We start from the raw sequence: 56,550 nt of genomic DNA, 5'->3' as shown, positions 1-56,550 counted from the left end.
CGCCCGGCGATCCCGTCCCGGATGCAGGAGATGGCGAAGCTGCACCATCGCCATCGGGTGCGACAGGCTCTGGGCATCGGTCTCGAGCTGCAATTCGTCGCCGCCGCGCTTGGCGGTGCGCGCCAGGATCTCGTAGACCGCTGCCGTGGTCGATTGCAGCGCCTTGGCGGCCGTTTGGCCGGACAGGATGCGCGCCAGGTAGACGGCCGCCGTCAGGTCGCCGAGCCCATTCGGAGGCTTGTCGATTAGCCGGTGTTCGGCAAGCAGCGCCTCTCTGCCGTTGAGCAGCAAATTGCCGATGCCGCCGGCCATCATCGCCGGTGCCGAAGTGACCAGCATGGCCGGTGGGCCGGCTTGCAGGGCAGCAGCCATTGCCGATTTCAGGTCGGGCAGCGGCGCTCCGGCCATCCATTCCAGCTCGTAGCGGTTGGGCGTGGCGATATCGGCGATCGGCATCAGCCGGTCGCGCATGGCGATTGCGGTCGGCTCAGGTACGTAGAGGCCGCCCGAATCGCCCATCACCGGGTCGCAGATATAGAGGGCGTCCGGCGTCTTCGCCTTGACGGCGCCGACCAGCGAAGCGACGGCTTCGGCCTGGCCAGCCTCGCCGAGATAGCCGGACAGCACGGCGCCGACCTCGCCCAGCCACGGCGCGCGCTCGAGGTCGGTCATCAGCGCCTTGAACTGGTCCAGCGGCGGCACGATGCGGGTGGCCCGGCCGTGCCCCGGATGCCAGGGCAGAATGACGGTCGGCACCGCCCAAACCGGAAACCCCAGCGTCTCCAGCGCAAACACGGCGGCACGGTTGCCGACCGAGCCACGTGCGACATGGCTGGAGACGACGATGACCGCGCGCGGCGCGTCGGCTTTTTCGGCGCTCATTGATCTTTGTCCTAACCGCCCCTGGTGATGAAAAGCACGAGCCAGATCAACAGGCCGATGGCAATAAGCAAGCCTGCCGCCCGACCAATACGGGTGCCCCAATATTCGATCGGGTCCGATCGGTCGGCATCGGCCGCTGTGACGTGGTCGCGCGCGCCTCTGGCGGTTCGTGCGAGGAACGAGGTGCCGCCCGGGTCGGTCTCGCGCGCCACCCGTTCGATGATGCGGCGCGATTCCGCGTCGCTGTCGTGGCGTTTCGCCATGGTGATATCCCGTTTCATCCCGAGCTTAACCCGTTCGCCTCGTCTGTCACAGGGCCTGACGGCGAATGGTAGAAACCAGTAACGCTTCTCGGCCGAAGTCATTTTCTTGCGCAAGGATTGTGCTAATGCTTCGCGTGCCAATGCTATCGAGGGGACCTTATCATGCTTGTCCAGCGCCTTGCTTTACCGCCAATCTTCCGTAATTTAGCTGCGTTCCTGGTGATGGCCGTCATGCTGCCGCTGCTTGCCGGCTGCGGCTACAACACCATCCCGACGGCTGAGGAAAACGCCAAGGCCGCATGGAGCGAGGTGTTGAATCAATACCAGCGCCGCGCCGATCTCATCCCCAATCTGGTCAACACGGTCAAGGGCTATGCCGCGCACGAGAAGGACACGCTCGATGCCGTGGTCGAAGCGCGCGCCAAGGCGACGCAGGTGACCGTGACGCCGGAAACGCTGAACAATCCGGAAGCCTTCAAGAAATTCCAGGACAGCCAGGCCGGCCTGACCAGCGCGCTGTCGCGCCTGCTGGCGGTGGTGGAGAACTATCCCGATCTCAAGGCCAACCAGAACTTTCTGGCGCTGCAAGCACAACTCGAAGGCACCGAGAACCGCATCACGGTCGCCCGCCGCGACTATATCCAGGCGGTGAGAGAGTACAATCTGACGCTGAGGACCTTCCCGTCGGTGATCTGGGCGACCTTGTGGTTCCGCGGCAACCAGCCGTTTGCGAATTTCACCATCGAGGAGGACAAGATGCAGCCGCCGAAGGTCGATTTCGGCACGCAGCAGGGCGGGTGAACGGCGCTTAGCGGGTCTGTTCCCGTTGGCCTTGTACTCCGTCCCACCCCCCTCTGTCCTGCCGGCCATCTCCCCACAGAGGGGGGTGGGAAGAAATGCCGGCCGGATTTTTTTTGGCTTCGTTCTAAGCTTTCTCCTCCTCCCTCTCACCGTTCTCGCGGCCGAATTGCCGGCGCTGACCGGACGGGTCGTCGACAATGCCGGCATCATCGATGCCGCGACCAAGGCGGCGCTGACGCAGAAGCTTGCCGATTTCGAGACCAAGGGTTCGGACCAGATCGTCGTTGCGACCATTCCCAGCCTCGACGGCGAGGAGATCGAGCCTTACGCCAACCGGTTGTTTCGCGCCTGGAAACTCGGCCAGGCGAAGGAGAACAACGGCGTGCTTTTGCTGGTGGCGCCGAACGACCGCAAGATGCGCATCGAGGTCGGCTATGGGCTTGAAGGCACGCTGACTGACCTGCACACCAAGTTGATCATCGAAAATGACATGGTGCCGGCCTTCCGTGCCGGCGATTTCTCCGGCGGCATCAGCAAGGCCCTCGACGACATGATCATGGTGCTGGAAGGCAATCCCGAAGAGCTGGAAGCGCGCGGCGAACGCAACCAGCAGCCGCCGTTCAACAGCGACGATCTGTTCTTCACCATCTTCATAGCCATCTGGGCAATCATCTTTTTCGGCGGCCTCGCAGCCTCCATCCTGCCGCCGATCTTCGGCCAGAAGATCGGTCCCGGCCGCTATCGCTGGCTGGGCATGACCTTCGAGCCGAGCCGGCGGTCGTCCGGCGGCTGGTCGGGAGGTTCCGGCGGGGGATGGTCGTCGGGTTCAAGCGGTGGCGGGTTTTCCGGCGGCGGCGGTTCGTCCGGCGGCGGCGGCTCCTCGGGAAGCTGGTGACGAGATGACAAGACACGCCGTCAGCCCGGTGGAATCCGGCCGTTTCATCAAAATGACCGGCACCGCGCTGTTGGCCATAGCGGTGCTGCTGTTCGGCTTCGCGGCCTTCGCCGCCGAATTGCCGGCGCTGACCGGACGGGTCGTCGACAATGCCGGCATCATCGATGCCGCGACCGAGGTGGCGCTGACGCAGAAGCTTGCCGATTTCGAGACCAAGGGGTCCGACCAGATCGTCGTCGCGACCATTCCCAGCCTCGACGGCGAGGAGATCGAGCCTTACGCCAACCGGTTGTTTCGCGCCTGGAAACTCGGCCAGGCGAAGGAGAACAACGGCGTCCTGCTTCTGGTGGCGCCGAACGACCGCAAGATGCGCATCGAGGTCGGCTATGGGCTTGAAGGCACGCTGACCGACCTGCACACCAAGTTGATTATCGAAAACGACATGGTGCCGGCCTTCCGTGCCGGCGATTTCTCAGGCGGCATCAGCAAGGCCGTCGACGACATGATCATGGTGCTGGAAGGCAATCCCGAAGAGCTGGAAGCGCGCGGCAAGCGCAATCCGGCGAATGACAATCCTGTCGATCCCATCTTCATGCTGTTCATCATCCTGTGGGCGACGATGTTCTTCGGCGGCTTGGCAATGGCGTTCCTGCCGCCGATCTTCGGCACGAAACTGTCGCCGGGCGTGTACAAGTGGCTGGGCATGACGTTCCGCTACGGCCGCGGGCCAGGTTCGTCACCCTCCGGTGGCGGTGCCTGGACGTCGGGGACCTCGTCCGGCAGTGGCTGGTCGTCGGGAAGTTCAGGCAGTGGTTGGTCGTCAGGAAGTTCCGGCGGCGGGTTTTCCGGCGGCGGCGGTTCGTCCGGCGGCGGCGGTTCTTCAGGAAGCTGGTGAGACATCAATCATGGCAACACGACCGATCAGCCCCGAGGATCATGAGCGCATCGCCGATGCGATTCGCGCTGCCGAATCAAAGACCGACGGCGAGATCTACTGCGTCGTGGCGCATGCAAGCGACGGCTATTTCTTCCCGGCCGCCTTCATGGCGATGCTCGGCATGCTCGTCGTCAGCCTCGCCGTCGGTTACGGGCTGGAAGCCTGGTGGCTGTCGATCCGCTTGCCGCATTTCGTCATAGCCGAGCTTCTGGCGCTTGCCAGTGTGCTCATCCTGTTGTGGGCATTGCCCGCATTGCGCATCCATTTGGTGCCGAGGCGGCTGCGCTACCAGGCCGCCCACGCCAATGCGATGAAGCAGTTCCTCGCCCGCAACGTCCACCGCACCGCGGCGCGCACCGGCGTGCTGGTGTTCGTCTCGATCGCCGAGCGCTATGCTGAAGTGGTCGCCGACAGCGGCATCGATTCTCGTGTCGGCCAGCATGTCTGGGACGGTGTCGTCCGCGACCTTACGGCGCATGCCGGCGACGATCGGATTGCCGACGGCTTCGTCAGGGCGGTCGAAGCGGTCGGTGCGGTACTGGCCGAGCATTTTCCGATGTCGACCGGCGACAGCAACGAACTGGACGACCATCTGGTCGAGATTTGATCTCGCTAAAGGCGGTTTTGCAGCGTCTCAAGGACGCACCGTTCGGCTGTGCGAAAGCATCGCAGTGGCTGACCGGACTCTTGCAATCGGGCGCCGCGGGTTTATGGTTAACCAATCATGAATACGCTGAGCATCGACATCAGGAAAGCCGAGCCGCGCGATGCAGCCGCCATTGCCGACGTGCATCTCGAGGCCTGGCGCGGCGCCTATTCGGGCATCATCCCACACCGCACTCTGACATCGATGATCAACCGCCGCGGTGCCGACTGGTGGGCGAATGCCATTCGCCGCGCCGCCACCGTCCTGGTCGTCGAAATCGGCGGCAAAATTGCCGGCTACGCGACGATCGGCAAGAACCGTGCCCGCGAACTCAGGCAGCAGGGCGAGATCTACGAGCTTTACCTGCGGCCGGAATATCAAGGCATCGGGCTCGGCAGCCGGCTGTTCTCGGCGGCACGGGCACGGTTGGCCGACCATGGCTTGAAGGGCATGGTGGTGTGGGCGCTGGAAGACAATCAGAACGCACTTGCCTTCTATGCCGGCGCCGGCGGTCGCGATGTGGCCGAGGGCGTCGAGATATTCGAGCAGAAGGCGCTGAAGAAGGTCGCTTTCGTCTGGGAATGACGGCCAGCGCATGATCCGACCGGTTTCGGTTCGGACGATCCCCCAGTACCATTCGCCGCATTGCACCATTCGCCGTCGCCCGCTATCGATCTTCAATCGAGAGAGGGATAAAGCGATGCGTATCGAAGCGATTGCCAGCGGAAAGAACCCGCCCGAGGACGTCAACGTCATTATCGAGGTGCCGATCGGCGGTGAGCCGATCAAGTACGAGATGGACAAGGAGGCCGGCACGCTGTTCGTCGACCGCTTCCTGCACACGTCGATGCGCTATCCCGGCAATTACGGTTTCGTACCGCACACGCTGTCGGGCGACGGCGACCCGATCGACGTGCTGGTCTGCAACACACGCGCGCTGGTGCCGGGCTGCGTCATCAATGTGCGGCCGATCGGCGTGCTGGTGATGGAGGACAATGCCGGCCAGGACGAGAAGGTCATCGCGGTTCCTTCGCCCAAGCTGACCTTGCGCTATGAGGACGTTCACGAATACACGCAGCTGCCTGATATCACCCGCCAGCAGGTGCAGCATTTTTTCGAGCACTACAAGGATCTCGAACCCGGCAAATGGGTCAAGATCGAGGGCTGGTACGATGCCGCCTATGCCAAGAAGATGATCGTCGAGGCAATCGAGCGGGCCAAGCGCAAGTAATTGACGGGCGCAAATAGTCAGTTATCGACGCGGCCGAAATCGGGCGTGTTGCCCAGCATCACACGCTTGTCCTTGCCGCAGGCGAAGGTGCGTGCCTTCTCGTCGGCAAGCTTACGCGCCTGATCGTTGGCGGCGGGATTGCCGGTGGCGAGCACAAGAGCGATCGTGCAGCCTTCGTGGGCGCCAGGCTGGGCAACCTTGGCGACGATCAGCACTTCCGTCGACTTGTTCTCGCCCTCGCTACCGCTGATCGAGCGACGATGGATGACTGCGATAGGAACGGCCATATCGCCCTTGGTTTCGATACGCCACTCGACTTTGGGTCCAGCCGAGTTGAGGCCGGAAAAGCTTTCCCAGACCGTGGTCATGTCGCCAGGTGGAAACCCGTAGAACAGCGATTCCCGCGCATCGTCGTAAGAAACCATCACCGGGTAGCCGCCATAGCCCGAACAGGCGAGGTCGGCCCAGTCGCCGTCGCCTTCCTCCGCCTGGGCATAAGTCACGCAGTCCTTCTCCCAGACGAGATCGGTATAGACGCTGGATATGTCGCCAGCCCGGGCCGCCTGGCAGAAACCGGCGAGGGCAAGCGGGATCAAAAGAGCGCGCATGGCGGACAACTCCGTTCGGGCTGCCGCAGCGTACCGTCAAATTCAGCAGCAGCCTAGACGAAGTCAGGCTGCTCACAGTGACCTGGTAAACGGAACGCTATTTCCTCAAGCTTGCCTCGATCAGAAGATCGGCGTTGCGGGCCACCGACTGCGCCGGTCCGCCGGCACCGAACAACTGGCCGCTGATATAGGCTCCCTCGATCAGGAGCAGCAGCCCGTCACCCAGCGTGTCGGCGTCGCCGGCGCCCATCGCCGCCGCCATAGCACGCAGGCGCCGGCGCAATTCCTGCTTGTTGGCCTCGCTCACGACGCGGGCCGGATGGCCGTGTTCGGGATATTCGACCGCGGCATTGGTCATGCCGCAGCCGCGATAGTCGGGCCTTTGCGTGCGCTTGCCGACACGCGTCAGGAAGGCGACGATCTGCGCGCGCGGATCGCCGGGATGGGCATTCACCGCCTCGTCGAAGCGCTCCCAGAATTCGAGGTCATAGTGCCGAAGATAGGATGCGGCCAACTCATCCTTGGACGGAAAGCTGCGGTAGAGGCTTGGCTTGGTGACGCCGGCACGCCGTACGATCTCGTCGACGCCGATCGCCCTGATGCCTTGCCGGTAGAACAGGTCGCGCGCCACCTGGAGAATCCGTTCGGCGGCGCGAGGCAGCGGTGCGCCATTCTCCTTGATCGTTGGTTCAATGCTTTTCATGTCTGGTTTGCCGATTGCCTGGTTGACAATGTTACCGGTCGGTACGTATGTTCCGCACATCTGAAACGTACCGGTCAGTAACATGATAGCTCAATCCCGCCCGTTTGGCCAGCGCTACGCTTTCGTCGTGGTCGCCGTCATCTTCCTCTGCCTGCTGATCGCCGCGGGCCTGCGTTCGGCGCCGGCAGTCATGATGCTGCCGCTGGAGAATAGTTTCGGCTGGCGGCGCGACGTCGTCTCGCTGGCCGCGGCCACCGGCATCTTCCTCTATGGCCTGACTGGGCCGTTTGCCGCGGCGCTGATGGAGCGGATCGGGCTGCGCCGCACCTTGCTTGCCGCGCTGCTGTTGATGTCGGGATCGACCGCGCTCAGCCTGCTGATGACCAAGCCGTGGCATCTGCTCCTCACCTGGGGCGTGTTTTCCGGCATCAGCTCGGGCGCCGTCGCCACCGTGCTCGGCGCCACCATCGTCAACCGCTGGTTCAAGACCAATCGCGGCCTTGTGATGGGACTGATGTCGGCGTCCAGCGCCACCGGGCTGCTGGTCTTCCTGCCGCTGCTCGCCTCGCTCGCCCAGTCTGGCGGCTGGAAGCCGGTCGCTATTGCCATTGCCGTGGCCACCGCCGCCTTGGTGCCGCTGGTTTATATGCTGGTACCGGAGCGTCCGGCCGCGATCGGCATAGTCCGCTATGGCGCCGAGCTCGACGATGTGCCGCCCGCGCCGCCGGCCGCGCAAGGCAATTTCCTCGCGCATACGCTGAGCACGTTGCGCCGCGCCGCCGGTACGCGTGTGTTCTGGTACCTGTTCGCCACCTTCTTCGTTTGCGGCTTCACCACCAACGGGTTGGTCGGCACGCACCTGATCGCCTTTTGCGGCGATATGGGCATCGGCGAAGTGCAGGCCGCGGGCCTGCTCTCGATGATGGGTATCTTCGATCTTATTGGCACGACGCTGTCGGGCTGGCTCACCGACCGTTTCGACCCGCGCAAGCTGCTCGGCATCTATTACGGCATTCGCGGCCTGTCGCTGATCTATCTGCCCTATTCCGGCTTCTCGGCGACCAGCCTGATCATCTTCGCCGTATTTTACGGACTGGACTGGATCGCCACAGTGCCGCCGACGCTGCGGCTTTCCAACGAGGCGTTCGGCGACCGCAGCGGGCCGATCGTCTTCGGCTGGATCGTCGCCGGCCATCAAGTCGGCGCAGCGACAGCGGCCTTTTTCGGTGGCACTATGCGTGAGTTGCAGGGCAATTACGAGCTTGCCTTCCTGATCGCCGGCATGACGGCAATAGCCGCCGCCTGCATCTCGCTGCTGATCAACACCAGCCGCCCGGCGTTCGATCCTGAACCGCAGGCGGCATAGCTTCTCGTTGCAGGAGAGATGCCGTCGGCCAAATTGCCGATCTCCCCCCTCGCGGGGGAGATGCCCGGCAGGGCAGAGGGGGCGCGAAGGTTCGCCAGCCTCCGACTTTACGCAATGTTCTGCCCAAACTCCGCTGCTCCGTCTGATTTCTTTCTGATTTGTACGTCGGCGGGACAGCGCCCCCCTCTGGCCTGCCGGCCATCTCCCCCGCAAGGGACCCGCAAGGGGGAGATCAGCAGCTTCGCCGCCGAGCGGTCCAGCCTTCCCGCTTGTTGATGTCAGAAAACCTTCATCGTTTCGAAATGTGCCTGAAACATTGAAGCTGGAGCTTGGCGGCGACGTTCAACGCCATCCAGGAGACAGCCATGAACAAGATTTCAATGACGCGGCGCGCTTTCGTCACGTCGGCCAGCGCCGTTGGCCTGGTCGGCGCCTCGGGTCTCGCCCTTCCCTATTACTCGCGCGCCAATCAGCGCCCGGCCTTCACCCATGGCATTCAGTCCGGCGATGTCGACGCGACCAGCGGCATGGTCTGGACGCGCACGGACCGGCCGTCGCGCGTCATGTTCGAAGTGTCGTCGACGGAAAATTTCGCCAATGCCGTCCGCCTGGCGCCGCTCGATACGTCGCCGGCCAGCGACTATACGGTGAAGCGGCTGCTTACCGATCTCGCCTCCGACCAGGACATTTTCTACCGCATGGTCGCGGCCGATCTTGCCGACATCAACGCCGTTTCGGAGCCGATCGTCGGCCGCTTCCGCACGGCACCTGCCTCGAAGCGCGACATTCGTTTCGCCTGGTCGGGCGACACCGCCGGCCAAGGCTGGGGCATCGACGAGACCGGCATGAAGACCTACGCCACGATCGCCAAGCACACGCCCGACTTCTTCCTGCATTCGGGCGATACGGTCTATGCCGATGGTGCGATGAAGGACGAGGTCGACCTGCCCAATGGCGACAAGTGGAAAAACACAGTGCTGATCGACGAAAAGCGCAAGGTTGCCGAGACGCTGGACGAATACCGGGCGCAGTGGAAATACAACATGATGGACAAGAACGTTCTTGCGCTCAGTGCCATCTGCCCGACTTTCTATCAGTGGGACGACCATGAGGTGCTTAACAACTGGTCGGACTCGAAGGACCTGACCGCCGACGACCGCTACACCGAAAAATCGATCCATGTGCTGGCGGCACGTGCTGCGCGCGCCTTCCACGAGATGACGACGATCCGCTACGAACTGTCGGAGCCGGGCCGCGTCTACCGCAAGATCGCTTATGGGCCGCTGCTCGATGTGTTCTTCCTCGACATGCGTTCCTACCGCGGCCCCAACGGCCCGGATATGCAGGAGACGATGACGCCGCAATCGCGCATCCTCGGCGAACAGCAGATTAAGTGGTTGAAGCGTGAGCTGGCAAATTCCAACGCGACGTGGAAAATCATCGCCGCCGATATGCCGCTCGGCCTCGTGGTCTGGAATGACGGTACCAAGAAGGTCGGGGCCGAGGCAGTCAGCAATGGCGACAATGGCCCGGCCAAGGGGCGCGAGCTGGAAATTGCCCACCTTCTTCGCTATATAAAGAACGCGGGCATCAGCAATACCGTTTGGCTCACCGCAGACGTGCATTACACGGCCGCGCATTACTACAATCCGGACAAGGCGCAGTTCCAGGACTTCAATCCGTTCTGGGAATTCGTTTCGGGTCCGATCCATTCAGGCACATTCGGACCGAATGGTTTCGACATGACCTTCGGCCCGGAGCTGAAGTTCATCAAGGCACCGACTGCCGAGCAGGGTCAGAACCTGCCGCCGTCGGCCGGCCTGCAGTTCTTCGGACTTGTCGATATCGATGGCGCTACAGAGCAGCTGACGGTGCGGCTGATGGATCGCGACGACAGCGAACTCTACAAGGTCACGCTCGATCCGGTCCGGTCGGCGTGAGCGACTGCACCATTATCCTCGGGCCAGCCCGAGGGTAGGACGTGTATCAATCGGGATAGCAGACGACGGGAATGTTGGGCCAGACGGCGCTGTCGCATCCGGCATTTTGCTGCCTTTGCTTGAAGGCGGCGCTGACTGGCCCGGTCACCACCGGGTCGACGCCATCGGGAGCATCGGCAAAAAGCTGCTCCGCCGACCGCTTGTCGGACGGCAGGGCAGTCCGCGTCTCCTTGAACGACGCGGCCGACTGCGCCGCGCCTGCCGCGAGGAGGACGGCGAGTGCGCTACATGCCAAAATCGGCCGGAGTCTGCTGCCTGCGTCGATCATGAAATTCGAACTGCCCGGACCATGAAAGGTTCCGCCTTGGTTAATAATTCCACTTCACACCAAGACATTTAAGATTTGGTGACTTTATTTGGTGACTCGCCTCCTCTTTCGCAATTGCGAAAAACCCTGTATGAGCCGCCCAACCGAAAGAGGCAGCGCCTTTTGGCCTGCTGCCTGCAACGCTCCCGAGACCAAAACATGAAAATCCGCAATATCGCGATCATCGCGCACGTCGACCATGGAAAAACCACCCTCGTCGATCAGCTCCTGAAACAGTCCGGCTCGTTCCGCGACAACCAGCGCGTCGCCGAGCGCGCCATGGATTCGAACGATCTCGAAAAGGAACGCGGCATCACCATCCTGGCCAAGGCGACCTCGGTCGACTGGAAGGGCACCCGCATCAACATCGTCGACACGCCCGGCCACGCCGACTTCGGCGGTGAGGTCGAGCGCATCCTGTCGATGGTGGATTCGGCCATCGTGCTGGTCGACGCCGCCGAGGGGCCGATGCCGCAGACCAAATTCGTCGTCGGCAAGGCGCTCAAGGTCGGACTGAAGCCGATCGTCGTCATCAACAAGATCGACCGGCCGGATGCTCGCCACGTCGAGGTGGTCAACGAGGTGTTCGACCTGTTTGCCGCGCTTGACGCGACCGACGAGCAGCTCGACTTCCCGATCCTTTACGGTTCGGGCCGTGACGGCTGGGTCTCCGAAAACCCCGAAGGTCCGAAGGACCAGGCTCTGGCGCCGCTGTTCGACCTCGTCATCAAGCACGTGCCGGCGCCGACCGTTCATCCTGGCCCGTTCCGCATGATCGGCACCATTCTGGAAGCCAATCCGTTCCTCGGCCGCATCATCACCGGCCGTATCGAATCCGGCACGCTGAAATCCAACCAGGCGGTCAAGGTGCTGCACCATGATGGCACCCAGGTCGAAACCGGCCGCATCTCGAAGATCCTTGCTTTTCGCGGGCTCGAGCGCCAGCCCATCGACGAAGCGCAGGCAGGCGACATCGTCGCCATCGCCGGCTTGTCGAAAGGCACCGTCGCCGACACGTTCTGCGACCTGTCGGTGACCGAGCCGCTGCACGCGCAGCCTATCGATCCGCCGACGGTGACGATGTCGTTCCTGGTCAACGATTCACCGCTGGCGGGCACCGAAGGCGACAAGGTGACCAGCCGCGTCATCCGGGACCGCCTGCTGCGCGAGGCCGAAGGCAATGTCGCGCTGAAGATCGAGGAATCGCCGGACAAGGATTCGTTCTTCGTCTCCGGACGCGGCGAATTGCAGCTGGCCGTGCTGATCGAGACGATGCGCCGCGAAGGTTTTGAGATCGCCGTGTCGCGGCCGCGCGTCGTCATGCAGAAGGGCGAGAACGGCGAATTGCTGGAGCCGGTCGAGGAAGTCGTCATCGACGTTGACGAGGAGCATGCCGGCGTCGTCGTGCAAAAAATGTCGGAGCGCAAGGCCGAGATGGTCGAGCTGCGCCCTTCGGGCGGCAATCGCCAGCGCATCGTCTTCCACGCGCCGACGCGCGGCCTGATCGGCTACCAGTCGGAACTGCTGACCGACACGCGCGGCACCGCCGTGATGAACCGGCTGTTCCATGCCTACGAGCCTTACAAGGGTGAGCTGCCGGGCCGCACCAACGGCGTGCTGATCTCCAACGAACAGGGTGAATCGGTGGCTTATGCCATGTGGAACCTGGAAGACCGCGGCCCGATGGTCATCGACCCAGGCGTCAAGGTCTATCAGGGCATGATCATCGGTATCCATTCCAGGGACAACGACCTCGAAGTCAATGTGCTCAAGGGCAAGAAGCTGACCAATATCCGCGCCGCCGGCAAGGACGAGGCGGTAAAACTGACGCCGCCGATCCGCATGACGCTGGAACGCGCGCTGGCCTGGATCCAGGACGACGAGCTGGTCGAGGTGACGCCGAAGACCATCCGCCTGCGCAAGCTCTATCTCGACCCGAACGAGCGCAAGCGTTTCGAGAAGTCGGCGAAAGTGGTCGGCGCGGCGTAAGCCACTTTTCTCAGCCACTATGAGGGAGGGAGCACGTGCGTGCTTCCTCCCTTTATCTTACCCGCCGGCAGCCGCGATAATGCCGTCCCGGTCTGGATCGCTAGACAGGTCGATGCGGATCGCCGTTCCCGCCCGGGCCGGCCTGCGCAAGGCTTTGGCCCCATCCGGACCAACCACCAGCAATCGCTTCTCTTCCCAAACCTGAAGCCGCGATCGCGAGACACCGAGTTCGTTGGCGAGCAACCGGTCGAGCCGCAGCGCTGTCGGCATTTCGAGCTCGAGCTGGAGTTCGAGGGCGGCGGTGTTTTCCGGCCTGTCCCCGAGCACCTGCTTATGAACGGCGGCTTCAGGAACTCCTCGACGCGCCCGATCCTGCTTCGCAGTGCGGCAGTATCGAAAGCATGGCGCCGCGCCAGGACCGGATCGTTGCGTTCGAGCGCCTGCAATATTGCCGGTTCGATATCGCGGCGACTGCATCGCTCCAGAATGCCGAAATTCCAGGAATTGTCGCAATCGATGCAGCGGTAGATCAACCAGGCATCAATGCGTTTGCCATTGGCATTGACCCGGAATTTGCCGCTGCAGCGATAGGCTTTCAGACCGCCGCAGCGATTGCAGTTGAGGTGAGGTCGCGGTGCGGTCTTGGGCGCGATCGTCCAGCGGATACGCAGTATCGAAGGCATGCCGAAAAGCCCTTCCCGTCGGGAAGTTCGTCAGATCGGCGATGTCGAGATGCCCCTGCGGGCACGGCGTGGCGAGAGACTGCGGCAGTTGGAAATCAGGTGTCGCGGGTTATGCGCGACAGCGGTTCAGCAGTGCCAAACCGGTCTCGAACCGCCACCCTGAAGAACAGATGATGTGAAAACAGGCACCGCGACTGCGACGCCCTGCTCTGTGTCGGGGGAGTTGGCGAGACCGGCGGTTACGTAGGCAAAGTGAAGCTCGGAAAGGATTTCGAGACGACACTTCTAGCCGCGAGGTGCCTGGCCGACAAGCCTTCTTTCGGTGGACGCTACCGTCGCCGGAACAGTTGGGTTATGTTGAAGCGTCCAAAAATTTCTAACGAGATCCGCGTCATGCATTTCACGTCGCTTCTGATTTTTGCCGGCGCCCTGCTTGTTGCCGCCGGCTCGCCGGGCCCGTCGATTGCCGCACTTGTGGCGCGGGTCATCGCAAAAGGGTTTCGCGACGTGTTTCCGTTCCTGCTTGCCATGTGGATCGGCGAAGCGATCTGGCTATCACTGGCGGTGTTTGGCCTCGCCGTGGTGGCGCAGACGTTCCACTTCGCCTTTGTCGTCGTGAAATGGGTTGGCGTCGTCTATCTCGCCTGGCTTGCCTGGAAGATGTGGACCGCACCGGTCGAGGCAAAAGAAGGTTCGCTGCCGCGCGAAGATTCGCCCGTCAGACTGTTCTTTGCCGGCATGGCGGTAACGCTCGGCAACCCCAAGATCATGATGTTCTACCTGGCGCTGCTGCCGACCATCATCGATCTCGGTTCAGTCAGCGTGATCGGCTGGGTCGAGCTGACGGCGACCATGGCCGTGGTGCTGGTCGCCATCGATTTGACCTGGGTGCTCGCCGCATCGCAGGCGCGCAAGCTCTTGAGGAGCAAACGGGCGATGAAGATCGCCAACCGCGTCAGCGCCGGCACCATGGCCGGCGCTGCGGCGGCGATCGCGGCGCGGTCTTGAGCCGCCGCGTCAACCCATTTCGATTATCGGTGCGATCTCGACGCTGAAACCCGGGTCCGTCAGGATAGGACAATCCTTGGCTTTGCGGACGGCATCGTCGATGTCTTTCGCTTCGATGATGGTGTAACCGGCGGTCGGATTGCTGCCGCCATTGTTCTCGACCTTGCCGCCGGGCAGCAGGGTCTTCGACATGCCGACTGGATTGCCACCGTCGACCACGGCTGAGCCAAGCTTGCCGTACCAGCCGTTCCAGGCATCCATCGCTGCCTTCCGTTCGGCCTCCTCGGTCGGCATCTTGCCCGAGCCGTGATAGACGTAGAGAAATTTCGCCATGTTCTCCTCCTTTGATCGGCGGCATCGAACCGGCATGCGGTCATGCCGCATGCCGATCATCGGACCAAACCGGCAAACAAGCAACGAGAATGCGATGTAGCTAATATATACGACCGCGGTGCCCTATCGCGCCATCGCGTGATATTCATCGTTCGGCCGCATATCGATCGCCGATGCCAGCCGGTTCGACATGTTGAAGAACGCGGCAGTCGAGGCGATATCCCAGATGTCGCGGTCGGAAAAGCCCACTTGCCGCAGCGCCGCCCGGTCGGCTGCGACGATCTTTGCCGGCTGCTCGGTCAGCTTCACCGCGAATTCGAGCATGGCGCGCTGCCTGTCTGACAGCTCGGCGGCGCGAAAATTCATCACCATCATCTCGCCGAAGGCCGGGTCGCCGGAAAGCTGGCGCACCGCCGCGCCATGTGCAACCAGGCAATAATAGCAATGGTTGACCGATGAGACGACCACCGCGATCATCTCTCGCTCCAGCTTCGACAGGCCGGATTCACCCAGCATCAAATCATTGTACATGTCGGTGAAAGCGCGCAGCTTCTTCTCGTCGAAGGCGTAGGCGAGCAGCACATTGGGAACGAGGCCGAGCTTCTCCCGGCATTTGGCGAAATAGGCGTTGGTCGCTTCGCTCAGCTCCGCCGGTGCGAGGTCAAGCGCGGTGATTTTGTCTGTCATAGGGGATTTCTCCTCGTTTTCCGCCAGGCTGCCGGTGAATTCCGACATTTCGTCGCAAGCCGTCAAACCTTTGTCGCCAAATACCCGTCATCTGCTACGATAGTTGTAAAAACATGACGGGAGGGAATTAGCTCATGGCCGGCCTGAAATCCGCAAGCCAGTTGAAAAAGATGAGTCCGGCCAAGGGCAGCGAAAAGCCCGGCAGGCTTGCCGACTACTTGCTGGCCCGAGCTCCGGCCGAAGATGTCGCCGCCTACGACGTCATCGATCTCGAACGCGCTGCCGAACTCGCCGGCCGCGCTGTCGCCCGGCACAAGAAGGACGACTGCGTCGTTGCCATAGACGTCGATTCCGGTGTCGTCCGCCAAGGCCGGCCGATGACGGTGATCACCGTCGTCAACGACAACATGCCGTTCCTGTTCGATTCCGTCCTCGGTGAGATTACAGAGAGCGCCGGCGAGCCGCTGCTGGTTACCCACCCGGTCATCGTGGTCAGGCACGGCAAGAACGGCGTCGAGGAAATCCTCGGCGATGGCGGTTATGCCAAGGGCGAGCACAGCCATGACCGGCTGAGCGTCATCCATGTCCATATCGGCCGCCTTTCGGCCGAGCAGGCCGAAGGCCTTTCCGCACGCCTGACGAAGCTGCTCGGTCAGGTGCGCGCCGCCGTCATCGACTGGAAGCCGATGCTTGCCCGCCTCGACCAGGCGATCTCGGAATTCCGCTACTCGCCGGTGCCGCTCGACAAGGCCCATGTCACCGAGGCGATCGCCTTCCTCGAATGGCTGCGCGACGACAATTTCACCTTTCTAGGCATGCGTGAATTCAAATACACCGGCGGCGAGAAGAGCGGCATGCTCGAGCGTGCCGAAAAGCCCGGCCTCGGCATCCTTTCCGATCCCGACGTGCTGGTGCTCAGGCGTGGCACCGAAGCGGTGAGCACGACGCCGGAAATCCGCGCCTTCCTGCATGGGCCGGAACCGCTGATCGTCACCAAGGCCAACGCCAAGTCATCGGTGCACCGCCGCATCTACCTCGACTACATCGGCGTCAAGACCTACACCGGCAAAGGCGTGCTTTCGGGCGAGCTGCGCATCGTCGGACTGTTCACCTCGACTGCTTATACGCGCTCGGTGATGAAAATCCCCTATCTGCGCTCGAAGGCCGAAACCGTCATTGCCAAATCCGGCTTCAATCCCGGCGACCACTCCGGCAAGGCATTGATCAACGTGCTGGAGAGCTATCCGCGCGACGAGTTGTTCCAGGTTCCGGTGCCGATCCTGCGCAAGCATGCCGAAGCCATACTGGGCTTGATCGAGCGGCCGCGCGTCAGGGCATTGGTGCGTGTCGACCAGTTCGACCGCTTCGTCTCCGTGCTCGTCTTCGTGCCGCGCGACCGCTACGACAGCGTCGTGCGCGAGAAGATCGGCACCTATCTGAAGACCGTCTTCGAAGGCCGGCTATCGGCCTATTATCCGGCCTTCCCGGAAGGCGGGCTGGCGCGCGTCCATTTCATCATCGGCCGCTCCGGCGGCAAGACGCCGAAGGTCGAGCAGGCGACGATCGAGGCGGCGATTCGCGACATCGTACGGACCTGGGACGATGCACTGCGCGAGACCGCGACCGAGACCGGCGCCGAAGCGAGACTCACGGCCATCGCCTCGCGCTTTTCGGAAAGTTATCGCGACAGTTTCCCGCCGGCCGTGGCGCTGGCCGATGCCGGGCGCATCGCCAGGCTCGATGCGTCGAATCCGATCGCCATCGACTATTACCGTCACGCCGTCCAGAAGCCGCATCAGGCGGCGTTGAAGATCTATCACCATGGCAGCCCGGTGGCGCTGTCGCGGCGCGTGCCCGTGCTGGAAAACATCGGTTTTCGCGTCATCAGCGAGCGTACTTTCGAGGTCGGCGACAATCAATCCGGCATGGTCTTCATCCACGATATGGACCTTGAGAACAGCTACGGCAGGCCGATCGACCTCGGCAATGGCGGCGCGCTGTTCGAGGACGCGTTCCTTTCCGTCTGGCGCGGCAATGTCGACAATGACGGCTATAACGGCCTCGCCCAGACCGCAGGCCTGTGGTCGGGCGAGATCACCGTCCTGCGCGCCTATGGCCGCTATCTGCAGCAGGCCGGTATCCCGCAGAGCCAGGATTTCATCGCCGCCGCACTCAACCGCTATCCCGAGATCGCCCGCGGACTGCATGCGCTGTTCGTCGCCCGCCTCGGCCCGACGGCTGAGACGGAAGGCGTCGTTCAGGCCAAACATCTGAAGGCCAAGATCACGGATGCGCTGGAAGACGTTCCCAACATCGACGACGACACCATCATCCGCCGTTATCTGAACCTGATCGAAGCCTCGCTGCGCACCAATCATTTCGTTGCCGATACGAAAGAGAAGGGCCAATCACTGGCGATCAAGCTCGATTCGCAATCGGTCGACGGGCTGCCGGCGCCGCGGCCATGGCGCGAGATCTTCGTCTACGGCTCCGAGGTCGAGGGCGTGCATCTGCGCTTCGGCCCGGTCGCGCGCGGCGGCCTGCGCTGGTCGGACCGTGCCCAGGACTATCGCACCGAGGTGCTCGGCCTGGTCAAGGCACAGCAGGTCAAGAATGCGGTGATCGTGCCCGTTGGTGCCAAGGGCGGCTTCTACCCGAAAAAGCTGCCGATGAGCGCCGGGCGCGACGCCATTTTCGAGGCCGGCACGGCCGCCTACAAGAATTACGTTTCCAGCCTGTTGTCGATCACCGACAATATCGGCCTGGACGGCGTCATCCCGCCAGCCGGCGTGGTGCGGCGCGATCAGGATGATCCGTATTTCGTCGTCGCCGCGGACAAGGGAACGGCGACCTTCTCGGACACCGCCAACGCCATAAGCGAAAGGCACGGCTTCTGGCTCGACGACGCTTTCGCCAGCGGCGGTTCGGCCGGATACGACCACAAGAAGATGGGCATCACCGCGAAGGGCGCCTGGGAAGCAGTCAAGCGGCATTTCCGCGAGATGAACCGCGACATCCAAACCACGCCGTTCACTGTCGTCGGCGTCGGCGACATGTCGGGCGACGTGTTCGGCAACGGCATGCTGCTGTCGGAGCAGACCCGGCTGATCGCCGCCTTTGATCATCGCGACATCTTCATCGATCCCGATCCCGACATGGCGGCTTCGATGGCCGAGCGCCGGCGTATGTTCGCTCTCGCCCGTTCAAGCTGGCAGGATTACGACAAGACGAAGCTGTCGGAGGGCGGCATCATCGTCTCGCGCAGCCAGAAGTCGATCACCTTGCCGGCGCCCGCGGCTGCGGCGATCGGCCTCGGCAAGACAACGGCCACGCCAGTCGAGATCATGAGTGCCATTCTCAAGGCGCCGGCAGACCTTTTGTGGTTTGGCGGCATCGGCACCTATGTCAGGGCATCGGGCGAGACCAACCAGGACGTCGGCGACCGTGCCAATGACGCGATCCGCATCACCGCGCTCGACTTGCGTGCCAAGGTCATCGGTGAGGGGGCCAATCTCGGCGTCACGCAGCGGGCGCGCATCGAATTCGGATTGAATGGCGGCCGCTGCAACTCAGATGCGATCGACAATTCGGGCGGCGTGAATTGCTCCGACGTCGAGGTCAACATCAAGATCGCGCTGGCTTCCGCCATGCGCAAGGGATCGCTGACCCGGCCGGCGCGCAACAAATTGCTGGCCGAGATGACCGATGAGGTCAGCGCCCTGGTGCTGTCCAACAATTACCAGCAGACGCTGGCGCTGTCCCTTGCCCGTAAGCGCGGGCTCGCCGACATCGCCCATCAGAGCCGCTTCATGGCGACGCTGGAGGCGCGCGGACTGCTCGACCGTGCCGTCGAGGCGCTGCCGTCGCCGGCGGCCTTTGCCGAGCGCGAGACGCGCGGTGAGCCGCTGACCCGGGCCGAGCTCGGCGTGCTGCTCGCCTATGCCAAGATCGTGCTGTTTTCCGATATCGTCGCCAGCGACGTGCCGGACGATCCGCATTTCGACCGTGATCTGATGGGCTATTTCCCCGATCGCATGGCGAAGAAATATGCGGGAGAAATCCACGGCCATCGGCTGCGCCGCGAGATCATCGCCCGTGTCGTCGCCAATGATCTGGTCAATCGCGGCGGCCCGTCCTTCGTCAACAGGCTGCAGGAAGCGACTGGCCGCAGTGCCGCCGATGTCGTGCGCACCTTCGCCGTGGTGCGGGATGGCTTTGCGCTGCCGGCGCTCTACCGGCAGATCGACGCGCTCGACAACCAGATCGACGGACAGATCCAGCTCGACCTCTATCAGGCGGTCAGCCGGCTGATCTATGTGACCAGCGGCTGGTACCTGAAGAACGATGCCGGCACCGCACCGCTCGGGCAGCGGATCGCCGAGTTGCAGGATGCGCGCAAGGCGCTGGAGCCGAAGCTCGTTTCGCTGCTGCCGGCCTTCTCTCGCGAGCGGATCGAGGAGCGGCGGCACGGCCTGTCGAAGGGCGGCGCGCCCGAGAGCCTTGCCGAGCAACTGGCGTTGACCGATGTGGCGGAGCTCATCCCCGACATTGCGCTGACGGCGCGGACGGCAAATGCCAGCATCGTCGCTGCCGCCAAGGCGTTTTTTGCAGTCAGCGATGTCTTCCGCATCCCGCGCGTCGAAGATGCGGCGCGCTCGATCACGCCCTCGGATTATTATGATCAACTGGCGCTTTTCCGCGCCACCGACACGATCGGCGCGGCCAGGCGCGGCATCGCCGTGGCGGCACTCACCAGTCATGCCGAGGCGGCGGATCCGGTGACAGCATGGCTGGAGGCCGGCGGCGAACGGGTCGGACGCATCCGCGAGCGACTGCAGGCTCTGACCGAGGGCGGCGACATCACCGTGTCCCGGCTGTCGGTGGCGTCCGGCCTGATGAGTGATCTGACGGCGCTGTGAGACGTCTTCACATCGCGCGGGATTGCCGGGAAGAACTGCGCTATAGAGCGAACGGCGCGCTGCTTTGGGGCGCCGGAGCATGATCGCGAACGTAACGATCGGCTTTTGGACAAGATCGTGCTCAACAACAAGACGGAGCATCATGCCGATTCGATCGGCACGGAGCAAGCTCCAGCGGAGGGGACATGGCTGAGATCGCAGTGCAGCGTGCGTCGGGACGCGGCATCTGGGGATGGATGCTGTTCGACTGGGCGGCCCAGCCGTTCTTCACGGTCGTCACCACCTTCATCTTCGGTCCTTATTTCGTCTCGCGCATGGCCAGCAATCCGGAGACGGGGCAAGCGGCCTGGGGCTACGGCATTGCCGCCGCCGGCCTCGTCATCGCCGTTTTGTCGCCGATCCTCGGCTCGATCGCCGATCAGACCGGACCACGCAAACCGTGGATAGCCTTCTTCGCCGCGGTCAAGATCACCAGCCTCACCTTGCTGTGGTTCGCCGCGCCCGGCTCCAACCTTTTTCTGGTCGTGGCGTTGTTCTCGCTGGCATCGGTCGCGGCTGAATTCTCGACCGTGTTCAATGACTCGATGATGCCGCGCCTGGTGCCGAAGAGCGACATCGGCAGGATCTCGAACATGGCTTGGGGGCTCGGCTATCTCGGTGGCATGATCGCGCTAATCTTCGTCGTTACCGTCATGGCCGGCTCGCCTGAAACCGGCAAGACCGTCGTCGGGCTCGACCCGATCTTCGGCCTTGACCCCAGGCTCGGCGAGGACGCGCGCGCCACCGGACCGTTGTCGGCGGCCTGGTATTTCCTGTTCATCCTGCCGATGTTCTTTTTCACGCCTGATGCGATCAAAGGCATTCCAATCGGGCCGGCGGTGCGCGAGGGCCTGTCGGAACTGAAGTCGACGCTAGCCGAAGTAAGCAAGCGCAGCGGTATTTTTCGCTTTCTCGTCGCCCGCATGATCTATCAGGACGGCGTCAACGCGCTGCTGGCGCTGGGCGGAACGTTTGCGGCGGCAATGTTCCATTGGTCGATCACAGAGATCGGCCTGTTCGGCATCATCCTCAACGTCGTTGCCATCGTCGGCTGCGTGGTTGCCGCACGCCTCGACACTGCACTGGGTTCCAAGACCATAGTGATGATTTCGCTGGTCATGCTGAGCATTGCCACGATCGGCATCGTCTCGACCGGCCCGGGCTATACGCTGTTCGGCGCCTGGGTGATGCCCGGACTGGACGGCGGCGGATTGTTCGGCACGGCGGCGGAAAAAGCCTACATTTTCTACGGCCTGCTGATCGGGCTTGCCTTCGGGCCGGTGCAGGCATCGTCGCGCTCCTACATGGCGCGCAGCGTCTCCGCAGCCGAATCCGGCCGCTATTTCGGCATCTATGCGCTGGCCGGTCGGGCAACAAGTTTTGCAGCGCCCTTCATGGTGGCCACGATCACCCTGGCCAGCGGCTCGGCGCGGCTCGGAATGGCGGCGATCGTGCTGTTCCTCGGCGCAGGCATGGCGATCCTGATCGGCACGCCCTATCCGGCGGATCGGCCGGCGGAGTGAGCTGCTCTTCCCTTCTCCCACAGGGGGAGGGAGTTCAATGCCGGAAGTGCCTCACTCCGGTGAAGACCATGGCAATGCCGTGAGCGTCGGCGGCGGCGATGACGTCGTCGTCGCGCATCGAGCCGCCGGGCTGGATGACGGCGGTGGCGCCGGCTTCGATTGCCGACAAAAGCCCATCCGCGAACGGGAAAAAGGCATCCGAGGCGACGACCGAGCCCTTGGTCAAAGGCTCCGTCAGACCGGCAGCGTCGGCCGCGTCGAGCGCCTTGCGCGCGGCGATGCGCGAGGAATCGACACGGCTCATCTGGCCGGCGCCGATGCCGACGGTGGCGCCGTCCCTGGCATAGACGATCGCGTTCGACTTGACGTGCTTTGCCACGCGAAAGGCGAATTTCAGATTGGCCATTTCGGCCGGCGTCGGAGCGCGCCGGGTCACCACCTTCAGCTCGAGGTCATCCACCACCGCATTGTCGCGGCCCTGGACGAGCAAGCCGCCAGCAACCGATTTCAAGCCAAGGCCCGCCGCGCGCGGGTCGGGCAGGCCGCCGGTGACCAGCAGGCGTAGATTCTTCTTGACGCCAATGATGCGGATTGCATCATCGGACGCCTCCGGTGCGATGATCACTTCGGTAAAGGTCTTGACGATCTCTTCGGCGGCTGCGGCATCGAGGATACGGTTCATGGCGACGATGCCGCCGTAGGCCGAGACCGGGTCGCAGGCCAGCGCCTTGGCATAGGCCGCTTGCAGCGAAGCGCCTTCGGCGACGCCGCACGGGTTGGCGTGCTTGATGATGGCTACCGCTGCGGAGCGGGTCGGATCGAACTCGCCGACCAGCTCGAAGGCGGCGTCGGTATCGTTGATGTTGTTGTAGGAAAGCTGCTTGCCCTGAAGCTGGCGTGCCGTGGCGACGCCCGGCCGCCTGTCGCCGTTGACATAGAAGCCGGCGCCCTGATGCGGGTTTTCGCCGTAGCGCATCACCGACTGCAGCCTGCCGCCGAAGGCGCGCCATGTCGGATGCTCGATCTCCAGCGCCTCGGCGAACCATCCCGAGATCGCCGCATCGTAGCTGGCGGTGCGGGCAAAGGCCTTGGCTGCCAACTTCTTGCGGAAATCCAGCGACAACGAGCCGAAATTCATCTCCAGCGCGTTGAGCACCGAGGCATAGTCGTCAGGGTCGGTGACGATGCCGACGTATGCGTGGTTCTTGGCCGAGGCACGGATCATCGCCGGGCCGCCGATGTCGATGTTTTCGACGATCGCGGCGTAGTCGGCGCCGGAGCGGCGCACCTCCTCGAATGGATAGAGATTGGAGACGACGAGATCGATCGGCTCAATGCCGTGGTCGCGCATCGCCGCGGCGTGCTCTGGATCGTCGCGCACGCCGAGCAGTGCACCATGCACCGACGGGTGCAGCGTCTTGACGCGCCCGTCCATGATCTCGGGAAAGCCGGTGAGCTCGGATACGTCGCGCACCGCCATGCCCGCATCGGCGAGGGCCTTTGCCGTGCCGCCGGTCGAGACCAGCTCGACGCCGGCCGAAGCCAGCGCCCTGGCGAAATCGATCAGGCCGGTCTTGTCGAAGACGGAGAGCAGCGCGCGACGGATGGGTACAAGGTCGGGCGCGGGAATATTCTTGGCGGCGACGGCCATGGGCTGGCGGCCTTTCCACGTGTGGTTGGAGAGCGTCCGCGGGCCGTAGCATATGAGGCCCGGAAATCAAGCCGCAAGGCTTGATCAGTGTCTGCCGTTGCCACCAGCTTCAGCTTTTTCCTGACGGCCGGCGATAATTGTCCGCGTTAATTGCCAATGGACCTCGGGAATCTCCGAGGCCTTGAAGGCAAGCACGATCTGGCGGCTGCGGCGTGGGCCGCCAAGCCCGGCGAAATAGATCGATTCCTCGACCTCGGGTGCCACTTCGGTGGAGGTAAACACCCAGGTGTCGGCGTGGTCGGCGGTCAGCACCAGACGGTCATGCTCATCCTGGAGCACGTTTATGTCGGGATGGACATGGAAACGCACTGTAACGAAATCACGGCCATTGTTGCGGATAGAAGCGCCGCCCGGCCGCAGGAAGCGGTCCCTGCCGGCAAGCACATTGCCCTCGGTCGACAATTTCAGCTCGCGCTCATGCAGGAAGCCGAAGCGCGCCACATAGCCGTCATGGCGGGCGATGAAGCCCTGGCTGCCCTTCTGGTCGGTGCGCTTGCAAGGCACATGCTGCGGCCCGCCTATCAAAGGCGTGCCGAGCAGGTCGTTGACGCGCAAGGAGTGGTTGAAGCGCGCCGACGACGTGTCGTTGATGGTAGCGGTGGAGTGGGCGGCGGTGGCGCGGGCAAGCGGCCGGAACTCGGCGGCACCATAGGTGTCTATGCCGGCATTGACGATATAATGCTGGCGGCCCGACGACAATTCGAAGGCGAGGCATCCGGCGTGAGCAGCATTGGACACGTCGACGGGCGGCGGCGGGCCGGTATCGGCGATCACCGTGACACCACCCATCGACAGGCGCTCATAACCCGAATGCGGCGCGTGCAGCAGTGGTGCGCCGGCGGTGTCGTCGTGATGCAGGATGCTGGCGATGCGGTCGTGGATGGTGGCGCCCATGCCGTTGAAGCGGGCAAGGCTGCCATCCTGATGGCGAAAGAAGCGCAGTGCCGGCAGCATCCGGTCGATGGCGCCGATCAGGGCGGCCGGCGGTGTCTCGGCCTGATTGGCGTATGTCTGGCGCAACGGCAGAAGGTCGGCGAGGATTTCAAGCACGGTCATCGGATTACGCGAGATATGGCCGCCGTCAGGCAGGATCTGGCGGTCGAGCTCCTCGGCGAGATTGCGGGTGGCACCGCGCAGCGCCGAGGCCGGCGCCGGCAGCGACAAAGCGGCAAAGGCCAGCGCAATGCGGGCGCGCAGCCTGTCCTTGCCGTCCGGCATCTCGCGCACCATGGCGCGCAGATAGCGGATCTGGACGGCAAGCGATTTCAGGAACGCACGGTAGAACGGAAACTCGGCGCCCTGCAACACGATCGAGGAATGCTGCAGCCAGGCAATGACACGCTTGGCCGTCGTGCCGGGCTCCCAGGCGACGCCGGAAATATGGCTGCCATGGATTGCAATCCAGTCGGAAACCAACGCCCGCGCGTTGGCGGCGGCGAGTTCCGTACCCGCGGCACGCATATGGCGCAGCCAGCGAAAGCCGTGCAGCGTCTTTTGCCAGCCGGGATTGGGCACGTCGATCTGGAAGGGCGATTTGCCGCCGGTCTCGACCAGATGCCCCGAAAGCGGATAGCGGCCGTAATAGATCTCGAGTGCGATCTGAGGATCGGCGAGTCGCAGGTCCGGCGGGGCAATCAGGACGCGCTCCGGCGTGCGGCCGGAGTAACGCCAGCGATAGAGTGGCCCGGCACGCAAGCGTCGGCGCGTCTTGCGCCAGAACTCCCTCGCGACAAGCGTCCACAGACGCGTCGTGTTACCGGCAGCGATTGCCAAAACCCCTCCTGATCGTCCTCACCCAAGCACAAGTTTATATGATTCAAGAACTTGTGCGAAGGCGAATTCCGCGGCAGTGGGGCCGTTCAGCCTGTTTTCCATGCCTCCTCGCCCCAAGAAGTCGGATGGCGCTTCAAGATCGGCCCTTAGCCGGCTCTGCGCATGCGGGCGGCAAAGAAACCGTCCAGCCCGGAACGCGCCGGTGAGCCAAGCTCCAGATCGGCAGGCGTGGTGCGCAACGTGCCTTGCGGCGTCAGGAATGGGTCGATGCCGGCAATCTCGCCCGGCCGAAGCGGGTCGTCGATGATCTCCGCATTGCCGGCGAGAAAGTCGCGATAGAGCTCTTCGCCTTCCAGCGGATCGAGCGAACAGTTGGAAAAGACGATGCGACCGCCAGGCTTGACCAAGGTGATGGCGCGGGCAAGCAGCCGGCGTTGCAGGTCGGCCAATTTTTCGACGTCGACCGCCGTCTTCGTCCAGGGAACGTCGGGATGCCGCCGCACCGTGCCGGTCGAAGAGCAAGGTGCGTCGAGGAGGACGGCGTCGAAGCGGTTCTTCGGCTCGTATTTGAGCAGATCGGCCTCGACGATCTCCGCGGCCAAGCCGAGCCTTTCGAGGTTCTGCGTCAGCCGTGCCAGCCGCGTTCTGGACATGTCGAGCGCAGTGACATGGGCGCCGGCGAGGATCAGCTGGGCGGTCTTGCCGCCCGGCGCGGCGCAGAGGTCGGCGATTCGCAAACAATTGATGTCGCCGAACAGCCGGGCCGGCAGGCTGGCCGCTGCATCCTGAACCCACCAGGCGCCTTCCCCAAAGCCGGGCAGTTCGGTCACGGAAGCGCTGAGCTTCTCGACCCGCACCGTGCCGGTCGGTAAGACGAAGCCGCCGAGCCGTTCGGCCCACAGCGCCGGGTCCGACTTGACCGAGAAGTCGACCGGCGCCTCATGGCGGTGGGCGAGCAGTATCTGCCTGGCCTTGTCGAGGCCGTAGACCGTTTTCAAACGGTCGGAAAACCATTTTGGTGCCTCGTCGGTTGCGGCAATTGCGGTCGCGAGCTCGTCCTGCTTGGCCCGCGCCAGCGTACGCAGCACGCCGTTGACGAGGCCGGAAAAGCGCGCCGTGCGCGGATCGGACTTGGCGTGCGTCACGGCGAGGTCGACGGCGGCGCTGTCGGGAACATCGAGGAACAGGATCTGTGCCGCCGCCACGTGCAGGATGTGCGAAAGCGCCGTAGCGTTGGGCGGCAGCGGCTTTTCCAGGCGGCGGGCCAAAAGGCCTGATATGGTCATGCGGTAGCGCAGGGCGGTGACCAGAATGGCGCGCACCAGGGCGCGGTCGCGCAAGTCGAGCGCCTTGTATTGCGGATGGCCGTTCTCATGGTCGGTCAGCCCGTCGAGTGGCGTTCTCGCGTCGATGACTGCGGCAAGCAGGCGCGCGGCTGCCTTGCGCGCGGCGAGACCGGCTACGGCCTCGCTGCCCGAATTGTGCTCGCGATCACCTGGAATTGCGTGCCGGCGTTGTGCTGCGCTCACGACCACGGACCTTTGGGTCCGGTCGGATTGCGTCCCCAGGGATTGGGTCTCGGCTTGGCCGGCTCAACCGGCCCCTCGGGCCGGGCGGCCCTGTCCCACGGACCTGACGGCTGCTGCCCGGTCTCTTTCGGCGCCGGCTTTGGCGTCGCGGCCGCTTCGGGTGCGCCGGCCATCTCGCTCGCGATCCTCTGCAATGCGGCGATGCGGTTTTCTGTGCTCGGGTGAGTGGAAAACAAACTGTCCATGCGCTCGCCGGAAAGAGGATTGATGATGAAGAGATGGGCGGTTGCCGGATTGCGCTCGGCATCCGGGTTGCGGATGCGTTCGGCGCCCCGCGCGATCTTGTCAAGTGCCGAGGCCAGCCACAGCGGGTGTCCACAGATTTCGGCCCCGCGCCGGTCGGCCTCGTATTCGCGGGTGCGGCTCACCGCCATCTGCACGATCATGGCGGCCAGGGGCGCGACGATCATCGCCACCAGCACGCCGACGATGCCGAAGGAATTGTTGTTGTCGCGGTTGCCGCCGAAGAAGAAAGCGAAATTGCCGAGCATCGAAATTGCGCCGGCAAAGGTGGCGACGATCGTCATGGTCAGCGTGTCGCGGTGCTGCACATGGGCAAGCTCATGCGCCATCACCGCCGCGACTTCTTCATGTGAGAGCTGCTCGAGCAGGCCGGTGCTGGCGGCGACAGCGGCATTTTGCGGATTGCGGCCGGTGGCGAAGGCATTGGGCTGAGGATTGTCGATGAGATAGGTTCTCGGCATCGGCAGGCCGGCGCGTTGCGCGAGACCCTTCACGATGGCGTAATATTCGGGCGCGTTGCTTTCGTTGACCTCGATCGCACGGTGCATCGACAGCACCATCTTGTCGGCGTTCCAATAGCTGAACAAATTGGTGCCGGCGGCGATCAGCAAGGCGATCATCATGCCGCCGGATCCGCCGACCAGATAGCCGACACCCATGAACAGGGCCGTCATTGCGGCCAAAAGCATGGCGGTGCGAAGGGTGTTCATCGTCTGCTCCGTTCTGGCCCAACAAAGGGGTCGATCCTTGTGGGCCCATCGCTATATGATGGGAAACAGCGGTTCCCGTTTCAATCGGGGCCTGTTTCAATCTAGCGGAAGATCGCATGATCGACAAAACCAGCCAAACGCATGCTAACGGCTCGCCGCACAAGCCACTGACGCCGGCAGCCCGGCGCGCCTTGGCCGAGGCCGAGGCCCGGCGGGAGCAATATCGCGAGAAGGAAGCCACGCTGCCGAGGGAGATCGGTGGGCGCGGCGGCAAGGAACCCGGCCGCTACGGCGACTGGGAGGTCAAGGGCCTGACCAGCGACTTTTAGCCCAGGCAGGGTGCTGGCTAAGCAGGGTACCAGCTAAGCAGGCTGGGCGGCCCGCTCCGCTTCGATGGCAATCCAGCCGCTGGCATCGACGGCGACGCCGATCGCGTCATAGCCGGCGATGGCGGCATGCGGCGTCTCCAACGGATGCCGGTGCGTGGCGCTGATCACGACGACCGCGGCGCCCGCGGCCTCGGCTGCTGCTATGCCTGCCGGTGCGTCTTCGAAGACGAGGCAATCGCGCACGTCGACGCCGAGCCGTTCGGCCGCCAGCCGGAAGCAGTCGGGCGCCGGCTTGCCGCGGGAGACATCCTCTGCCGCAACGATCACGGCGGGAGCCGGAATGCCGGCGGCCTGCAGGCGCAGCAGAGCGAGTTCACGGGGCGCCGAAGTGGCGATCGCCCAGCTCCCGGGCGGCAGCGACGCCAGGAATGCCGCGGCGCCGGTAATCGGGTGGATGCCTTCGACGTCGGCTGCTTCGGCCTGCAAAAGCGCATCGGCTTCGCGGGCAGGATCGATCCCTGGGAGCGCCAGCCGGCCGATGGTCTCGATCGCCCGCACGCCGTGGATGGTCGGCAGGAATGCAGCGACGTCAAGACCTTGCCGGTGCGCCCAGGCTGCCCAGACCCTTTCCGCCGCGGCAATCGAATTGAGAATCGTGCCGTCCATATCGAACAGGAAGGCCGCGAATTTTCTGCCTGCAAACATCGGTTTTCCCGGGGTCATCTTGGAAGGATTATTTCGAAGGGAGCATATCGATCAACCGTAACGTTGCCGCGTCCGTATGGGAAGCCGCGAGACCTCGTTTTCGACGTTCGCAAGGAACCGCGCGCACTCTCCTGCGTTGACCAGCACTATCTTCCATGACGATCGCAGGGGAGGGCGATGCTGATTCGGCTCGGCTATGAAATTGGCATTGAATGCGTTGCACCAACGCCGGTCGTTTCATTGCTCGACATCCACGGGGATCGTCAGGCCGACATCAAGCGGCAGACGCGCGTACTGACGTCGCCATCCGTGCCGACCAGGGTCTACCACGATCTTTTCGGCAATAGCTGCCGCCGCTTCACGGCGCCGGCAGGAAGCTTTCGCATCCTCTATGACGCGGTGATCGAGGACGGTGGCGAGACGGATGAGGTCAACACGCTGGCCGGGGAAGTCCCGGTCGCGGAATTGCCGGACGAGGTGCTCGGCTATCTGCTTGGCAGCCGTTACTGCGAGACCGATCATCTCAGCGATCTCGCCTGGCAACTTTTCGGCCAGCTTCCGCCGGGTTGGGCGCGGGTGCAGGCGATCGTCGACTATGTCTACAACCGCCTGTCCTTTGGCTACGGCTATGCGCGCCCGACCCGCACGGCGGCGCAGGCGCATGAGGAGCGCGTCGGCGTCTGCCGCGACTTTGCCCATCTGGCGATCACGCTCTGCCGCTGCATGAATATCCCGGCCCGTTACGTGAACGGCTATCTTGGCGATATCGGCGTACCCGCCGATCCGGCGCCGATGGATTTCTCGGCGTGGGTGGAAGTGTTCCTCGACGGCAGATGGTACACGTTCGATCCTCGCCACAATGTGCCGAGGATCGGCCGCGTCGTCATAGCGCGCGGCCGTGACGCCACCGACGTGCCGCTGCTGCATAGTTTCGGCCCGCATCGACTCAGCCGGTTCAAGGTCTGGACGCACGAGCAGGAAGGCAATCTCTTCAAGCCGCCCTATCGCGGCGTCGACAAGACCGTCAGCGCACGGATGCTGGCATAGTCCTTTCACAGTCCAGATTTCCATCTCCCGCTACCGCGGTCGTGCTGAACCGGTTCGATACATCTCGTCTGTACCGGATTGGGACGCAGTCCAGTCGTCCTGAATTGCGAGCCTGATCATGGTAAGCGCTTTGTCAACAAAGCCGCGCTGACGCGACTTTCATTTACCGGCTGTTTACCTTGCCGTCGCTTGAAACCGTTTGGAAACAATGGCCTGAGCGAGAGCCGCTCGCTTTCTCGCGCCTGGCGGCGCGATCCGGCCGGATTCCTGCAATGCGCCTTCGGACAGCTGCAGGCTGTGGCGATGGAGGCGGAAGGAATGCAGCGTTTCGGGGGTCTTGTTCAGGCGATCGGCGGCTTTGCCGGGGATCGCAGCGGAAATTTCGCGGTGCTGTTTGGTATAATCAGCTCGGTGCTGGCGCTGAGTGTCGGCTTTGCCGTCAACGTGTCCCAACTCTACAATGTGAAATCGAGCCTGCAAGGCGTCGTCGACGCTGCGGTCACCTCGACGGCGCGCGACCTGACAACCGGCGTCATCAGCGAGGCCGACGCCAGCAAATCGGTGCAGGCCTTTCTCGATGCCAACAGCACGGCGGGTATCCTGCAGGACAACCAGATCGTTCTCGACAAGCTGACCGTCGACCGGACTGCAAACACGGTTCAGGCGGATGTCCATGTCAATGTCAGCTACTATTTCCCGCTTTTCGGCACGAGTGGCATGCAAAGCGTTCCCGCATCGACGATGGCGCTCTATTCGGACAAGCAGATCGAAGTCGCAATGATGCTCGATGTGACCGGGTCGATGGCCGGCCAGAAAATCATCGATCTGCGGACGGCTGCGGCGAATGCCGTCGACAGTTTCCTGGGCGGTCAGGACCCCTCCAAGCCACGAGTGCGGGTTGCCATCGTGCCTTACGCAAATTCGGTGAATGCGGGTACACTTGCGCCCAGCAGCGTCTATGTGGAAACCAGCACCAGCCAACGCAAACAGGCGCCGGCCAATGACGCCGTGCAATATATCTCGGGCTTCATCCGTCCGGACAATTGCGCCACCGAACGCAAGGGGATCTATCAATATTCGGACGCGGGCCCCGACGCCAGCATGGTCAACCGCGACTACCTGCTGTCGTCCTTCGCTTGGCAAACCGGCACCGCCGCCTGCCCGGCCGCCACGCTGATGCCGCTGACGGCGGATGCGACGGCGCTCAAGACGGTCATCAAGAATTTCGTCGCATCCGGCGGCACCGCCGGCCATATCGGCGTGCAGTGGACCTGGTACATGCTGTCGGAGAACTGGGGTAGCATCATGAGGACTTCGCAACGGCCGGCCAAGATGGATCCAAAAAAGGTCGCCAAAATCGCGATCCTGATGACCGACGGCGAATTCAACCTATCCTACTTCGATGCGAGCACGGTGAGCGACGTTTACAATGACGCCGGCAAGGAGCCGACCCGCACGGCCGCCAAGACACTCTGCGCTGCCATGCGCAACAAGGGCATTGAGATATTCACCATTGGGTTTGACCTAAACGAAACGAATGCCAAGGCGACGCTCCAGGATTGCGCCAGCCCGGACACCGCCAAGATCAAGCACTTTTATCAGGCGGCCAATGGAACCGAACTCAACCAGGCTTTCCAGGATATAGCGCGCAACGTCGAGATGTTGACCGTAACCAGATAGGGGACAACAGCCCAAAGGAAAAGGCCGCCGCTTCTTGCGAAGTCGGCGGCCTTCCGTGTTTCCGTCCATGGCGCGGCTCCTGGCGGCGACACTGGTCGCCAGCCGCGCATCTCGCGCCTTAACGGGAAGACTGCTTCCCGAAAGTGCAATCCGCTGAGGCCACGTTCTGGAAAACGAAATCACTCGACATCGGATCACCTCCTTTCGATTTGTTGAACACTCCCCCATGATGGGGTGTCACCCGGGAAATGGCAAGGCGCGGCATCCAAAAATCCTGAACAAGCGTGCTTGCGCACCCAGGCGGCTTGCGGCCGGCCGATCTGGCAGGCAAGATCGGGCCGCTATTGTTCCGGGCCACTATTTTGCCGGGTAAGGGAGGACGGGGATGGAGGCAGCCGAGAGAGCGGCCCGGATTGTTCGGACGGTCATCGAAACGATGAAGCCGGGTTTTGCGGTGAGGCTGTGGACGGGCGAGCGGATCGGCCCGGCTGCCGGCCCGGTGCTCACCATCAACGACCAGGACATCGTCTGGCAGATCGTACGTCGGCCCTCTTTATCGACGCTGATCGAGATGTGGATTGCCAAGGCGGTCGACGTCGAAGACGGATCGCTGTTCGATTTCTATGCCTTGCCCACGCACGGCAAGCTCAGGACGAAGCTCAAGACACTGCCGAAGCTGGCGATCCTGCGCGACCTGCCGGCGGTGCTGTTTTCGCGAAAACAGATGACGGCGCGAACCGATCTTTCCGGCCGCAATCCTTACGTCAGCGGTTCGAGCAAGGAGGCGATCCAGCATCACTACGACATTTCCAACGCATTCTACCGGCTCTTCCTCGACGAGCGCATGGTCTATAGCTGCGGCTACTTCAAGGACTTCGCCAACGATATCGATCAGGCGCAGAGAGACAAGCTCGACCATATCTGCCGCAAGCTTCGGCTGAAGCCCGGCGACAGATTGCTCGACATCGGCTGCGGCTGGGGAGCGATGCTCATCCATGCCGTGAAGAATTATGGCGTCGTCGGCCACGGCGTTTCGCTATCGGAGGCACAGACCGAGTTCGCCCGCGAACGCATCCGCGCTGAGGGGCTGGAGGATCGCATCACCATCGAGATAAAGTCCTATGCCGAGCTGTCCGGTTCCTTCGACAAGATCTCGTCGATCGGCATGTTCGAACATCTGGGGCTTGCCAACCATGCCGCCTATTTTTCGACCATCCATCGCCTGCTCAAACCCGGCGGCATCTATCTGCACCATGCCATCACCCGCCGCGACAAGGGCAGCATGAAGAAGACGCTGCGCAAGGGGCCGGAATTCAAAGCGCTGATCAAATACATTTTTCCGGGCGGCGAACTCGATACGATCGGCATGACGCTCGGCAATCTCGAGGCGCACGGCTTCCTCATTTATGACGTCGAAAACTTGCGCGAGCACTATGCGCGCACCTGCCGGCTATGGGCCGAGCGCCTCCACGCACGCTTTGACGAGGCCATCGCCGAGGTCGGCGAATCCAAGGCGCGGCTCTGGCTGCTTTATCTCACCGGCTGCTCGATTACCTTCGAACGCGCCTCGGCGCAGATTTTCCAGACCGTCGCCACCAGGCGCGCGCGCGGCCCAAGCGGCCTGCCGCCGACGCGGGCGGATTTATACTAATAGCTACAGGAGACGCATCGTGGCGCCGATCTCGACGCGGGCCGGTCGATCGACAGTGCAGTAGACGCCGAAATTATGGGCGTTGTGGCGGACCAGGCTGCGCAGGATTGCCGGGTCGTGGTCGAACCCGTCCTGGCCAATGATGGTGAAGCCGCAGCGGCGGCACGGCTCGGAGATGGTCAGGAGCAGGTCGCCGATCGCCAGCTTGCGCCCGATCCATTCGGTTTCGGGGAATGACCCCTCGATCTTCGGCATGTCGACGACGATGTTGGGGCGGAAGCGGCGCGGGTCGGCGGTGCCGTCTGGATGCAGCAACTTCAACTGCGCCAGCGAAGCGGTGGTCAGCAGATGAATGGGGGCTTTGACATAGCGTTCCGCCAGCAGGGGACCGGCGTATCCCGGTGTAGTATTCTCGCGGCGGAACGGCCGGATGGAGGCCGCAAAGCCGAGATAGGCGGAAATGGCGCGGTCGCTATCAGCGCCCGGTGCGGCTAGCCAGTCGCCATCCGGGACCGCAACCTCCAGTGCGCCGGCCGGCGACAGCCGGGTTCGGATGCGGGGCACCTTGTGCCATTTCACTTCGCGGTCCGGCCGTGCGATTTCATTGTTCGACGTGTCGATAAGACCAAACAGGCGGTCGCCTTCAACGGTATGCCGGGCGACCGAGATCGCCTGCTGGCGCTCGCCGGCGAGCGAGCTCGCGGGATAGCGCCAAAGCTCGGTGACGGCACCCAATATGGCTTGCATCAGCTCTTCTTGTTCTGCCGATTGGCGATCAGGTCGTCGACGACCGCCGGATCGGCCAGCGTCGAGGTGTCGCCGAGCGCGGCAAAATCGTCCTCGGCGATCTTGCGCAGAATGCGCCGCATGATCTTGCCGGAACGGGTCTTCGGCAGGCCGGGCGCGAACTGGATCTTGTCGGGCGAAGCGATGGCGCCGATCTCCTTGCGGACATGGGCGACGAGCTCCTGGCGCAATTCCTCGCTTGGCGTCTCGCCGGCCATCAGCGTGACATAGCAGTAGATGCCCTGGCCCTTGATATCGTGCGGGTAGCCGACGACGGCCGCTTCCGAGACCTTCTCATGCGAAACCAGCGCCGATTCGACCTCGGCGGTGCCCATGCGGTGGCCGGAGACGTTGATGACGTCGTCGACGCGGCCGGTGATCCAGTAGTAGCCGTCAGCATCGCGGCGGCAGCCGTCGCCGGTGAAGTACCTGCCCTTGTAGGTCGAGAAATAGGTCTGCACGAAGCGGTCGTGATCGCCATAGACGGTGCGCATCTGGCCCGGCCATGAGTCGGCAATACAAAGATTGCCGCTGGCTTCACCCTCCAGCACCTTGCCGTCACCATCAACCAGCTGCGGGTTGACGCCAAAGAAGGGCCGCGTCGCCGAGCCCGCCTTGAGGTGGGTGGCGCCCGGAACCGGCGTGATCATGATGCCGCCGGTCTCGGTCTGCCACCAGGTATCGACGATCGGCACCTTGCCGTTGCCGACAACGTTGAAATACCATTCCCAGGCTTCTGGATTGATTGGCTCGCCGACGGTGCCGAGCACGCGCAGCGACTTGCGCGACGTCTTGGTGACATGGGCGTCGCCGGCGCCCATCAGCGCGCGCAGCGCCGTCGGCGCGGTGTAAAAGATGTTGACCTTGTGCTTGTCGATCACGTCCCAGAAACGCGACTGCGACGGGTAATTCGGCACGCCTTCGAACATCAGCGTGGTGGCGCCGTTGGCGAGCGGCCCGTAGACGATGTAGCTGTGGCCGGTGACCCAGCCGACATCGGCGGTGCACCAGTAGACGTCCCCGTCGTGATAGTCGAAGACATATTGGTGGGTCATCGAGACATAGACGAGATAGCCGGCGGTGGTGTGCAGCACGCCTTTCGGCTTGCCGGTCGAGCCCGACGTGTAGAGGATGAACAGCGGATCCTCGGCGTTCATCTTCTCGGGCTTGCATTCGGCCTTAACCGTCGCGACCTCGTCATGGTACCAGACGTCGCGCCCGGCGGCCCAGCCGGTCTTGCCGCCGGTGCGGCGTACTACCAAGACCTTTTCGACTTTCGTTCCGGCCTTGGCGGCGATCTCGATCGCCTTGTCGGTGTTCTCCTTCAAGGGGATCGGCTTGCCGCCGCGCAGGCCTTCGTCGGCGGTGATGAGGAAGGTCGACTTGCAGTCGTCGATGCGTCCGGCCAGCGCGTCCGGCGAAAAGCCGCCGAAGACCACCGAATGAATGGCGCCGATGCGCGTGCAGGCGAGCATCGCATAGGCGGCCTCCGGGATCATCGGCATGTAGATGGTGACGCGGTCGCCCTTCTTGACGCCGTGCTTCTTCATCACATTGGCGAGGCGGCAGACATGTCCGTAAAGCTCGTTATAGGTGATCTTCCTGTCGTCGTAGGGATTGTCGCCTTCCCAGATGATGGCGGTCTGTTCGCCGCGCTTCTTCAGATGCCGGTCGATGCAGTTCCAGGAAACGTTGGTCTGGCCATCCTCGAACCATTTGATTGAGACCTTGCCGTCGAAGGACGTGTTCTTGACCTTGCTGTACGGCTTGAACCAGTCGATGCGCCTGCCGTGCTTGCCCCAGAACTTGTCCGGGCTCTTGACGCTGTCGGCGTACCATTTCAGGTAGGTGTCATTGTCGATCAGCGCGTTCTTCTTCCACGCCGGCTGGACGCGATGGACATGAACATCGGACATTTCTTCGCCTTCCTCCCGAAACCAAACCGCCGGCTTGACTGCCGGCAGGATCGCAGCGTTGCGGCCGCGAATTCGCGCGCATTATTAACAGTTCGGCGATGACGGCAACATTAGACGTTGGATTTGCGCGGCGGGATGCCGCAGGTCCCTTCCCGGGTGGTGTCAGCACTCTAGCGAGACGGCTGCTAACCGCATGTTTTTGCGGCAGAAATCTGGCTCGACCGCAGAAATATCAATAGACGATTAAGCAAATGGGGTGCACAATTTCAGGCTGGGAGGAAAGAGAATCAACCAGGGGACCGCAATGCGCGACCATTCCGAAATGGACCTGATGCTCAAGGGCTATGGCTTGACCACGGCCAAGATTCTTTATCACTTTCCCGATCATCCGCATCTGCTGCAGAGCTTCATCTGGCAGGATTACGACATCGCCCCGAAATTTCCGGTGCTTATCCGCTTCATCGAGTTCTGGCAGGCCAAGCTCGAAGGCCCGCTGCATTCAGTCAGCTACACGCACCAGAAGCTGATCGCGCCGAACGAATGGCGCAAGGTCGACGGCGAGTTCGTGCTGCATTAAAGCACGCGGGCGGCAGCCTGGGAGCCGCCGCACAGCTTTTGGAGCGTCAGACGGCGGGCGGGTTCAGCCGGGCAAAACCCTCCTGCCGGCGATAGGGAAAATACGGGTAGGGTGCGGTGACCTCGCTTGCCGTGTCCAAGATTTTCATCTGATCCGGGGTCAACGACCATCCGACGGCGCCGAGATTCTGGCGCAACTGCTCCTCGTTGCGCGCGCCGATGATGACGGAGGCGACGGTCGGCCGCTGCAGCAGCCAATTGATGGCGATCTGCGGTATGGTCTTGCCGGTTTCCTCGGCGACAACATCAAGCGCGTCGACGACCCGATAGAGATGCTCGTCGTCGACGGGCGGTCCGAAGCTTGCCGTGTCGTGCAGCCGGCTTTTCTCGGGCAGCTTCTGGCCACGGCGGATCTTGCCGGTCAGGCGGCCCCAGCCGAGCGGGCTCCACACCAGCGCACCGACGCCCTGGTCGAGGCCGAGCGGCATCAACTCCCATTCATAATCGCGCCCGACCAGCGAATAATAGACCTGGTGGGCGACGTATCGGGGATAGCCGTATCTGTCCGCCAGGCCGAGCGACTTCATCACTTGCCAGCCGGAAAAATTGGAAACGCCGACATAACGCAGCTTTCCGGCGCGCACGAGCCTATCCAGCGTCGATAGCACCTCCTCGATCGGTGTTGCGGCGTCAAACGCGTGCAGCTGCAGCAGGTCGATGTAGTCGGTGCCAAGACGCCTCAGTGCGTCCTCGACGGCCTTGATGAGGCGCGAGCGGGACGAGCCGGCGTCGTTGGGACCGTCGCCCATCGGCAGCGAGGTCTTGGTCGAGATCAGCACGGCATCGCGGCGGCCCTTCATCGCTTCGCCGAGCACCTGTTCGGAAGCGCCATTCGAATAGACGTCGGCGGTGTCGAACAGGTTGACGCCCGCCTCCAGGCAGATGTCGACCAGCCGCCGGGCTTCCGTCGCATCGCTGTTGCCCCAGGCGCCGAACAGCGGCCCTGACCCGCCGAAGGTTCCAGCGCCGAACGAGAGCGCCGGGACTTTCAGGCCCGATGCGCCAAGATTTCGATAATCCATCTGTTTCTCCTATGGTGTACAAGGGTTCTTCGAGTTGCTACGAGCGGGCGGGTGCCGGTTCACCGAGCGTTGGGCGATCGAGGCGTAGCGCCAGCGCTGCCACGGAAAGCGCCGAGAGCGGCAGCAGGGCCGCGACCCAGGTGACGGCGCCGAGGCCGGGGCCATGGGCGATGACCACGCCGCCGAGCCAGGCGCCGGCCGCATTGCCGAGATTGAAGGCGGCGATGTTGAAGGACGAGGCGAGGCTCTGGCCGGCGCCTTGTGCCTTTTCCAGTACCCACATCTGCAGCGGCGCCACGGTGGCGAAGGCGGCGGCGCCGAGCAGGCCGACATAGATGACGGCCATAACCTGGCTGTGCAGGGCGAAGGTCATGGTGCCGAGCACCAGCGCCAGCACGACGAGACTGCCGAGAACGGATGGCACCAGCCAGCGGTCGGCGAACTTGCCGCCAGCGAGGTTGCCGGCGATGAGGCCGCCGCCGAAGACCAGCAGGATCGGCGACACCGCTGCTTCCTCAAAACCGGTGATCTCGGTCAGCAACGGGGCGATGTAGGTGAAGACGGCGAAGACGCCGGCATAGCCGAGCACGGTGGTGGCAAAGCCAAGCAGGACGGGCGTGCGGCCGAGCACGGCGAGATCGGCGCGCAAATTGCTTTGCTCAGGCGCTGTCTGGCTGCGCGGCACCAGCAGCAGGATGATGGCGAAAGCGACCATGCCGACCAGGGTCACCGCCCAGAAGGTCGCGCGCCAGCCGAAGGCCTGGCCGAGCCATGTTCCGAAGGGGACGCCGAGGATGTTGGCGATGGTCAGGCCGGTGAACATCAGGGCGATCGCCGATGCCTTCTTGTTGGGCGCCACCAGCCCGGTCGCCACGACCGAGCCGACGCCGAAGAAGGTGCCGTGGGCGAAGGCGGTGAGCACGCGCGCACCCATCAGCGTCCAGTAGTCTGGGGCCAGCGCGCACGCGAGGTTGCCTAGCGTGAAGATTGCCATCAGCGCCAGAAGCACGGTCTTGCGCGGCCACCGGCCGGTGGCGATCGTCAGCAGCGGCGCGCCGATGACGACGCCCAGCGCATAGCCGAAAATCAGTTGACCGGCAGCTGAGATCGAGACGCCGAGATCGGTGCTGACGTCGAGCAGCAGGCCCATGATGACGAATTCGGTGACGCCAATACCGAAGGCGCCGGCGGCAAGAGCGTAGAGAGCAAGAGGCATGGCGGTTCCCACTTCGATGACGGCCAGTTTCGACGACGGGCGCCGTGTCCTCTCACGCCCGGCCCGAAAGATCGTGATGCACCGAACTGTGAACCAGCCTTGCCTAGGGCACATTGCCTGTGAAATAGATTCACCAATGGCCAGGCCCGACATCAACCGCTCCGGCGAGATCGAAGTGTTCGTCCGCGTCGTCGAGGCCGGCAGCTTTTCGGCCGCTGCACGTGCGCTGCGCATGAGCCCGTCGGCGGTTAGCAAGCTGATCGCGCGGCTGGAGGGGCGTCTTGGCGCCCGGCTGGTCATCCGCTCGACGCGCAAGCTGCGACTGACACCGGAAGGGGCGGCCTTCTTCGACAGCGGCGTGCGCATCCTGGCCGACATGGCGGTAGCCGAGCGCGAGGCAGCGGCGGGTGCCGCGCCGCGTGGCCGGCTGCGGATCAATAGCTACGTGCCTTTCGGGCAGCACCGGCTGATCCCGCTTTTGCCGCGTTTTCTAGAACGATACCCCGAAATCTCGGTCGATCTGGTGTTGACCGACAGTGTTATCGACCTGATGGAGGAGCGCGCCGACGTCGCCATACGTGCCGGCCCGCTCGGCGAATCACGGCTAGTGGCGCGCAAGCTCGGGCAGAGCCGGGTGGTCGTCGTTGCCGCGCCATCGTATCTCGAAGCGCGTGGCACACCCAAGACGCCCGCCGATCTCGATCGTCACAACCGGATGGGCTTCTGTTTCGTGCGCCACGTCGAGGGCTGGCCTTTTGTCGACGCGGCCGGCAAGCCGATCACCATATCGATCGTTGGAAACACGCTGGTCAGCGACGGCGAGGCGATGCGGTTGATGGCGCTCTCAGGGGCGGGCATCGCCCGGCTGGCACGCTGGCACGTGGAGGCCGACATTGCCGCCGGCCGGCTGCTGCCGCTGCTGGAAGAGTTCAACCCCGGCGACGAGGAACTGACCCATGCAGTTTATGTCGGCCAAGGCAAGCATTTGCCGGCGCGGGTACGGGCCATTTTAGATTTCCTGGCCGAAACCGCGCGGCTGGGCTGAAGCGGAAGGCATTCGGGAGCCACTTGGCTCCCGAATTTGGCTGCCGAAATGTCACGTCGACAAGGAACTACTTCTTTGGCGTGAACGGCGCCGGCCTGCGGCCCGCCGCCTGGCGTTCGAGCATCCAGCCCGGATATTCGGGCGGGAGCGCGCTGACTTCGTCGAGACGAGCAAGATCGTCGGCATCGAGCTTCAACTCGGTCGCCGCAAGGTTCTGTTCCAACTGGTCCATGCGGCTGGCGCCGATGATGACGCTCATCACGAACGGTTTGGCCAGGACAAAGCCGAGCGCCACCGTGGCGACGCTGACGCCGTGCTGGGCGGCGATCTCGCGCATGACGGCGACCGCTGCCCAGGCACGGTCCTCATTGACCGGCGGGAAATTGAAGCTGGCGCGGCGACCTTCGCCATTGCCGGGGGCACCGGGTCCGTACTTGCCCGAGAGCAGGCCGCCCGCCATCGGTGACCAGACCATCAGCCCGAGCTTCTCCTCGTTGAGCAGCGGCACGATCTCGCGCTCGAGATCGCGGCCAGCGATCGAGTAATACGATTGGACGGTTTCGAAACGGGCAAAGCCCTTGCGCTCGGCAATACCCAACGCCTTGGCGATGCGCCAGGCCTGCCAGTTCGAGACGCCGACATAGCGGACCTTGCCAGCGGCAACCAGGTCGTCGAGCGCCCGCAGCGTTTCGTCTATCGGCGTGACCGTGTCGGTGCCGTGCAGCTGATAGAGATCGATATGGTCCAGCTGCAGCCGTTCGAGGCTACCTTCGACCGAATCCATGATATGGCCGCGCGAAGAACCGCGCTGGTTCGGGCCGCCGCCCATGGCGCCGTGAACCTTGGTGGCGATGATCACGTCCTGCCGATTGACGCCGAGATTTCTCAGCGACTGGCCGAGAAGCCGTTCCGAGGCGCCGAAGGAATAGACATCCGCCGTGTCGAAGAAATTGACGCCGGCGGCGAGCGAGCGGGCGACGATCTCGTCGACGCCATCCTGGTCGAGGCTGGCGATCAGGCCCCATTGGGCATTCTCGCCGGCGGCGCCGAATGTCATCGTACCGAGGCAAAGTTCGGAGACGAACATCCCCGTATTTCCAAGTTGATTGTAACGCATGGTGGCTCCAGAGGCTTTGGGATAACTCGACCCATATAGGAACGAAACGTTCCGTTTCTATTGCTGGCATAGTCAGCGTCAGCCTGTGGCCTAAGGCCGGCTGCGCCTCATCTGGCGCCGAAAATCGCCGATCCAACCCTGACACTTGTCGCGCCGAAGGCGATCGCCGTTTCGTAGTCGCCGGACATGCCCATAGAGAGCTTGTCAACGCCGGCCTCAAGCCCAAGCTTTTCTAGCAGCGCGAAATGCGGACCGGGGTTCTCGTCCGCCGGCGGAATGCACATCAGCCCTTCGATGGCGAGGGCGTGAACCGAGCGGCAGCGGGCCACGAAGGCGACGGCCTCGCGCGGCTCGATGCCGGCCTTTTGCGGCTCCGAGCCGGTGTTGACCTGGACGTAGAGCCTTGGCGTCCTGCCCTGCCTGGCGATTTCCTTGCCGAGTTCGGCGGCGATCTTTTCACGGTCGACGGTTTCGATGACGTCGAACAGCGCCACCGCTTCCTTTGCCTTGTTCGATTGCAACGGCCCGATCAGGTGCAGCTCGATGTCGGGGAAAGCTTCCTTCAGCGCCGGCCACTTGGCTTGCGCCTCCTGGACGCGGTTCTCGCCGAAGACGCGCTGGCCGGCCTCGATAACCGGACGGATATCGGTGGCATCGAAGGTTTTCGAGACCGCAACCAGCGTCACCGCCCCGGCCTCGCGTCCGGCCTCGCGCTCGGCAGTGGCGATCCTTGCCTTGACGGTGAAAAGCTGTTCGACGGCGCTCGCCATGCCTATATCCTGCCTGTGTTTGGCTTTTCGCCGGATCGCCGCAGTTGACGGGTCCGGTAATCCATGGTGAACACCGCGACGACATTTCCTGAGCCGCCCGGGCATTGTCCGGCGGCTCGCGCATGCTTTTAAGTGAAAAACACCCGATGGCAACCGAACGATACAATCCGCGCGCGTCAGAGCTCAAATGGCAGAAGGCCTGGGACGCCAAGAAGCTGTTCGAAGCCGACAACGATGACCCGCGCCCGAAATACTACGTGCTGGAGATGTTCCCCTATCCATCGGGGCGCATCCATATCGGCCATACCCGCAACTATACGATGGGCGACGTGGTGGCGCGCTACAAGCGGGCCAAGGGTTTCAACGTGCTGCACCCGATGGGCTGGGACGCCTTTGGCATGCCAGCCGAAAACGCAGCAATGCAGAACAAGGTCCATCCCAAGGACTGGACCTATCAGAACATCGCTGCCATGCGCGAGCAACTCAAGGTCATGGGCCTGTCGCTCGATTGGGCACGCGAGTTCGCTACCTGCGATGTCGATTATTACCACCGCCAGCAGATGCTGTTCCTCGATTTCGTCGAGAAGGGCCTGGTGACGCGCAAATCCTCCAAGGTCAACTGGGATCCGGAGGACATGACGGTGCTTGCCAACGAGCAGGTCATCGACGGGCGCGGCTGGCGCTCGGGCGCGCTGGTGGAACAGCGCGAGCTGACGCAATGGTTCTTCAAGATCACCGACTATGCGCAGGATCTGCTGGATTCGCTCGACCAGCTCGACGACTGGCCGGAAAAAGTGAAGCTGATGCAGGCGAACTGGATCGGCCGTTCTGAAGGCCTGCTGATCCGCTGGCCGCTGGCCAAGCCAGTCGCCGGCGAGCATGAGCTCGAAGTCTATACGACAAGGCCCGACACCATCTTCGGCGCCTCCTTCATGGCGATTGCGGCCGACCATCCGCTGGCCAAAAAGGCGGCCGAAGACAATCCGGCGCTGGCAAAGTTCATCGACGAGGTCCGCCACATGGGCACGTCGGTGGCGGCCCTGGAGACGGCCGAGAAGAAGGGCTTCGATACCGGCATCCGCGTCGTCCATCCGTTCGACGAGAAGTGGACGCTGCCCGTCTATGTCGCCAATTTCGTGCTGATGGACTACGGCACCGGCGCCGTTTTCGGCTGCCCGTCCGGTGACCAGCGCGACCTCGACTTCGCCAACAAATACGGCCTGCCGGTCATTCCAGTGGTGATGCCGGAAGGCGAGAATCAAGGAAGCTTCCAGATCATCGACGAGGCCTATGTCGGCGACGGCGTGATGATCAATTCGCGCTTCCTCGACGGCATGAAGCCGGATCAGGCATTCGACGAGGTGGCGAAGCTGCTCGAACAGAAGACCATCGGCAACCGGCCGATGGCCGAGCGCAAGGTGAATTTCCGCCTGCGCGACTGGGGCATTTCGCGCCAGCGCTATTGGGGCTGCCCGATCCCGATGATCCATTGCGAGGATTGCGGCGTTGTGCCGGTGCCGAAAGCCGACCTGCCGGTCAGGCTGCCTGACGATATCGAGTTCGACCGGCCGGGCAATCCGCTCGACCGTCATTCGACATGGCGGCACGTCAAATGCCCGCGTTGCGGCAAGGATGCGCGGCGCGAAACCGACACGATGGACACGTTCGTCGATTCGTCGTGGTATTTCGCGCGCTTCACCGCGCCCTGGGCCAACGATCCGACCGATCCCAAGGCCGCGACTGAATGGCTGCCGGTCGACCAGTATATTGGCGGCATCGAGCACGCCATTTTGCACCTGCTCTATTCGCGCTTCTTCACCCGCGCCATGCGCGAGACCGGCCATGTCGATCTCGCCGAGCCGTTCAGGGGCCTGTTCACGCAAGGCATGGTGGTGCACGAGACCTATCGGGTTGGCGGCGCCTCGAACGGCCGCTGGCTTGCGCCGAGCGAGGTCAGGCTGGAGGACGCCGACGGCAAGCGCCGCGCCTTCGAAATCGCCACTGGCGAAGAGGCGGTGATCGGTCCGCTCGAAAAAATGTCGAAGTCGAAGAAGAATACCGTTAGCCCCGAAGAGATCACCGACGGCTACGGCGCCGATACGGCGCGCTGGTTCATGCTGTCGGACTCGCCGCCCGAACGCGATGTCGAATGGACCGACGAGGGTGCGGCCGGCGCGCATCGCTTCATCCAGCGCATCTGGCGGCTGGTGTTGACGGCTGCCGATTCGCTCGCCGGAGTTCGGCCAGAGGCGGCGAAGGACGGCGAGGCCGGAACAGTGTCCAAGGCCGCGCACAAGATCCTCAAGTCTGTCGGCGAGGATATTGAAAAGCTCGCCTTCAACCGTGCCATCGCCCGTATCTATGAGCTCGCCAATGCCTTGACCGTACCGCTCAACGAGGCAGCCGAAGGCAAGGCCGGTCCGGCGCTCCAAGCGGCCTGCCGTGAAGCCGTCGAGATCCTGGTGCACCTGATCGCGCCGGTCATGCCGCATCTGGCCGAGGAGTGCTGGCAGACGCTCGGCGGCACCGACCTTGTCGCCGAACGGCCCTGGCCGGACTACGATCCCTCGCTTGTCGTCGACGCCGAGATCGTGCTGCCGGTCCAGGTCAACGGCAAGAAGCGCGGCGATTTGACAATTGCCCGCGACGCGGACCAAGGTGCGGTCGAAAAAGCGGTTCTGGCTCTCGACTTCGTGCAGAAAGCGCTCGAAGGTAAGGCGCCGCGCAAGGTGATAATCGTGCCGCAGAGGATCGTCAATGTTGTTGCCTGATCCGAAAAAAGCGGAGCTGACGCCGCGCCGTATCATGCTCTACGGGCTGCTCGCTTCGGTGGCGCTGGTTTCCGCCTGCACGGTGCGGCCGCTCTATTCAAGCGCGCCGCTGATCGCCGGCTCTCAGGTCGGCGCTGCTGCCGAACTGGCATCGATCTCGGTCAAGCCGGTCAAGACCCGCTACGCCCAGCAGGTCCGCAACAATCTGATCTTCGCGCTCGGCCAGGGCGCCGGCGAGCCTGCTTCGCCGGTCTATTCGCTTGATCTCGGCGTCTCCGAACTCGTCGAATCGGCGGCAATCGAGCAGGTCACGACCGACGAGGACGAGCCGACCGCCGGCACAGTGACGCTGACCGCCAACTATGTGCTGAGCGATGCCAAGACCGGCACGGTCATAGCGAGGGGCAAGCGCTCTATCCCGTCCTCATACGATAGGCCGCGCCAGGAATTCGCGTCGTATCGGGCGCAGATCGACGCCGAGAACCGCGCGGCGCGCGAACTGGCGGATGTGCTGCGGCTGTCGATCGCCCAAGATCTGATCAAGCACGGCAAGCCGGCGGCAAGCTAGGTCTTTCCATCCTGGATTGAAGCGCTCCGTCTGTGGCGGATTGCGCTGTCAGCAAAAGGCCGATTGCTCGGCCTTTTTTGTTCGACGTAGGACATTTCGCTTCAGCCGATCTTCTGGCCGGTCTTTGCCCAGTCGGCGAGAAACTGCTCCAGGCCCTTGTCGGTCAGCGGGTGCTTGACCAGCGCCTTGAGCGTCGCCGGCGGGGCGGTGATGACGTCGGCGCCGATCAGCGCCGCCTGTTTGACATGGTTCACCGTGCGCACAGAAGCGGTCAGGATTTCGGTCTGGAAATCATAATTGTCGTAGATGGTGCGGATATCGGCAATCAGTTCCATGCCGTCCCAACCGCTGTCGTCGATGCGGCCGACGAAGGGCGAGATGAAGGAGGCGCCGGCCTTGGCGGCGAGCAGCGCCTGGGTGGCCGAGAAGCACAGCGTGACGTTGACCATGCGGCCGTCCGACCGGATGTCCTTGCAGGCTCTCAGGCCGTCGAGCGTCAGCGGCACCTTGATGCAGACATTGTCGGCGATCCTGGCCAGGATCTTGGCCTCCGCCATCATATCCTTGTACTCGGTGGCAACGACTTCGGCTGAGACCGGTCCCTTGACGATCTCGCAGATCTCTCTGGTGACGTCGGCGATCTTGCCGCCCGATTTCAGGATCAGCGACGGATTGGTGGTTACGCCGTCGAGCAGCCCCAAATCGTTCAGCTCACGGATTTCCTTGACATCGGCGGTGTCGACAAAAAATTTCATGGCGGTCTCCTGAAGATTTTTCATGTGCAGGTCATGCACATTCGGGGTCGGACTTTGATCTAGACCAAAGTCGGGGCAAGGTCACGCCTCATGATCGAAGATTCGCCCTTTGTCGCGGCCGCACCGGTGCTGGTCCCAATGCCTGCTGAGCGCCCCTACACCTATGCTGTGCCGGCTGGCATGCGCGTGGTGCCGGGCTCGATCGTGCGCGTTCCGCTTGGGCCCCGCCAGGTCGCCGGCATCGTCTGGGACGGCGCCGTCGAAAAGGTCGACGCGAAGAAATTGCGGCCGATCGAGCAGGTTTTCGACTGCCCGCCGATCGACCGCGCGATGCGGCGTTTTGTCGATTGGGTGGCGCAGTACACGCTGTCGCCGCCCGGCATGGTGGCGCGCATGCTGCTCAGGGCGCCGGAGGCGTTCGATCCGGAGCCGTGGATCGAAGGGCTGCAGCGCACCTTCGCCAAGCCCGACCGGATGACGGAGGCGAGGACGCGCGTGCTGGAAACGGCCGAAGGTGGGCTCGCCTGGACGCGGTCGGGCCTGGCGCATGCGGCAGGCGTGTCGTCGACGGTGGTGGACGGGCTGAGGGCGCAGGGCGTATTCGAGACGGTGATGATCCCGCCGCGGCCGGTGGTCGCAGCACCCGATCCCGGCTACGCCGTGCCGGCACTGATGCCCGACCAGAGCGATGCCGCCGAGATGCTGCGCGCCAATGTCGCGGCCGGCATATTCGGCGTCACCCTGCTCGACGGTGTAACCGGATCCGGCAAGACGGAGGTCTATTTCGAGGCGGTTGCGGCCGCGCTCGATCGCGGCACGCAAGTGTTGATCCTGCTGCCGGAAATCGCGCTGACCCACGCCTTCCTCGAGCGCTTTCAGGAGCGGTTCGGCGCCAAGCCGGCTGAGTGGCACTCGGACCTGCCGCCAAGAATGCGCGAAAAGGTCTGGCGGCAGGTGGCGGAAGGCGGCGTGCGGGTGGTCGCAGGCGCGCGCTCGGCGCTGTTCCTGCCGTTCAGGGAGCTTGGGCTGATCGTCGTCGACGAAGAGCACGACCCCGCCTACAAGCAGGAGGATCGCGTCTTTTACAACGCGCGCGACATGGCCGTGGTGCGCGGCCATATCGGCGGGTTTCCGGTCGTGCTCGCCTCGGCGACACCGTCGGTCGAAAGCCGGGTCAATGCCAGCCAGGGCCGCTACAGCAGGGCGGTGCTTTCGGCGCGCTTTGCCGAGGCGGCACTTCCCGATCTCAAGACGATCGACATGCGCCGTGCGCCGCCTGCACGCGGCGGCTTCCTGTCGCCTGTACTGCTCGGCCATATACGGCAGACGCTGGAAAGAAAGGAACAGTCGCTGCTGTTTCTCAACCGGCGCGGCTATGCGCCGCTGACGCTCTGCCGGGTCTGTGGCCACCGCTTCGGCTGTCCGGTCTGCTCGGCCTGGCTGGTCGAGCACCGCTTTCGCGGTCAGCTCGTCTGCCACCATTGCGGGCACAATGAACGCCGGCCCGAGGCCTGCCCGGAATGTGGCACGCTCGATCATCTGGTCGCCTGCGGGCCGGGCGTAGAGCGCATCGCCGAGGAGGTCGTCGCGCATTTCCCTGATGCCCGCACCATCGTACTGTCGTCCGACCTGATGGGCGGCGTGCGGCGGCTGCGGCTCGAGCTCGAAGCCATAGCCAATGGCGAGGCCGACATCGTCATCGGCACGCAACTCGTCGCCAAGGGCCACAATTTCCCCAACATGACGCTCGTCGGTGTCGTCGATGCCGATCTCGGCCTGGCCAATGGCGACCCACGCGCCGCCGAGCGCACCTTCCAACTGCTCAGCCAGGTGACCGGCCGCGCCGGCCGCACCGGCAAGAAGAGCCTTGGCCTGCTGCAGACTTTCCAACCCGACCACCCGGTGATGCGGGCGATCGTCTCCGGCGATGCCGAGGCCTTCTACGAGCGCGAGATCGCCGAACGCGAGCGGGCGGGGCTGCCGCCCTTCGGCCGGCTCGCCGGCGTCATCGTCAGCGCGGCGACTCGGGCGGAAGCCGAAGGGCACGCCCGCGGCCTGCGCCGTGCCGCGCCGCAAGCCATCGACCTGTTCGTCCTCGGTCCGGCCGAGGCGCCGCTGTCATTGATCGGCGGCCGCCATCGCTTTCGCCTACTGATCCAGGGCGAGCGGCGCGCCGACATGCAAGGGTTCATCCGCACCATGCTGGCCGAGGGACCGAAGATAAGGGCCTCGGTGCGGGTCCAGGTCGATATCGACCCGCAAAGCTTTTTGTAAGGTGTCGATTACCCTTTCGAGACGCGTTCGGTGAATGGGTTCAGGTAAGGCACGTCGAGAATCGCAAAATGCCGGGTGTTGGCCGTCAAAACTGACAGGCCGTGCAAACGGGCGGTAGCTGCGATCAGAATGTCCGCCAGTCCCGGATTGGCGCCTCTGGCGATAGTGGCGTCTTCCAGTTTTCCGGCTTCTCGCGCGATTGCTAAATCGATGGGAAGGATGCGCTGGTTGAACTCTAGAAGCAACCTTTCGAACCACTCATTGATGCGCTCCGCCTTCATATGCCCGCCCGCCCGCTTCAGTTTCGCGATTCCTCGTTCCACCTCCAAGATGACGATCGACGAGAGCTGCCAAGAGCCGCGTTCTCCTTGTACAGCAACCCAGTTCTGCACGTGTGACGGAAGCAGAGGCCGACCAGGTGCAAATGCCGAGAGAAAAGACGTATCAAGCAGATAGCCGGTCAAAACTCCACTTCCCGCGACGGCGATTCGTTTCGCTCAAGCTCGATGCCGCCTGGATACCGAAGCAGGAAATCCACGAAGTCTTTTTGGCTGTTCTGCGGATAAAGTTTCCGTCCCTCACCGATTGGCACCACCATGACTGCGGGCTTGCCGTGCTTGGTGATAACCGTGGGCTCACCGTTCTCAGCGGCCTCCACGAGCGCGGAAAGGCTGGCCTTTGCCTCTCGCAGTTGCATCGTCTTCATGCGCGGAACCCCTTGTGGTCTCATGTAGTCACAATATAGGAATTGTGCAGAAAAAAACAGCCCATTGTTTAACGTCCTGTTAGCCCGGTCGAGACAACGGTCGCGCTCGCGTTGAGCTGACGCGCCCTGCAAATTGCCGACGGCCCATCTGGCGCATGTCAGTTGCTTCGCTAGAATGCCCGAAATTTTGAATATCCATTTACGAGGGGACAAGGATGGAATTTGCGTTTCCATGGCCGATGAGCCAGGGCGAGTGGCTGGCATGGTCGAGCGCGGTCGCGACTCTATTGCTCGGCCTGTTGCTATTCCTGGCTCCACAGCTGGCGTTCCGCATCCTGCGGCTGCAGGTCAGACCGGAGAAGGCAGCGGCGATCGCCGAGGGGCGCGGCCGGATGTCGGGCTTCTATCTCGGCGTCAGCCTGTGCTGCATCCTCTTGGCGCAGCCGCTGCTCTACATGGCGCTCGGCTTCTCCTGGCTATCCACCGCCTTCGGCCGGCTGCTGTCGATGATGTCGGACGGCGCCAATACGCCGTTCAACTGGGCATCCATCGTCGTCGAGCTGGTGCTGGCGGCGCTGCCGCTCGCGTTCGCCTTCGGCTTTTTGCCCTGAATCACAGAGCAATCCGGGGTTGGTTGCTGAACTCGGCGAGCGGATGCGACAATAGTGCCTGAAAACCATGCCGGACGACGCATTGCGGTCTGAAAATGCCTGTGCTAGACGGCAATCGACTTTCGACCGGGGATAGCGGAAGCCGCGCCTCCGTGCTTGGAAAAATGCAGTAAGGTCAAAGATTTAGCCAGAGTTTTTGCTCGCGCCAACAATCTGCGGCCTGTCAGACAAGAGAAAAGACGGTCCGTGGCCCAATCGTCATCGCCAATCTCAGGTGTCGCAGAACGCTATGCGGGTTCGCTGTTCGAACTCGCGCTGCAGGCCAATTCGGTGGCCAGCGTCGAGACCGACCTCAACAGTTTCGAAGCGATGCTCGAAGGCAGCGCTGACCTTTCGCGGCTGATCAGGAGCCCGGTTTTCTCCAGCGAAGACCAGGCCAAGGCGATCGCCGCGATCGCCGACAGAGCGGGGATCACGGGCCTCACTGGCAATTTCCTGCGCGTCGTTGCCCAGAACCGCCGGCTTTTCGCCGTGCCAGGAATGATCAAGGCGTTCCGCCAGATCGCCGCCGAACACCGCGGCGAGACCGCCGCCGAGGTCACCTCGGCGCATGCGCTGACGCCTGCCCAGGAAACCGAGCTGAAAGCGGCGCTGAAAAGCGTCGCCGGCAAGGATGTGGCGATCACCGTCACCGTCGATCCGTCGCTGCTCGGCGGGCTGGTGGTCAGGATCGGCTCGCGCCAGATCGATACGTCGCTCAAAACCAAACTCAATTCGCTCAAGCTTGCACTGAAAGAGGTCGGCTGATGGACATCCGCGCCGCGGAAATTTCCGCAATTCTGAAAGACCAGATCAAGAATTTCGGCAAGGAGGCCGAGGTCTCCGAAGTCGGCCAGGTGCTGTCCGTCGGTGACGGCATCGCCCGCGTCTATGGCCTCGACAATGTCCAGGCCGGCGAGATGGTCGAGTTCCCCGGCGGCATCCGCGGCATGGCGCTCAACCTCGAAGCCGACAATGTCGGCGTCGTTATCTTCGGCGCCGACCGTGACATCAAGGAAGGCGATACCGTCAAGCGCACCGGCGCCATCGTCGACGCGCCTGTCGGCATGGGCCTGCTCGGCCGCGTCGTCGATGCGCTCGGCAACCCGATCGACGGCAAGGGCCCGATCCAGGCCACCGAACGCAAGCGCGTCGACGTCAAGGCGCCCGGCATCATCCCGCGCAAATCGGTGAACGAGCCGATGTCGACCGGCCTCAAGGCCATCGACGCGCTGATCCCGGTCGGCCGCGGCCAGCGCGAGCTGGTCATCGGCGACCGCCAGACCGGCAAGACCGCGATCATCCTCGACACCATGCTCAACCAGAAATCGGTGCACGACAACGGCCCGGAGAAGGAAAAGCTGTACTGCGTCTATGTCGCCGTCGGCCAGAAGCGCTCGACCGTGGCGCAGTTCGTCAAGGTGCTGGAAGAGCGCGGCGCGCTCGACTATTCGATCATCATCGCTGCGACCGCGTCCGATCCGGCGCCGATGCAGTTCCTGGCGCCGTTCACCGCCTGCACCATGGGCGAATATTTCCGCGACAACGGCATGCACGCGCTGATCAGCTATGACGATCTGTCGAAGCAGGCCGTCGCCTATCGCCAGATGTCGCTGCTGCTGCGCCGTCCTCCGGGCCGCGAGGCCTATCCGGGCGACGTTTTCTACCTGCACTCGCGCCTGCTCGAGCGCGCCGCCAAGCTCAACGACGACAATGGCGGCGGGTCGCTGACGGCGCTGCCGATCATCGAGACGCAGGCCAACGACGTGTCGGCCTATATCCCGACCAACGTCATCTCGATCACCGACGGCCAGATCTTCCTGGAAACCAATCTGTTCTTCCAGGGCGTCCGTCCTGCGGTCAATGTCGGTCTGTCGGTGTCGCGCGTCGGCTCTTCGGCGCAGATCAAGGCGATGAAGCAGGTTGCCGGGTCGATCAAGGGCGAGCTCGCGCAGTACCGCGAAATGGCTGCTTTCGCGCAGTTCGGCTCCGATCTCGACGCCGCCACGCAGCGCCTGCTCAATCGCGGCTCGCGCCTGACCGAGCTTTTAAAGCAGCCGCAATTCTCGCCGCTCAAGGTCGAGGAGCAGGTCGCGGTGATCTTCGCCGGCGTCAACGGCTATCTCGACAAGCTGGCGATCAACCAAGTCGGCAAGTTCGAGCAGGGGCTGTTGTCGCACATGCGCTCGGCCGGCAAGGACGTGCTCGACGGCATCCGCAAGGAGAAGGCGCTGTCCGACGATCTGCGCGCCAGGCTGAAGGCAGAGATCGACGCCTTCGCCAAGACCTTTGCTTGAGTGGGCCGGACGGGATCAGGTTTGAAGCATGCCTTCGTTAAAAGACCTTCGTAACCGTATCGCCTCGGTCAAGGCGACGCAGAAGATCACCAAGGCGATGCAGATGGTCGCCGCGGCGAAGCTGCGCCGCGCGCAGGAAGCGGCTGAAGCGGCGCGTCCCTATTCGGAGCGCATGGGCGCGGTGCTGGCCAACATCACCCAGGCGATCGGCGGCGGCGGCGATGCCCCGGCGCTGATGACCGGCACCGGCAAGGACGACGTGCATCTGCTTGTCGTCTGCACGGCCGAACGCGGCCTGTGCGGTGGCTTCAATTCGCAGATCGCCCGCTTTGCCCGTGACCACATCCGCAAGCTTCTGGCCGACGGCAAGCAGGTCAAGATCATCTGCGTCGGCAAGAAGGGGTTCGACATATTGCGCCGCGACTACGGGGCGCTGATCATCGAGCGTGTCGATCTGCGCGAGGTCAAGACGCTGGGCTTCGTCAATGCCGATGCCATCGCCAAGAAGGTGATCCACCTGTTCAACGAAGGCGGCTTCGACATCTGCACGCTGTTCTATTCGCAGTTCAAGTCGGTGATCAGCCAGATCCCGACAGCGCAGCAAATTATCCCGGCGGGCGTGGTTTCGGATGCTGCTGAAGCGAAGGATGGTGGCAGCGCTGTCTACGAATACGAGCCGGAGCCGGGCGAAATCCTCTCCGATCTCATCCCGCGCAACATCTCCGTGCAGGTCTTCCGCGCGCTGCTCGAGAATGCGGCCGGCGAGATGGGCGCCAAGATGAGCGCCATGGACAATGCGACGCGCAATGCCGGCGACATGATCAACAGATTGTCGATCACCTACAACCGCCAGCGGCAGGCGCAGATCACCAAGGAATTGATCGAAATCATTTCGGGCGCCGAGGCGCTCTAGGCACGCTCCCAAGGAGGTCATCGACCTCAAGCGTGTGAGAAACAAAGAGACGAAAAGGGTAAAGACGATGGCGAAAGCAGCGACCCCGAAGACGGCAGCCCCTAAGGCCGCGGCACCAGCAAAGGCTCCGGCGGCAGCCGCTCCGGCCAAGAAGGCGGCAGCAACCAAGGCCGCCGCCGTGAATACGCCGGCCGCTACCATCAAGAAAACCGGCTTGGCGGGCAAGGTTCGCCAGGTCATCGGCGCTGTTGTCGACGTGCAGTTCGGCGAACATCTGCCGGCGATCCTGAACGCGATTGAGACGATCAATGTCGGCAATCGCCTGGTGCTCGAAGTGGCCCAGCATCTCGGCGAAAACACCGTACGCTGCATCGCCATGGACTCCACCGAAGGTCTGGTTCGCGGCCAGGACGTCTATGACACCGGCGCGCCGATCACCGTGCCGGTCGGCCCTGGCATGCTCGGTCGCATCATCAACGTCATCGGCGAGCCGGTCGACGAGGCAGGCCCGGTCGACGGCATCGAGATGCGCTCGATCCACCAGCCGGCGCCGACCTATGTCGAGCAGTCGACGGAAGCGCAGATCCTGGTCACCGGCATCAAGGTGCTCGACCTGCTGGCCCCCTATGCCCGCGGCGGCAAGATCGGCCTGTTCGGCGGCGCCGGCGTCGGCAAGACGGTGCTGATCCAGGAACTGATCAACAACGTCGCCAAGGCGCATGGCGGCTTCTCGGTGTTCGCCGGCGTCGGCGAGCGCACCCGCGAAGGCAACGACCTCTATCACGAGTTCATCGAGTCCGGCGTCAACAAGAAGGGCGGCGGCGAAGGCTCCAAGGCCGCGCTCGTCTATGGCCAGATGAACGAGCCGCCGGGCGCGCGCGCGCGCGTCGGCCTGACCGGCCTGACGGTTGCCGAATACTTCCGCGACCAGGGCCAGGACGTGCTGTTCTTCGTCGACAACATCTTCCGCTTCACGCAGGCGGGCTCGGAAGTGTCGGCGCTGCTCGGCCGCATTCCTTCGGCCGTGGGCTACCAGCCGACGCTGGCCACCGACATGGGCGCGCTGCAGGAGCGTATCACCACGACGACCAAGGGTTCGATCACCTCGGTGCAGGCGATCTATGTGCCGGCCGACGATTTGACCGACCCGGCACCGGCGACTTCATTCGCCCACCTCGACGCGACGACCGTGCTCAACCGCGCGATTTCGGAAAAGGGCATCTATCCGGCGGTCGATCCGCTCGATTCGACTTCGCGCATGCTCGACCCGATGGTTGTCGGCGAGGAGCACTACCAGGTCGCGCGCCAGGTGCAGTCGATCCTTCAGCGTTACAAGTCGCTGCAGGACATCATCGCCATCCTGGGCATGGACGAGCTGTCGGAAGAGGACAAGCAGACGGTTGCCCGCGCCCGCAAGATCGAGCGCTTCCTGTCGCAGCCCTTCTTCGTCGCCGAAGTGTTCACCGGCGCGCCGGGCAAGTTGGTCGACCTCGCCGACACCATCAAGGGCTTCAAGGGCCTTTGCAACGGCGATTACGACCACCTGCCGGAGGCCGCCTTCTACATGGTCGGCGGCATCGAGGAAGCGGTCGAGAAGGCACAGCGCCTGGCGGCTGAAGCGGCGTAAGCCAAAGCGAATAGCGAATAGGGAGTAGCGAATAGGGGTCTATGAGCCGGACGAGTTTCTTCACTACTCGCTACTCACTATTCCCTATTCGCTAAATTGATCATGCCTGAAGCTTTCAAGTTCGAACTGGTCTCGCCGGAGCGCCTCTTGGTTTCCGAGCAGGTCGAATCCGTCGTCATCCCAGGCGCCGAGGGCGAAATGACCGTGATGGCGCATCACGCACCGGTCATGACCACGATCAAGCCGGGCGTCGTCACGTTGAAGACCGCTTCCGGCAAGGAAGAACGCTACGTGGTGTTCGGCGGCTTTGCCGACATCGTTCCGGCCGGCTGCACGCTGCTGGCGGAATCGGCTGTGGCCGTCGGCGACATCGACCGCGCCGAGCTTGCCCGCCGCATCCAGGAGGCGAGGGAAGACGCCGCCGACGCCAAGGACGACCAGGCCCGCAGCAAGGCCGAGCAGTTCCTTAACCAGCTCACCACGCTTGAAGGCGCCATCCTGCCGGCTTAACGCGAAGGATCAGTTCGGCGTCGAGAAAGCGAGGCTTGCCTCGCTTTTTTATTTGGTGAACAGTCAGGCTGCCTTGGCGTGGGGGGCCGATGATAGAACAAACAGTGCAACAAGAAACAGTCTCGCGATCCAGATGGTCGACGGCCCTGGTGTCGGCCCTTGGCGGCCCGTTTGGCGGATTTCTATGGATTGGCGCTGGCAAACTGGCTGTCATAAGCCTGTTTGTGATCAGTGCTGTCAGCATCGCGCTTTGCTACATCGGAATTCCGGTGGTGCCGGGCATGGATCTTGCGGCGGCGGGCAACTTTTCAGGTATCGGCTTGATGATCCTGTGGGCGACGCTCGTTGTTCCCTTTGCGCATCGGTTCAAGCCGGACAAATGGTATGCGCAAGGGGTGTCGGTGTTCGTGTTGGCGTTTTACGCCTCCATCGTGGCTGCGTTTGTAATCCGCTCGTTGGTGTTCCAATCGTTTTCGATCTCGTCTGGCAGCATGACGCCGACGTTGCGGGAGGGCGACTATCTCTTCGTGTCCAAATCCGCATACGGCTACAGTCGCTACAGCGTGCCCTTCAACGTGCTCTCATTTGACGGGCGCCTATTGGGCGCGGAACCCAAAAGGGGAGATGTGGTGGCATTCAAGTTCCCGCCCGATCCGAGCGTGAACTACATCCAGCGGATCGTCGGCTTTCCGGGCGAAAAGATCCAGATCATCGACGGGATGCTTTACATCAACGAGGTAGCGGTGGGGCTCGAGGATATCGGCTCTTTTTCGTCCGAAGAGTTCCCCGATCCAGTCAAACTTCAACGTGAAACTTTGCCAGAGGGCGTGTCCTACACCGTTCTCAACCTGACAGATTCATCCATCGGGGACAACACGAACTCGTGGATCGTGCCCGCAGGCCACTATTTTGCACTTGGCGACAATCGGGACAATTCCTCCGACAGCCGATTCAGCGTCGGGTTTATTCCCAGTGAAAATCTGGTCGGCAAGGCCGTGCGGCTGTTCTGGAATTCTAAAGGCCTCGACTATTCTTCCCGGCAAGTATTGGATCCGTCAGGCAAATAGCTCACACCGTCAGCGCTTCCACGGCGCGCATGACGCCGCGCAGTTCGGCGAGGCCCTTCAGGCGGCCGATGCAGGAATAGCCGGGGTTCACCTTCTTGCCGATGTCGTCGACAATGGCATGGCCATGGTCCGGACGCATCGGAATCTGCCAGTCCGCCCTGCCTGCCGCCTTGCGCCGCCGCTCCTCGCCAATCAGCGCCGACACGACCGCCACCATGTCGGTGTCGCCGTCGAGGTGCTCGGCTTCGTGGAAGGAGCCGTCGGGCTCCTTGGTGACATTGCGCAGATGGGCGAAATGGATGTTCTCGGCGAAAGCCTTCGCCATTGCCGGCAGATCGTTCTGCGCGCTCGCGCCGTAGGAGCCGGTACACAGTGTCAGTCCGTTAGCCGGCGAAGCGACGGCGTCGAGCAGCGCGCGGGCATCGGCTGCCTTGGAAACGATGCGCGGCAGGCCGAACAACGAAAAAGGCGGATCGTCGGGGTGGATCGCCATCCTGACGCCGGCCTCTTCGGCAACCGGCACGATCTCGCGCAGGAAGGCAAACAGGTTTTCGCGCAGTCCTTCGGTAGAGACGTCCTTGTAGAGGTCGAGGGCGCGGCGGAAGCTCGCTCGATCGAAGATGAATTCGCGCGCCGGCACCCAGCC

Annotated in this window: 51 protein-coding genes and 1 pseudogene (2 of these 52 only partly in view); 28 read left to right on the top strand and 24 right to left on the bottom strand. The window is 63.2% G+C overall.

What is annotated here, in order from left to right:
• Together pdxY and NKH89_RS07670 are read right to left on the bottom strand one after the other, a co-directional pair.
• A protein-coding gene (gene pdxY / locus NKH89_RS07675) for a pyridoxal kinase PdxY (protein WP_023721311.1) crosses the window boundary here: on the bottom strand, nt 1-882 show its 5' portion. It extends 3 nt beyond the left edge of the window; 882 of the gene's 885 nt are visible here — the first part of the coding sequence; the start codon lies at nt 880-882; its stop codon lies beyond the left edge, outside the window.
• An 11-nt stretch (nt 883-893) separates the two neighbouring features.
• The gene (locus tag NKH89_RS07670) at nt 894-1,145 is read right to left on the bottom strand and encodes a hypothetical protein (RefSeq protein ID WP_023721310.1); all 252 of its coding nucleotides are present in this window, start codon (nt 1,143-1,145) and stop codon (nt 894-896) included.
• Between the two features lie 162 nt (nt 1,146-1,307).
• Between NKH89_RS07670 and NKH89_RS07665 the strand changes: the two genes are divergently transcribed.
• The 6 genes from NKH89_RS07665 (at nt 1,308) to ppa (ending at nt 5,655) form a co-directional block, all read left to right on the top strand.
• Complete coding sequence (locus NKH89_RS07665) at nt 1,308-1,946, top strand: LemA family protein (protein ID WP_023721309.1); 639 nt, start codon at nt 1,308-1,310, stop codon at nt 1,944-1,946.
• Nucleotides 1,947-2,031: 85 nt separating this feature from the next.
• Entirely contained in the window at nt 2,032-2,841 is an 810-nt protein-coding gene (locus tag NKH89_RS07660) for a TPM domain-containing protein (protein WP_502895830.1), read from the top strand.
• Between the two features lie 52 nt (nt 2,842-2,893).
• Nucleotides 2,894-3,736, top strand: coding sequence for a TPM domain-containing protein (locus tag NKH89_RS07655; RefSeq protein ID WP_352481111.1), 843 nt, complete (start codon nt 2,894-2,896; stop codon nt 3,734-3,736).
• Between the two features lie 10 nt (nt 3,737-3,746).
• Nucleotides 3,747-4,385, top strand: coding sequence for a TPM domain-containing protein (locus NKH89_RS07650; protein WP_352480980.1), 639 nt, complete (start codon nt 3,747-3,749; stop codon nt 4,383-4,385).
• Between the two features lie 117 nt (nt 4,386-4,502).
• Nucleotides 4,503-5,009, top strand: coding sequence for a GNAT family N-acetyltransferase (locus tag NKH89_RS07645; RefSeq protein WP_023678138.1), 507 nt, complete (start codon nt 4,503-4,505; stop codon nt 5,007-5,009).
• A gap of 115 nt (nt 5,010-5,124) precedes the next feature.
• Nucleotides 5,125-5,655, top strand: coding sequence for an inorganic diphosphatase (gene ppa / locus NKH89_RS07640; RefSeq protein WP_023721304.1), 531 nt, complete (start codon nt 5,125-5,127; stop codon nt 5,653-5,655).
• 17 nt (nt 5,656-5,672) lie between these two features.
• On the opposite strand, the gene NKH89_RS07635 is transcribed toward ppa, so the two are convergent.
• Together NKH89_RS07635 and NKH89_RS07630 are read right to left on the bottom strand one after the other, a co-directional pair.
• Nucleotides 5,673-6,263, bottom strand: a complete 591-nt coding sequence (locus tag NKH89_RS07635) for a hypothetical protein (RefSeq protein ID WP_352908555.1) — start codon at nt 6,261-6,263, stop codon at nt 5,673-5,675.
• Nucleotides 6,264-6,360: 97 nt separating this feature from the next.
• The gene (locus tag NKH89_RS07630; protein ID WP_352480978.1) at nt 6,361-6,966 is read right to left on the bottom strand and encodes a TetR/AcrR family transcriptional regulator; all 606 of its coding nucleotides are present in this window, start codon (nt 6,964-6,966) and stop codon (nt 6,361-6,363) included.
• A gap of 82 nt (nt 6,967-7,048) precedes the next feature.
• Between NKH89_RS07630 and NKH89_RS07625 the strand changes: the two genes are divergently transcribed.
• Both NKH89_RS07625 and NKH89_RS07620 read left to right on the top strand, forming a co-directional pair.
• Nucleotides 7,049-8,332: an MFS transporter gene (locus NKH89_RS07625; RefSeq protein WP_352908554.1), complete on the top strand. Its 1,284-nt coding sequence runs from the start codon at nt 7,049-7,051 to the stop codon at nt 8,330-8,332.
• Between the two features lie 365 nt (nt 8,333-8,697).
• Nucleotides 8,698-10,272, top strand: a complete 1,575-nt coding sequence (locus NKH89_RS07620; protein ID WP_352494110.1) for an alkaline phosphatase D family protein — start codon at nt 8,698-8,700, stop codon at nt 10,270-10,272.
• A 46-nt stretch (nt 10,273-10,318) separates the two neighbouring features.
• Here the strand turns inward: NKH89_RS07620 and NKH89_RS07615 are convergent, their stop codons facing one another.
• On the bottom strand, nt 10,319-10,600 hold the full coding sequence (locus NKH89_RS07615; RefSeq protein WP_023719739.1) for a hypothetical protein: 282 nt from the start codon (nt 10,598-10,600) through the stop codon (nt 10,319-10,321).
• A 198-nt stretch (nt 10,601-10,798) separates the two neighbouring features.
• Between NKH89_RS07615 and typA the strand changes: the two genes are divergently transcribed.
• Nucleotides 10,799-12,628 carry a translational GTPase TypA gene (typA, locus tag NKH89_RS07610; RefSeq protein ID WP_023719738.1) on the top strand — a complete coding sequence of 610 codons (1,830 nt, stop codon included), beginning with the start codon at nt 10,799-10,801 and terminating at the stop codon, nt 12,626-12,628.
• A 57-nt stretch (nt 12,629-12,685) separates the two neighbouring features.
• Here the strand turns inward: typA and NKH89_RS35795 are convergent, their stop codons facing one another.
• Both NKH89_RS35795 and NKH89_RS35790 read right to left on the bottom strand, forming a co-directional pair.
• A complete protein-coding gene (locus tag NKH89_RS35795) occupies nt 12,686-12,955 on the bottom strand; it encodes a DUF1062 domain-containing protein (protein ID WP_502896877.1) in 270 nt (89 codons plus the stop codon).
• A 104-nt stretch (nt 12,956-13,059) separates the two neighbouring features.
• A pseudogene (locus tag NKH89_RS35790) lies at nt 13,060-13,311 on the bottom strand (DUF1062 domain-containing protein); the annotation flags it as partial.
• A gap of 393 nt (nt 13,312-13,704) precedes the next feature.
• On the opposite strand from NKH89_RS35790, the gene NKH89_RS07600 reads away from it, so the two are divergent.
• Nucleotides 13,705-14,319: a LysE family translocator gene (locus NKH89_RS07600; protein ID WP_352480973.1), complete on the top strand. Its 615-nt coding sequence runs from the start codon at nt 13,705-13,707 to the stop codon at nt 14,317-14,319.
• Nucleotides 14,320-14,328: 9 nt separating this feature from the next.
• On the opposite strand, the gene NKH89_RS07595 is transcribed toward NKH89_RS07600, so the two are convergent.
• Nucleotides 14,329-14,652, bottom strand: coding sequence for a YciI family protein (locus tag NKH89_RS07595; RefSeq protein WP_352494112.1), 324 nt, complete (start codon nt 14,650-14,652; stop codon nt 14,329-14,331).
• Between the two features lie 123 nt (nt 14,653-14,775).
• Nucleotides 14,776-15,339: a peroxidase-related enzyme gene (locus NKH89_RS07590; RefSeq protein WP_023719735.1), complete on the bottom strand. Its 564-nt coding sequence runs from the start codon at nt 15,337-15,339 to the stop codon at nt 14,776-14,778.
• Nucleotides 15,340-15,473: 134 nt separating this feature from the next.
• Here NKH89_RS07590 and NKH89_RS07585 point away from each other — a divergent pair, with 134 nt between their 5' ends.
• Both NKH89_RS07585 and NKH89_RS07580 read left to right on the top strand, forming a co-directional pair.
• A complete protein-coding gene (locus NKH89_RS07585) occupies nt 15,474-20,258 on the top strand; it encodes an NAD-glutamate dehydrogenase (protein ID WP_352908553.1) in 4,785 nt (1,594 codons plus the stop codon).
• 185 nt (nt 20,259-20,443) lie between these two features.
• On the top strand, nt 20,444-21,820 hold the full coding sequence (locus NKH89_RS07580) for an MFS transporter (RefSeq protein WP_352480971.1): 1,377 nt from the start codon (nt 20,444-20,446) through the stop codon (nt 21,818-21,820).
• Between the two features lie 34 nt (nt 21,821-21,854).
• Here NKH89_RS07580 and purH read toward each other — a convergent pair whose 3' ends face one another.
• The 4 genes from purH to htpX all read right to left on the bottom strand — a co-directional run bounded on the left by purH (nt 21,855) and on the right by htpX (nt 27,846).
• The gene (gene purH, locus NKH89_RS07575) at nt 21,855-23,471 is read right to left on the bottom strand and encodes a bifunctional phosphoribosylaminoimidazolecarboxamide formyltransferase/IMP cyclohydrolase (protein ID WP_352480970.1); all 1,617 of its coding nucleotides are present in this window, start codon (nt 23,469-23,471) and stop codon (nt 21,855-21,857) included.
• 84 nt (nt 23,472-23,555) lie between these two features.
• Nucleotides 23,556-25,304, bottom strand: coding sequence for a heparinase II/III family protein (locus NKH89_RS07570; RefSeq protein ID WP_352480969.1), 1,749 nt, complete (start codon nt 25,302-25,304; stop codon nt 23,556-23,558).
• 146 nt (nt 25,305-25,450) lie between these two features.
• Nucleotides 25,451-26,839 carry an RsmB/NOP family class I SAM-dependent RNA methyltransferase gene (locus tag NKH89_RS07565; protein ID WP_023719729.1) on the bottom strand — a complete coding sequence of 463 codons (1,389 nt, stop codon included), beginning with the start codon at nt 26,837-26,839 and terminating at the stop codon, nt 25,451-25,453.
• The gene (gene htpX / locus NKH89_RS07560; protein WP_023719728.1) at nt 26,830-27,846 is read right to left on the bottom strand and encodes a zinc metalloprotease HtpX; all 1,017 of its coding nucleotides are present in this window, start codon (nt 27,844-27,846) and stop codon (nt 26,830-26,832) included. Before htpX ends, NKH89_RS07565 begins: the two co-directional genes overlap by 10 nt.
• Nucleotides 27,847-27,962: 116 nt before the next feature.
• Here htpX and NKH89_RS07555 point away from each other — a divergent pair, with 116 nt between their 5' ends.
• Nucleotides 27,963-28,175: a DUF1674 domain-containing protein gene (locus tag NKH89_RS07555; protein WP_023719727.1), complete on the top strand. Its 213-nt coding sequence runs from the start codon at nt 27,963-27,965 to the stop codon at nt 28,173-28,175.
• 33 nt (nt 28,176-28,208) lie between these two features.
• On the opposite strand, the gene NKH89_RS07550 is transcribed toward NKH89_RS07555, so the two are convergent.
• Nucleotides 28,209-28,880 carry an HAD-IA family hydrolase gene (locus tag NKH89_RS07550; RefSeq protein WP_023719726.1) on the bottom strand — a complete coding sequence of 224 codons (672 nt, stop codon included), beginning with the start codon at nt 28,878-28,880 and terminating at the stop codon, nt 28,209-28,211.
• A gap of 177 nt (nt 28,881-29,057) precedes the next feature.
• On the opposite strand from NKH89_RS07550, the gene NKH89_RS07545 reads away from it, so the two are divergent.
• The 3 genes from NKH89_RS07545 to NKH89_RS07535 all read left to right on the top strand — a co-directional run bounded on the left by NKH89_RS07545 (nt 29,058) and on the right by NKH89_RS07535 (nt 33,258).
• Nucleotides 29,058-29,927: a transglutaminase-like domain-containing protein gene (locus NKH89_RS07545; RefSeq protein WP_023719725.1), complete on the top strand. Its 870-nt coding sequence runs from the start codon at nt 29,058-29,060 to the stop codon at nt 29,925-29,927.
• 318 nt (nt 29,928-30,245) lie between these two features.
• The gene (locus NKH89_RS07540; protein ID WP_023719724.1) at nt 30,246-31,607 is read left to right on the top strand and encodes a pilus assembly protein; all 1,362 of its coding nucleotides are present in this window, start codon (nt 30,246-30,248) and stop codon (nt 31,605-31,607) included.
• Between the two features lie 385 nt (nt 31,608-31,992).
• Nucleotides 31,993-33,258, top strand: a complete 1,266-nt coding sequence (locus tag NKH89_RS07535; RefSeq protein ID WP_023719723.1) for a class I SAM-dependent methyltransferase — start codon at nt 31,993-31,995, stop codon at nt 33,256-33,258.
• Between the two features lie 3 nt (nt 33,259-33,261).
• Here NKH89_RS07535 and NKH89_RS07530 read toward each other — a convergent pair whose 3' ends face one another.
• Together NKH89_RS07530 and acs are read right to left on the bottom strand one after the other, a co-directional pair.
• Complete coding sequence (locus tag NKH89_RS07530; protein WP_023719722.1) at nt 33,262-34,005, bottom strand: MOSC domain-containing protein; 744 nt, start codon at nt 34,003-34,005, stop codon at nt 33,262-33,264.
• The gene (gene acs / locus NKH89_RS07525; protein WP_023719721.1) at nt 34,005-35,960 is read right to left on the bottom strand and encodes an acetate--CoA ligase; all 1,956 of its coding nucleotides are present in this window, start codon (nt 35,958-35,960) and stop codon (nt 34,005-34,007) included. The genes NKH89_RS07530 and acs overlap by 1 nt, the downstream gene beginning before the upstream one ends.
• 304 nt (nt 35,961-36,264) lie before the next feature.
• On the opposite strand from acs, the gene NKH89_RS07520 reads away from it, so the two are divergent.
• Complete coding sequence (locus NKH89_RS07520) at nt 36,265-36,537, top strand: usg protein (RefSeq protein ID WP_023719720.1); 273 nt, start codon at nt 36,265-36,267, stop codon at nt 36,535-36,537.
• A 46-nt stretch (nt 36,538-36,583) separates the two neighbouring features.
• Here the strand turns inward: NKH89_RS07520 and NKH89_RS07515 are convergent, their stop codons facing one another.
• A complete protein-coding gene (locus tag NKH89_RS07515; RefSeq protein WP_023719719.1) occupies nt 36,584-37,618 on the bottom strand; it encodes an aldo/keto reductase in 1,035 nt (344 codons plus the stop codon).
• A 37-nt stretch (nt 37,619-37,655) separates the two neighbouring features.
• Nucleotides 37,656-38,834: an MFS transporter gene (locus NKH89_RS07510; protein ID WP_352908552.1), complete on the bottom strand. Its 1,179-nt coding sequence runs from the start codon at nt 38,832-38,834 to the stop codon at nt 37,656-37,658.
• A 136-nt stretch (nt 38,835-38,970) separates the two neighbouring features.
• Here NKH89_RS07510 and NKH89_RS07505 point away from each other — a divergent pair, with 136 nt between their 5' ends.
• Nucleotides 38,971-39,879, top strand: coding sequence for a LysR family transcriptional regulator (locus tag NKH89_RS07505; protein WP_023719717.1), 909 nt, complete (start codon nt 38,971-38,973; stop codon nt 39,877-39,879).
• A 67-nt stretch (nt 39,880-39,946) separates the two neighbouring features.
• Here the strand turns inward: NKH89_RS07505 and NKH89_RS07500 are convergent, their stop codons facing one another.
• Together NKH89_RS07500 and NKH89_RS07495 are read right to left on the bottom strand one after the other, a co-directional pair.
• Nucleotides 39,947-40,996 carry an aldo/keto reductase gene (locus tag NKH89_RS07500; protein WP_352480966.1) on the bottom strand — a complete coding sequence of 350 codons (1,050 nt, stop codon included), beginning with the start codon at nt 40,994-40,996 and terminating at the stop codon, nt 39,947-39,949.
• Between the two features lie 107 nt (nt 40,997-41,103).
• Nucleotides 41,104-41,766, bottom strand: coding sequence for a YggS family pyridoxal phosphate-dependent enzyme (locus NKH89_RS07495; protein WP_023719715.1), 663 nt, complete (start codon nt 41,764-41,766; stop codon nt 41,104-41,106).
• Nucleotides 41,767-41,912: 146 nt separating this feature from the next.
• Between NKH89_RS07495 and leuS the strand changes: the two genes are divergently transcribed.
• Together leuS and NKH89_RS07485 are read left to right on the top strand one after the other, a co-directional pair.
• Entirely contained in the window at nt 41,913-44,537 is a 2,625-nt protein-coding gene (gene leuS / locus NKH89_RS07490) for a leucine--tRNA ligase (RefSeq protein WP_352814991.1), read from the top strand.
• Entirely contained in the window at nt 44,524-45,105 is a 582-nt protein-coding gene (locus NKH89_RS07485; RefSeq protein ID WP_023719713.1) for an LPS assembly lipoprotein LptE, read from the top strand. The genes leuS and NKH89_RS07485 overlap by 14 nt, the downstream gene beginning before the upstream one ends.
• A 101-nt stretch (nt 45,106-45,206) precedes the next feature.
• Here NKH89_RS07485 and fsa read toward each other — a convergent pair whose 3' ends face one another.
• Nucleotides 45,207-45,860: a fructose-6-phosphate aldolase gene (gene fsa / locus NKH89_RS07480; protein ID WP_023719712.1), complete on the bottom strand. Its 654-nt coding sequence runs from the start codon at nt 45,858-45,860 to the stop codon at nt 45,207-45,209.
• 90 nt (nt 45,861-45,950) lie between these two features.
• On the opposite strand from fsa, the gene NKH89_RS07475 reads away from it, so the two are divergent.
• Nucleotides 45,951-48,134: a primosomal protein N' gene (locus NKH89_RS07475; protein ID WP_352480965.1), complete on the top strand. Its 2,184-nt coding sequence runs from the start codon at nt 45,951-45,953 to the stop codon at nt 48,132-48,134.
• Between the two features lie 8 nt (nt 48,135-48,142).
• Here the strand turns inward: NKH89_RS07475 and NKH89_RS07470 are convergent, their stop codons facing one another.
• Together NKH89_RS07470 and NKH89_RS07465 are read right to left on the bottom strand one after the other, a co-directional pair.
• Nucleotides 48,143-48,598 carry a type II toxin-antitoxin system VapC family toxin gene (locus tag NKH89_RS07470; protein WP_023719710.1) on the bottom strand — a complete coding sequence of 152 codons (456 nt, stop codon included), beginning with the start codon at nt 48,596-48,598 and terminating at the stop codon, nt 48,143-48,145.
• A complete protein-coding gene (locus NKH89_RS07465) occupies nt 48,595-48,840 on the bottom strand; it encodes a type II toxin-antitoxin system Phd/YefM family antitoxin (RefSeq protein ID WP_023719709.1) in 246 nt (81 codons plus the stop codon). Before NKH89_RS07465 ends, NKH89_RS07470 begins: the two co-directional genes overlap by 4 nt.
• Before the next feature lie 215 nt (nt 48,841-49,055).
• Between NKH89_RS07465 and NKH89_RS07460 the strand changes: the two genes are divergently transcribed.
• From NKH89_RS07460 to lepB, 7 genes are all read left to right on the top strand, one after another.
• Nucleotides 49,056-49,451: an AGROH133_08824 family phage infection protein gene (locus NKH89_RS07460; protein WP_352908551.1), complete on the top strand. Its 396-nt coding sequence runs from the start codon at nt 49,056-49,058 to the stop codon at nt 49,449-49,451.
• A gap of 246 nt (nt 49,452-49,697) precedes the next feature.
• The gene (locus NKH89_RS07455; RefSeq protein ID WP_023719707.1) at nt 49,698-50,258 is read left to right on the top strand and encodes a F0F1 ATP synthase subunit delta; all 561 of its coding nucleotides are present in this window, start codon (nt 49,698-49,700) and stop codon (nt 50,256-50,258) included.
• Nucleotides 50,258-51,787, top strand: coding sequence for a F0F1 ATP synthase subunit alpha (gene atpA / locus NKH89_RS07450; RefSeq protein WP_023719706.1), 1,530 nt, complete (start codon nt 50,258-50,260; stop codon nt 51,785-51,787). Before NKH89_RS07455 ends, atpA begins: the two co-directional genes overlap by 1 nt.
• Before the next feature lie 28 nt (nt 51,788-51,815).
• On the top strand, nt 51,816-52,700 hold the full coding sequence (locus NKH89_RS07445; RefSeq protein ID WP_352908550.1) for a F0F1 ATP synthase subunit gamma: 885 nt from the start codon (nt 51,816-51,818) through the stop codon (nt 52,698-52,700).
• 67 nt (nt 52,701-52,767) lie between these two features.
• A complete protein-coding gene (gene atpD / locus NKH89_RS07440) occupies nt 52,768-54,327 on the top strand; it encodes a F0F1 ATP synthase subunit beta (protein ID WP_352908549.1) in 1,560 nt (519 codons plus the stop codon).
• A gap of 102 nt (nt 54,328-54,429) precedes the next feature.
• The gene (locus tag NKH89_RS07435) at nt 54,430-54,837 is read left to right on the top strand and encodes a F0F1 ATP synthase subunit epsilon (RefSeq protein ID WP_352856411.1); all 408 of its coding nucleotides are present in this window, start codon (nt 54,430-54,432) and stop codon (nt 54,835-54,837) included.
• A gap of 89 nt (nt 54,838-54,926) precedes the next feature.
• Entirely contained in the window at nt 54,927-55,904 is a 978-nt protein-coding gene (gene lepB, locus NKH89_RS07430; protein WP_502896876.1) for a signal peptidase I, read from the top strand.
• Between the two features lies 1 nt (nt 55,905).
• Here the strand turns inward: lepB and uxuA are convergent, their stop codons facing one another.
• Nucleotides 55,906-56,550 carry the 3' portion of a mannonate dehydratase gene (gene uxuA, locus NKH89_RS07425; RefSeq protein WP_352494127.1) on the bottom strand. The gene runs 534 nt beyond the window's last position, so only the last 645 of its 1,179 coding nucleotides appear in the window; the start codon falls outside the window, past its right edge; its stop codon occupies nt 55,906-55,908.

Source organism: Mesorhizobium sp. M0923 (assembly GCF_040319365.1).
Classification (GTDB): Bacteria; Pseudomonadota; Alphaproteobacteria; order Rhizobiales; family Rhizobiaceae; genus Mesorhizobium.
Note: the sequence above shows the minus strand (reverse complement) of the source record. Positions and strands in the feature narration are given on the sequence as shown.

Excerpts from the sequence above, each read along its gene's own strand:
- NKH89_RS07670 (WP_023721310.1), bottom strand. The coding sequence starts at position 1,145 with ATGGCGAAACGCCACGACAGCGACGCGGAATCGCGCCGCATCATCGAA.
- NKH89_RS07665 (WP_023721309.1), top strand. The coding sequence starts at position 1,308 with ATGCTTGTCCAGCGCCTTGCTTTACCGCCAATCTTCCGTAATTTAGCT.
- NKH89_RS07655 (WP_352481111.1), top strand. The coding sequence starts at position 2,894 with ATGACCGGCACCGCGCTGTTGGCCATAGCGGTGCTGCTGTTCGGCTTC.
- NKH89_RS07650 (WP_352480980.1), top strand. The coding sequence starts at position 3,747 with ATGGCAACACGACCGATCAGCCCCGAGGATCATGAGCGCATCGCCGAT.
- NKH89_RS07645 (WP_023678138.1), top strand. The coding sequence starts at position 4,503 with ATGAATACGCTGAGCATCGACATCAGGAAAGCCGAGCCGCGCGATGCA.
- ppa (WP_023721304.1), top strand. The coding sequence starts at position 5,125 with ATGCGTATCGAAGCGATTGCCAGCGGAAAGAACCCGCCCGAGGACGTC.
- NKH89_RS07635 (WP_352908555.1), bottom strand. The coding sequence starts at position 6,263 with ATGCGCGCTCTTTTGATCCCGCTTGCCCTCGCCGGTTTCTGCCAGGCG.
- NKH89_RS07630 (WP_352480978.1), bottom strand. The coding sequence starts at position 6,966 with ATGAAAAGCATTGAACCAACGATCAAGGAGAATGGCGCACCGCTGCCT.
- NKH89_RS07625 (WP_352908554.1), top strand. The coding sequence starts at position 7,049 with ATGATAGCTCAATCCCGCCCGTTTGGCCAGCGCTACGCTTTCGTCGTG.
- NKH89_RS07620 (WP_352494110.1), top strand. The coding sequence starts at position 8,698 with ATGAACAAGATTTCAATGACGCGGCGCGCTTTCGTCACGTCGGCCAGC.
- NKH89_RS07615 (WP_023719739.1), bottom strand. The coding sequence starts at position 10,600 with ATGATCGACGCAGGCAGCAGACTCCGGCCGATTTTGGCATGTAGCGCA.
- typA (WP_023719738.1), top strand. The coding sequence starts at position 10,799 with ATGAAAATCCGCAATATCGCGATCATCGCGCACGTCGACCATGGAAAA.
- NKH89_RS07600 (WP_352480973.1), top strand. The coding sequence starts at position 13,705 with ATGCATTTCACGTCGCTTCTGATTTTTGCCGGCGCCCTGCTTGTTGCC.
- NKH89_RS07595 (WP_352494112.1), bottom strand. The coding sequence starts at position 14,652 with ATGGCGAAATTTCTCTACGTCTATCACGGCTCGGGCAAGATGCCGACC.
- NKH89_RS07590 (WP_023719735.1), bottom strand. The coding sequence starts at position 15,339 with ATGACAGACAAAATCACCGCGCTTGACCTCGCACCGGCGGAGCTGAGC.
- NKH89_RS07585 (WP_352908553.1), top strand. The coding sequence starts at position 15,474 with ATGGCCGGCCTGAAATCCGCAAGCCAGTTGAAAAAGATGAGTCCGGCC.
- NKH89_RS07580 (WP_352480971.1), top strand. The coding sequence starts at position 20,444 with ATGGCTGAGATCGCAGTGCAGCGTGCGTCGGGACGCGGCATCTGGGGA.
- purH (WP_352480970.1), bottom strand. The coding sequence starts at position 23,471 with ATGGCCGTCGCCGCCAAGAATATTCCCGCGCCCGACCTTGTACCCATC.
- htpX (WP_023719728.1), bottom strand. The coding sequence starts at position 27,846 with ATGAACACCCTTCGCACCGCCATGCTTTTGGCCGCAATGACGGCCCTG.
- NKH89_RS07555 (WP_023719727.1), top strand. The coding sequence starts at position 27,963 with ATGATCGACAAAACCAGCCAAACGCATGCTAACGGCTCGCCGCACAAG.
- NKH89_RS07550 (WP_023719726.1), bottom strand. The coding sequence starts at position 28,880 with ATGTTTGCAGGCAGAAAATTCGCGGCCTTCCTGTTCGATATGGACGGC.
- NKH89_RS07545 (WP_023719725.1), top strand. The coding sequence starts at position 29,058 with ATGCTGATTCGGCTCGGCTATGAAATTGGCATTGAATGCGTTGCACCA.
- NKH89_RS07540 (WP_023719724.1), top strand. The coding sequence starts at position 30,246 with ATGCAGCGTTTCGGGGGTCTTGTTCAGGCGATCGGCGGCTTTGCCGGG.
- NKH89_RS07535 (WP_023719723.1), top strand. The coding sequence starts at position 31,993 with ATGGAGGCAGCCGAGAGAGCGGCCCGGATTGTTCGGACGGTCATCGAA.
- NKH89_RS07530 (WP_023719722.1), bottom strand. The coding sequence starts at position 34,005 with ATGCAAGCCATATTGGGTGCCGTCACCGAGCTTTGGCGCTATCCCGCG.
- acs (WP_023719721.1), bottom strand. The coding sequence starts at position 35,960 with ATGTCCGATGTTCATGTCCATCGCGTCCAGCCGGCGTGGAAGAAGAAC.
- NKH89_RS07520 (WP_023719720.1), top strand. The coding sequence starts at position 36,265 with ATGCGCGACCATTCCGAAATGGACCTGATGCTCAAGGGCTATGGCTTG.
- NKH89_RS07515 (WP_023719719.1), bottom strand. The coding sequence starts at position 37,618 with ATGGATTATCGAAATCTTGGCGCATCGGGCCTGAAAGTCCCGGCGCTC.
- NKH89_RS07510 (WP_352908552.1), bottom strand. The coding sequence starts at position 38,834 with ATGCCTCTTGCTCTCTACGCTCTTGCCGCCGGCGCCTTCGGTATTGGC.
- NKH89_RS07505 (WP_023719717.1), top strand. The coding sequence starts at position 38,971 with ATGGCCAGGCCCGACATCAACCGCTCCGGCGAGATCGAAGTGTTCGTC.
- NKH89_RS07500 (WP_352480966.1), bottom strand. The coding sequence starts at position 40,996 with ATGCGTTACAATCAACTTGGAAATACGGGGATGTTCGTCTCCGAACTT.
- NKH89_RS07495 (WP_023719715.1), bottom strand. The coding sequence starts at position 41,766 with ATGGCGAGCGCCGTCGAACAGCTTTTCACCGTCAAGGCAAGGATCGCC.
- leuS (WP_352814991.1), top strand. The coding sequence starts at position 41,913 with ATGGCAACCGAACGATACAATCCGCGCGCGTCAGAGCTCAAATGGCAG.
- NKH89_RS07485 (WP_023719713.1), top strand. The coding sequence starts at position 44,524 with ATGTTGTTGCCTGATCCGAAAAAAGCGGAGCTGACGCCGCGCCGTATC.
- fsa (WP_023719712.1), bottom strand. The coding sequence starts at position 45,860 with ATGAAATTTTTTGTCGACACCGCCGATGTCAAGGAAATCCGTGAGCTG.
- NKH89_RS07475 (WP_352480965.1), top strand. The coding sequence starts at position 45,951 with ATGATCGAAGATTCGCCCTTTGTCGCGGCCGCACCGGTGCTGGTCCCA.
- NKH89_RS07465 (WP_023719709.1), bottom strand. The coding sequence starts at position 48,840 with ATGAAGACGATGCAACTGCGAGAGGCAAAGGCCAGCCTTTCCGCGCTC.
- NKH89_RS07460 (WP_352908551.1), top strand. The coding sequence starts at position 49,056 with ATGGAATTTGCGTTTCCATGGCCGATGAGCCAGGGCGAGTGGCTGGCA.
- atpA (WP_023719706.1), top strand. The coding sequence starts at position 50,258 with ATGGACATCCGCGCCGCGGAAATTTCCGCAATTCTGAAAGACCAGATC.
- NKH89_RS07445 (WP_352908550.1), top strand. The coding sequence starts at position 51,816 with ATGCCTTCGTTAAAAGACCTTCGTAACCGTATCGCCTCGGTCAAGGCG.
- atpD (WP_352908549.1), top strand. The coding sequence starts at position 52,768 with ATGGCGAAAGCAGCGACCCCGAAGACGGCAGCCCCTAAGGCCGCGGCA.
- NKH89_RS07435 (WP_352856411.1), top strand. The coding sequence starts at position 54,430 with ATGCCTGAAGCTTTCAAGTTCGAACTGGTCTCGCCGGAGCGCCTCTTG.
- lepB (WP_502896876.1), top strand. The coding sequence starts at position 54,927 with ATGATAGAACAAACAGTGCAACAAGAAACAGTCTCGCGATCCAGATGG.